The 57,671-nt window shown below is 61.3% G+C and carries 48 protein-coding genes (1 of these 48 cut by a window edge); 27 read left to right on the top strand and 21 right to left on the bottom strand.

The genetic code is table 11. The features are described from left to right. Positions 1-38 precede the first annotated feature (38 nt). Complete coding sequence (lpdA, locus tag EI290_RS05290) at positions 39-1,433, bottom strand: dihydrolipoyl dehydrogenase (protein ID WP_125427462.1); 1,395 nt, start codon at positions 1,431-1,433, stop codon at positions 39-41. Between the two features lie 236 nt (positions 1,434-1,669). On the opposite strand from lpdA, the gene EI290_RS05285 reads away from it, so the two are divergent. After that, positions 1,670-2,413, top strand: a complete 744-nt coding sequence (locus EI290_RS05285) for a tetratricopeptide repeat protein (protein ID WP_125427460.1) — start codon at positions 1,670-1,672, stop codon at positions 2,411-2,413. A 182-nt stretch (positions 2,414-2,595) separates the two neighbouring features. Here EI290_RS05285 and EI290_RS05280 read toward each other — a convergent pair whose 3' ends face one another. Then, positions 2,596-3,831 carry a geranylgeranyl reductase family protein gene (locus tag EI290_RS05280; protein WP_125427458.1) on the bottom strand — a complete coding sequence of 412 codons (1,236 nt, stop codon included), beginning with the start codon at positions 3,829-3,831 and terminating at the stop codon, positions 2,596-2,598. Positions 3,832-3,971: 140 nt separating this feature from the next. On the opposite strand from EI290_RS05280, the gene fabG reads away from it, so the two are divergent. The 3 genes from fabG to pta all read left to right on the top strand — a co-directional run bounded on the left by fabG (position 3,972) and on the right by pta (position 8,044). Beyond that, a complete protein-coding gene (fabG, locus tag EI290_RS05275; protein ID WP_125424454.1) occupies positions 3,972-4,721 on the top strand; it encodes a 3-oxoacyl-[acyl-carrier-protein] reductase in 750 nt (249 codons plus the stop codon). Positions 4,722-5,120: 399 nt separating this feature from the next. Beyond that, the gene (locus EI290_RS05270) at positions 5,121-5,798 is read left to right on the top strand and encodes a YiiX family permuted papain-like enzyme (RefSeq protein WP_125427456.1); all 678 of its coding nucleotides are present in this window, start codon (positions 5,121-5,123) and stop codon (positions 5,796-5,798) included. Positions 5,799-5,953: 155 nt separating this feature from the next. After that, positions 5,954-8,044 carry a phosphate acetyltransferase gene (pta, locus tag EI290_RS05265; RefSeq protein WP_125427454.1) on the top strand — a complete coding sequence of 697 codons (2,091 nt, stop codon included), beginning with the start codon at positions 5,954-5,956 and terminating at the stop codon, positions 8,042-8,044. Positions 8,045-8,738: 694 nt separating this feature from the next. Here pta and EI290_RS05260 read toward each other — a convergent pair. Next, a complete protein-coding gene (locus EI290_RS05260; protein ID WP_125427452.1) occupies positions 8,739-9,824 on the bottom strand; it encodes a tyrosine-type recombinase/integrase in 1,086 nt (361 codons plus the stop codon). Continuing rightward, the gene (locus tag EI290_RS05255) at positions 9,821-10,183 is read right to left on the bottom strand and encodes a single-stranded DNA-binding protein (protein ID WP_125427450.1); all 363 of its coding nucleotides are present in this window, start codon (positions 10,181-10,183) and stop codon (positions 9,821-9,823) included. Before EI290_RS05255 ends, EI290_RS05260 begins: the two co-directional genes overlap by 4 nt. A 307-nt stretch (positions 10,184-10,490) precedes the next feature. Between EI290_RS05255 and EI290_RS05250 the strand changes: the two genes are divergently transcribed. Together EI290_RS05250 and EI290_RS05245 are read left to right on the top strand one after the other, a co-directional pair. Then, positions 10,491-11,423, top strand: coding sequence for a DUF808 domain-containing protein (locus EI290_RS05250; protein WP_125427448.1), 933 nt, complete (start codon positions 10,491-10,493; stop codon positions 11,421-11,423). A gap of 167 nt (positions 11,424-11,590) precedes the next feature. Continuing rightward, positions 11,591-12,790: an acetate/propionate family kinase gene (locus EI290_RS05245; RefSeq protein WP_125427446.1), complete on the top strand. Its 1,200-nt coding sequence runs from the start codon at positions 11,591-11,593 to the stop codon at positions 12,788-12,790. A gap of 171 nt (positions 12,791-12,961) precedes the next feature. Here the strand turns inward: EI290_RS05245 and EI290_RS05240 are convergent, their stop codons facing one another. Further along, positions 12,962-13,522, bottom strand: coding sequence for a hypothetical protein (locus EI290_RS05240; RefSeq protein WP_125427444.1), 561 nt, complete (start codon positions 13,520-13,522; stop codon positions 12,962-12,964). Positions 13,523-13,679: 157 nt separating this feature from the next. Here EI290_RS05240 and EI290_RS05235 point away from each other — a divergent pair, with 157 nt between their 5' ends. The 15 genes from EI290_RS05235 to EI290_RS05165 all read left to right on the top strand — a co-directional run bounded on the left by EI290_RS05235 (position 13,680) and on the right by EI290_RS05165 (position 32,110). Further along, entirely contained in the window at positions 13,680-15,749 is a 2,070-nt protein-coding gene (locus EI290_RS05235) for a VWA domain-containing protein (RefSeq protein WP_246008857.1), read from the top strand. Between the two features lie 318 nt (positions 15,750-16,067). Beyond that, entirely contained in the window at positions 16,068-16,466 is a 399-nt protein-coding gene (locus tag EI290_RS05230) for a hypothetical protein (RefSeq protein WP_125427442.1), read from the top strand. Positions 16,467-16,518: 52 nt separating this feature from the next. Continuing rightward, on the top strand, positions 16,519-17,463 hold the full coding sequence (locus EI290_RS22845) for a pseudouridine synthase (RefSeq protein WP_262706442.1): 945 nt from the start codon (positions 16,519-16,521) through the stop codon (positions 17,461-17,463). Further along, positions 17,463-18,428, top strand: coding sequence for an alpha/beta hydrolase (locus EI290_RS05220; protein ID WP_125427440.1), 966 nt, complete (start codon positions 17,463-17,465; stop codon positions 18,426-18,428). The genes EI290_RS22845 and EI290_RS05220 overlap by 1 nt, the downstream gene beginning before the upstream one ends. Positions 18,429-18,669: 241 nt before the next feature. Further along, entirely contained in the window at positions 18,670-20,142 is a 1,473-nt protein-coding gene (locus tag EI290_RS05215; RefSeq protein WP_125427438.1) for a CoA-acylating methylmalonate-semialdehyde dehydrogenase, read from the top strand. A 1-nt stretch (position 20,143) separates the two neighbouring features. Further along, complete coding sequence (locus EI290_RS05210; protein ID WP_125427436.1) at positions 20,144-20,560, top strand: DUF3997 domain-containing protein; 417 nt, start codon at positions 20,144-20,146, stop codon at positions 20,558-20,560. A gap of 48 nt (positions 20,561-20,608) precedes the next feature. Further along, positions 20,609-21,961 (top strand): aminotransferase class III-fold pyridoxal phosphate-dependent enzyme, encoded by a 1,353-nt coding sequence (locus EI290_RS05205; RefSeq protein ID WP_125427434.1) that lies wholly within the window; start codon positions 20,609-20,611, stop codon positions 21,959-21,961. 106 nt (positions 21,962-22,067) lie between these two features. After that, the gene (hydA, locus tag EI290_RS05200; RefSeq protein WP_125427432.1) at positions 22,068-23,444 is read left to right on the top strand and encodes a dihydropyrimidinase; all 1,377 of its coding nucleotides are present in this window, start codon (positions 22,068-22,070) and stop codon (positions 23,442-23,444) included. Positions 23,445-23,536: 92 nt separating this feature from the next. Next, positions 23,537-23,962, top strand: a complete 426-nt coding sequence (locus tag EI290_RS05195; RefSeq protein WP_125427575.1) for a four helix bundle protein — start codon at positions 23,537-23,539, stop codon at positions 23,960-23,962. Positions 23,963-24,002: 40 nt separating this feature from the next. Beyond that, complete coding sequence (locus EI290_RS05190; RefSeq protein ID WP_185816853.1) at positions 24,003-24,869, top strand: nitrilase-related carbon-nitrogen hydrolase; 867 nt, start codon at positions 24,003-24,005, stop codon at positions 24,867-24,869. Between the two features lie 107 nt (positions 24,870-24,976). Then, a complete protein-coding gene (locus tag EI290_RS05185; RefSeq protein ID WP_125427430.1) occupies positions 24,977-26,302 on the top strand; it encodes an FAD-dependent oxidoreductase in 1,326 nt (441 codons plus the stop codon). Between the two features lie 337 nt (positions 26,303-26,639). After that, the gene (gene preA, locus EI290_RS05180; protein WP_125427428.1) at positions 26,640-28,031 is read left to right on the top strand and encodes an NAD-dependent dihydropyrimidine dehydrogenase subunit PreA; all 1,392 of its coding nucleotides are present in this window, start codon (positions 26,640-26,642) and stop codon (positions 28,029-28,031) included. Between the two features lie 71 nt (positions 28,032-28,102). After that, positions 28,103-28,546 (top strand): hypothetical protein, encoded by a 444-nt coding sequence (locus EI290_RS05175; protein WP_125427426.1) that lies wholly within the window; start codon positions 28,103-28,105, stop codon positions 28,544-28,546. 259 nt (positions 28,547-28,805) lie between these two features. Then, positions 28,806-30,746: a molecular chaperone DnaK gene (gene dnaK / locus EI290_RS05170; RefSeq protein ID WP_125427424.1), complete on the top strand. Its 1,941-nt coding sequence runs from the start codon at positions 28,806-28,808 to the stop codon at positions 30,744-30,746. Between the two features lie 215 nt (positions 30,747-30,961). Beyond that, positions 30,962-32,110 carry an FAD-dependent monooxygenase gene (locus EI290_RS05165; protein ID WP_125427422.1) on the top strand — a complete coding sequence of 383 codons (1,149 nt, stop codon included), beginning with the start codon at positions 30,962-30,964 and terminating at the stop codon, positions 32,108-32,110. Positions 32,111-32,127: 17 nt separating this feature from the next. Here the strand turns inward: EI290_RS05165 and EI290_RS05160 are convergent, their stop codons facing one another. The 7 genes from EI290_RS05160 to purE all read right to left on the bottom strand — a co-directional run bounded on the left by EI290_RS05160 (position 32,128) and on the right by purE (position 42,687). Next, complete coding sequence (locus EI290_RS05160) at positions 32,128-34,863, bottom strand: hypothetical protein (RefSeq protein ID WP_125427420.1); 2,736 nt, start codon at positions 34,861-34,863, stop codon at positions 32,128-32,130. A 451-nt stretch (positions 34,864-35,314) separates the two neighbouring features. Then, complete coding sequence (locus EI290_RS05155) at positions 35,315-37,807, bottom strand: hypothetical protein (RefSeq protein WP_125427418.1); 2,493 nt, start codon at positions 37,805-37,807, stop codon at positions 35,315-35,317. Next, positions 37,800-38,516: a hypothetical protein gene (locus EI290_RS05150; RefSeq protein WP_125427416.1), complete on the bottom strand. Its 717-nt coding sequence runs from the start codon at positions 38,514-38,516 to the stop codon at positions 37,800-37,802. The genes EI290_RS05155 and EI290_RS05150 overlap by 8 nt, the downstream gene beginning before the upstream one ends. Then, on the bottom strand, positions 38,513-39,667 hold the full coding sequence (locus EI290_RS05145) for an AAA family ATPase (protein WP_125427414.1): 1,155 nt from the start codon (positions 39,665-39,667) through the stop codon (positions 38,513-38,515). The genes EI290_RS05150 and EI290_RS05145 overlap by 4 nt, the downstream gene beginning before the upstream one ends. Before the next feature lie 139 nt (positions 39,668-39,806). Further along, positions 39,807-40,442 (bottom strand): hypothetical protein, encoded by a 636-nt coding sequence (locus EI290_RS05140; protein WP_125427412.1) that lies wholly within the window; start codon positions 40,440-40,442, stop codon positions 39,807-39,809. 408 nt (positions 40,443-40,850) lie between these two features. Beyond that, positions 40,851-42,020 carry an endonuclease/exonuclease/phosphatase family protein gene (locus tag EI290_RS05135; protein WP_221766234.1) on the bottom strand — a complete coding sequence of 390 codons (1,170 nt, stop codon included), beginning with the start codon at positions 42,018-42,020 and terminating at the stop codon, positions 40,851-40,853. 115 nt (positions 42,021-42,135) lie between these two features. Beyond that, positions 42,136-42,687, bottom strand: coding sequence for a 5-(carboxyamino)imidazole ribonucleotide mutase (gene purE, locus EI290_RS05130; RefSeq protein ID WP_125427410.1), 552 nt, complete (start codon positions 42,685-42,687; stop codon positions 42,136-42,138). A gap of 149 nt (positions 42,688-42,836) precedes the next feature. Here purE and EI290_RS05125 point away from each other — a divergent pair, with 149 nt between their 5' ends. From EI290_RS05125 to hemE, 3 genes are read left to right on the top strand one after another with little or no spacing between them, the layout of a single operon-like run. Further along, on the top strand, positions 42,837-43,463 hold the full coding sequence (locus EI290_RS05125) for a MarC family protein (protein ID WP_125427408.1): 627 nt from the start codon (positions 42,837-42,839) through the stop codon (positions 43,461-43,463). A 54-nt stretch (positions 43,464-43,517) separates the two neighbouring features. Then, the gene (locus EI290_RS05120) at positions 43,518-44,072 is read left to right on the top strand and encodes a hypothetical protein (protein WP_125427406.1); all 555 of its coding nucleotides are present in this window, start codon (positions 43,518-43,520) and stop codon (positions 44,070-44,072) included. 23 nt (positions 44,073-44,095) lie between these two features. Further along, a complete protein-coding gene (hemE, locus tag EI290_RS05115; protein ID WP_125427404.1) occupies positions 44,096-45,133 on the top strand; it encodes a uroporphyrinogen decarboxylase in 1,038 nt (345 codons plus the stop codon). A 129-nt stretch (positions 45,134-45,262) separates the two neighbouring features. Here the strand turns inward: hemE and EI290_RS05110 are convergent, their stop codons facing one another. The 7 genes from EI290_RS05110 to EI290_RS05080 form a co-directional block, all read right to left on the bottom strand. Beyond that, positions 45,263-46,282, bottom strand: a complete 1,020-nt coding sequence (locus EI290_RS05110) for a bifunctional heptose 7-phosphate kinase/heptose 1-phosphate adenyltransferase (RefSeq protein WP_125427402.1) — start codon at positions 46,280-46,282, stop codon at positions 45,263-45,265. 148 nt (positions 46,283-46,430) lie between these two features. After that, positions 46,431-47,654, bottom strand: coding sequence for a pyridoxal phosphate-dependent aminotransferase (locus EI290_RS05105; protein ID WP_125427400.1), 1,224 nt, complete (start codon positions 47,652-47,654; stop codon positions 46,431-46,433). A 294-nt stretch (positions 47,655-47,948) separates the two neighbouring features. Beyond that, the gene (locus EI290_RS05100) at positions 47,949-49,934 is read right to left on the bottom strand and encodes a glycosyltransferase family 2 protein (RefSeq protein ID WP_125427398.1); all 1,986 of its coding nucleotides are present in this window, start codon (positions 49,932-49,934) and stop codon (positions 47,949-47,951) included. Between the two features lie 109 nt (positions 49,935-50,043). Beyond that, a complete protein-coding gene (gene recR, locus EI290_RS05095; protein ID WP_125427396.1) occupies positions 50,044-50,655 on the bottom strand; it encodes a recombination mediator RecR in 612 nt (203 codons plus the stop codon). Between the two features lie 137 nt (positions 50,656-50,792). Then, positions 50,793-51,074: an ATP-dependent Clp protease adaptor ClpS gene (locus EI290_RS05090; protein ID WP_125427395.1), complete on the bottom strand. Its 282-nt coding sequence runs from the start codon at positions 51,072-51,074 to the stop codon at positions 50,793-50,795. 127 nt (positions 51,075-51,201) lie between these two features. Continuing rightward, positions 51,202-53,733 (bottom strand): DUF4132 domain-containing protein, encoded by a 2,532-nt coding sequence (locus EI290_RS05085; protein WP_221766233.1) that lies wholly within the window; start codon positions 53,731-53,733, stop codon positions 51,202-51,204. A gap of 77 nt (positions 53,734-53,810) precedes the next feature. Beyond that, positions 53,811-54,203, bottom strand: coding sequence for a hypothetical protein (locus tag EI290_RS05080; protein ID WP_125427391.1), 393 nt, complete (start codon positions 54,201-54,203; stop codon positions 53,811-53,813). A gap of 141 nt (positions 54,204-54,344) precedes the next feature. Here EI290_RS05080 and EI290_RS05075 point away from each other — a divergent pair, with 141 nt between their 5' ends. Both EI290_RS05075 and EI290_RS05070 read left to right on the top strand, forming a co-directional pair. Then, positions 54,345-54,902 (top strand): hypothetical protein, encoded by a 558-nt coding sequence (locus EI290_RS05075; protein ID WP_125427389.1) that lies wholly within the window; start codon positions 54,345-54,347, stop codon positions 54,900-54,902. 42 nt (positions 54,903-54,944) lie between these two features. After that, on the top strand, positions 54,945-55,712 hold the full coding sequence (locus EI290_RS05070; protein WP_148103618.1) for a hypothetical protein: 768 nt from the start codon (positions 54,945-54,947) through the stop codon (positions 55,710-55,712). A gap of 59 nt (positions 55,713-55,771) precedes the next feature. On the opposite strand, the gene EI290_RS05065 is transcribed toward EI290_RS05070, so the two are convergent. Continuing rightward, on the bottom strand, positions 55,772-56,410 hold the full coding sequence (locus EI290_RS05065) for a YceI family protein (protein ID WP_125427386.1): 639 nt from the start codon (positions 56,408-56,410) through the stop codon (positions 55,772-55,774). 54 nt (positions 56,411-56,464) lie between these two features. Further along, a complete protein-coding gene (locus EI290_RS05060) occupies positions 56,465-56,914 on the bottom strand; it encodes a MarR family winged helix-turn-helix transcriptional regulator (RefSeq protein ID WP_125427384.1) in 450 nt (149 codons plus the stop codon). 202 nt (positions 56,915-57,116) lie between these two features. Here EI290_RS05060 and EI290_RS05055 point away from each other — a divergent pair, with 202 nt between their 5' ends. Next, a protein-coding gene (locus tag EI290_RS05055; protein WP_125427382.1) for a DUF6799 domain-containing protein crosses the window boundary here: on the top strand, positions 57,117-57,671 show its 5' portion. The gene runs 27 nt beyond the window's last position; the window shows 555 of its 582 coding nt (coding positions 1-555); it begins with the start codon at positions 57,117-57,119; its stop codon lies off the right edge, out of view.

Genomic DNA, 57,671 nt, shown 5'->3' with positions numbered 1-57,671 from the left:
TGGGGCCTTTGAATTTTAACTTAGTCGCAAATAACTGCTTACAAGTGAATTACCTCGCCATAGGCAGCCGCAGCGGCTTCCATCACGGCTTCGCTCATGGTGGGGTGCGGGTGCACAGCCTTAATGATTTCGTGGCCAGTGGTTTCGAGCTTGCGGGCTACCACCACCTCGGCAATCATTTCGGTTACGTTGGAGCCAATCATGTGGGCTCCCAGCCACTCGCCGTACTTCTTGTCGAAGATGACTTTCACGAAGCCATCCTTCACCCCGCCTGCGGAGGCCTTGCCCGAGGCCGAGAAGGGGAATTTGCCTACCAGAATGTCGTAGCCCTGTTTTTTGGCTTCTTCTTCGGTGAGGCCTACCGAGGCAATTTCCGGGGAGGCGTAGGTGCAGCCAGGAATGTTCTGGTAGTTGAGCGGCTCGGGGTGGTGGCCGGCAATTTTCTCCACGCAGATAATGCCTTCCGCCGAGGCCACGTGGGCCAGCGCTGGGCCGGGTACAATGTCGCCAATGGCGTAGATGCCGGGCACGTTGGTCTGGTAGAAGTCGTCGACGATGATGCGGCCCTTCTCCACTTTGATGCCCAGCTCTTCGAGGCCGATATTTTCGAGGTTGGTTACTACCCCGGCGGCCGACAGTACTACGTCGCAGGCAATTTGCTGCTCGCCTTTGGCGGTTTTGATGGTTACGTTACAGCCCTGGCCGCTGGTATCCACCTTGGTTACCTCGGCCGAGGTCAGCACGTTCACGCCGATTTTCTTGAAGGATTTCTCCATCTGCCGGCTTACTTCCTCGTCCTCTACGGGCACAATGCGAGGCAGGTACTCCACTACCGTTACCTCCGAGCCCATGGTGCGGTAGAAGTAGGCAAACTCCACGCCGATGGCGCCGGAGCCTACTACCACCAGCCGCTTGGGCAGCTCGGGCAGCACCATAGCCTGGCGGTAGCCAACGATTTTCTTGCCATCAATGGGCAAAGCGGGCAGCTCACGGGAGCGGGCCCCGGTAGCCAGGATAATGTGCTTGGCTTCTACGGTTTCCTTGCCGCCATCAGCCTTGGTTACCTCTACTTTACCGGGAGCCAGCACTTTGCCGGAGCCGGAAACCACGTCAATCTTATTCTTTTTGAACAGGAAGTTGATACCCTTGCTCATGCCATCGGCCACGCCCCGGCTGCGCTGGATAACGGCCCCGAAATCATAGCCTATTCCTTCTGCCGTGAGGCCGTAGTCTTTGGCATGGTTGAGGTACTCGAATACCTGGGCGCTCTTGAGCAGGGCTTTGGTTGGAATACAGCCCCAGTTCAGGCAGATTCCGCCGAGCGACTCGCGCTCCACCACGCCTACTTTCAAGCCCAGCTGCGAAGCCCGGATGGCGGCTACGTAACCGCCGGGGCCGCTGCCGATAACGACCAGGTCGTATTGCAATGCCATATTGTGTTCAATTGAAGGTGAGGAAAGAAGAGCCACCCCTTACTAGCTAGGCGCAGGAAAGGCCGGGCAAAGATAGGCAGGGCGCACTACTATGCCACGCTGCCAGTGGGTTGGTAGCCAAACGCACCCCGACAAAATTTTGTGCCGCGGCTCAGCCTTTACCCCGCGGGGTGCGTACAAGGGCCGTTGTCACATTTCCGGATGGCTGCATTCTGCCCCTTTTCCTGCTCATACTCATGAAATTACCCATACTCTCCCTACTTGCCGGCGCTACTCTGTTACTGGCCGGAGCGTGCGCCCGGGGCACCACCGCCGACGTGGAGCGCCCCACTTCCGCCGCCCGCAATGTATCCCGCGAAACGGCAGTAGCGCAGCGGGCCGATTCGGCGGCCCGTCCCTATTCCCCGGAAGCTACGGCAGTAGCCTCGGTGGCTGCGGCCACTCCGCTGCCGGTAGAAGCCGCTACCCGCAAAACCAACGCCGACTACCGAGACGAAATCCGGGTGGCCGACCAGAAGCTGAAAGTAAAGCCCCGCGACTACGACGCGCTGCTGATGCGGGCCAAGGCCAAAAGCCATCTGAAAGATTACAAAGACGCCATGCCCGACTACAACGCAGCTTTGCGCCTGAAACCGGCCAGTGCTGAGGCGTACTACAACCGGGGGCTGAATCGTCTGAAAATGAAGGAGTACAGCGCCGCCATTGTGGATTTCAGCAAAGCGGTGAAATACAATCCTACTGACAAGGAAGCCTATTTCGGGCGGGGGGCGGCCAAGATGCAGCTGTTCAACTTCAAAGGGGCCGTACCGGACTTCGCTAAAGCCATCAGCATCGACCCCAACTACGCAGATGCTTACGAGTACCGGGGCATTAGCTACGCTTCCATCAACAAGCCCGCCGAAGCCAAAGCCGACCTGGAAAAAGCAGCCCAGCTTAATCCGGAGGCCGAAAAGAGCCTGCGCCGCTACGCGGGTAAATAACCACCATTGCGAGCGGAGCGAAGTAATCTGTCCTTTCAAGGCGCCATCCTTCCTTTACTAAAAAGCCCCTGACGCCAGCACGGACGTCAGGGGCTTTTTGCTTTTCTTACGGTTTGTGCCTTGAAAAAGAAGGATCAGCTGCGCTGTCCTCCGGTTGCTTTGTTCCGCTTACAATGCCGGGCTTATTTGCCCAGCAGCAGTTTCAGGTAGAAGCTGGGTTGGCGCAGCCGCTCGCGCAGGTCTAGGTCGAGGAACATGTTGCTGATGGTCTCGGCCAGGGTGGGGTTGTTGGCGGCACGATTAGCGACGAAATTGAACACCCAAGGGTAGTTCAGCAGCCGCTGCATGGCCCGGCTCAGGCGTAGCTCCTGCCAGAGGCGGTTGTATACGGCCGCGTCGTAGCCTTTCAGGAAGGCCGGGGAGAAATCCTGCGCGGCCAGGGCCCGGGCGGCCCAGTCGGCGGCGTGGCGGCCCGATACCATGGCGTGGCTGATGCCTTCCCCGCTGAACGGGTCGATGAGGGAGCCGGCGTCGCCGAGCAGCAGGTAGCCGGGACCGGAGAGCGGGCGGCGCCTGGAGCCCAACGGCAGCCCGAAGCCCCGCACCGGGCCCAGCCGTTCGGCGGTGGCAAACCGGTCTTTCAGGGCGGGGTGGGTGTGTAGCATTTCCTCCAGCCGCTCGCGCAGCTTTACTTTCTTCCGGGATACGGCTTCGGTGAGCATGCCTACGCCCACGTTGGCCTCGCCGTTGGGCAGCGGAAACACCCAGAGGTAGCCCGGCAGAAACTCCCTGATGAAGTGCAGCTCGATGAAATTATCGGGGTGCAGGCCCTGCACGCCCCGGTAGTAGGCCCGCAGGCCGGCGCAGTGGTGGGCGGGCTCCAGCTCGTGGCCGCCCACTACCCGCGCAAAGTGCGACTGCGCCCCGTTGGCTACCAGCAGCAGCCGGCAGGTGGTAATTTCCTGGCCATCGGCGGCCAGCAGCCGCCAGCGGCCGTCGGGCAGCTGCTCGTGGCGGGCCACCTCGGTGTTTTCGCGGAGGTCGATTTCGGGGCGGCGGCGCACTTCTTCGATGAGGAAGTTATCGAAGTGGACACGCTTGCTGATGTGGCCGGCAGACTGGTCGAGGGTGGGGTTGTAACGGGGCTTGAAGGGCACGGCCAGGCGGCGGCCGTTGGGGGCGTAGAAATCAATGCCCCAGCTGGGCAACTGCATGGGTTCGGCGGCCAGCCGGGCCGGCAGCTTCTCCCCTATGCGCCGCAGCTCGCTGATGACTTTGCCGCTGAGGGCGTCGCCGCACACTTTGTCGCGGGGGAAGGTGGCTTTATCCAGCAGCAGGCAAGGGTGGCCGGCGTTGGCCAGGTGCAGGGCAGCCGTGGCCCCGCCCGGTCCGGCCCCCAGAATGCAGATATCGGTCATTGGGTGGGGTTTTAGTTGCTGGTTTTTGGTTTTTGGTTGTTCCAGACTCCCGCAACTAGCGCCGAAGATGGCAAGGATTCGGCATTCCACCCACAAACCAAAAACCAATTACCATAAACCAGAAAACCTATCTTCGCCCCATGACTCAACTGCTCGACGGAAAAGTGGCCCTGATTACGGGCGCTTCCAAAGGAATTGGCCGCGCCATTGCGGTATATTTTGCCCAGCAGGGCGCTCAGGTGGCCTTCACCTACCTATCCAGCGTGGAGAAAGGCCAGCAGCTGGAACAGGAGCTGGCGGCCCACGGCACCAAAGTGAAAGGCTTCCGCTCCGACGCTTCCATCTACGCCGAAGCCGAGAAGCTGGTGGACGATGTGGTGGCCGAGTTCGGCAAACTGGACATTCTGGTGAACAACGCCGGCATTACGCAAGATGGCCTGCTCATGCGCATGAGCGAGCAGCAGTGGGACCAGGTAATTGCCGTGAACCTGAAGTCGGTGTTTAACCTGACCAAGGCGGCCACCAAGCCCATGATGCGCGCCAAAGCCGGCAGCATCATCAACATGACCTCGGTGGTAGGCATCAAGGGCAACGCGGGCCAGGCCAACTACGCGGCTTCCAAGTCGGGTATCATCGGCTTCACGAAGTCGGTGGCGCTGGAGTTGGGCTCCCGTAACATCCGCTGCAACGCCATTGCACCTGGCTTCATCGAAACCGAAATGACCGATGCCCTCGACCCCAAGCAGGTGGATGAGTGGCGCAAGGCTATTCCGCTGAAGCGCGGCGGCAAGCCCGAGGATATTGCCAAAGCCACTGCCTTCCTGGCCTCCGATGATTCGTCGTACATCACCGGCCAAGTGCTCCAGGTGGATGGCGGCATGCTGACGTAGGAATACAGAAACATCTGAAGTAAACTCAACGTCATGCTGAGCTTGCCGAAGCATCTCTACCGAACATAGACATTCAGTAGAAATACTTTGGCCAGCTCAGCATGATGCTTTTGTATAGTATTTGAAATGAAGCGTGTTCTGTACCATACCCTCTACTTATTAGCTCTGATACCAACCGTACTGCTTTTCTTGCTCATGCTGTTCTGGATTGGACTGCAATTCTATGGGCCTTATGCGCATAAGAGAGCCGCTCTTGCCACAATACAGCACTTTACTCGAGTGACCACACTAAGGCAGGCAGTTAAACCTGATACGCTGGCACCAGCGGCTCACAACTGAAACCGGACCGAAGATTTCTGCAGCGAAAGACGTTCTTGCTTCCTCAGCCTCCCAATGCGTATGCGTCGCCCCTTATCCATTGCGCTGGCCCTACTGTTGATTGTAGCCGCCGTGTCTGCCACATACCTGCGGCACCGGTTTAGTCGGTTTCAGCGGCGGCACCGGGGCGAGCTGACGATTCTGTCCATCTCTCTGCAGCTGCGCGAGGGGGATTTGGTTTTCCAGACTTCCCGCTCGGCCCAGAGCCAGGCTATTCAGCTGGCTACCCACTCACCCTACAGCCACTGCGGCATGTTGTTGCGGCAGGGCGGCGAGTGGCAGGTATTGGAGGCCGTGCAGCCGGTGCGCCTTACTCCGCTGGAACAGTGGATTGGGCGCGGCCGGGGTAGTCATTTTGTGGTGAAGCGCCTGCGCGATGCGGACCAGGTGCTTACCCCCTCCACCCTGCGCCAGCTCCGGCGCACCGGCCTGCAGTACCAGGGCCGCGCCTACGACCTGTATTTCGGCTGGAGCAACGAGCGGATTTACTGCTCCGAACTGCTTTGGAAAACCTATCAGCAGGCCACCGGCCGCCGCATCGGCCGCCTGCAGCAGCTCCGCGAATTCGACCTATCCCACCCCGCCGTGCAGCAGAAGCTGCGGGAAAGGTACGGCAACCGCCTGCCGCTGCGTGAGCCGGTCATTTCTCCCGTTGCCATGTTCGATAGTCCGGAGCTGGTGAAGGTGTTGCAGCGGTGAGGCTGGCATTCTTAACGCACTGGGAATTCGAAAAGACCGTCGTGCAGAGCGCAGCGGGCCGCGCTGGGCATAGGCAGGGTAAGTAACGCTGCCGACTACTTCAGCCCTACCTTACCCCGCATCCGTAAGGGCTTCTGATAACTCTTGACTACTCCATGAGCAAAGCCGTTTACATTGCCACTGCCGAGCCCTACAGCGGCAAATCCGTTGTGACGCTGGGGCTGGTGCACCTACTGCTGGGGCAGGCGCAGCGGGTGGGCTACTTCAAGCCCATCATCACGCCCCTCGCCGACGGCCAGCCCGACTACCACATCCAGACGGTGCTGCAGCACTTCCAGCTGCCCCTCGCCTACCCCGAAACCTACGCAACCACCGGCCAGGAGGCGCTGCGCATGGTGGAGGGTGGCCGCGCCGGGGAGCTGCTCGACACCATCATCCACCGCTTCAAGCAGCTGGAAGCCGCCCACGATTTCGTGGTAGTGGAAGGCACCGACTTTGTGGGCAGCAGCTTGGCTTTGGAGCTGGACCTCAACTGGCAGGTAGCCCGCAACCTGAGCGTGCCGGTGGTGCTGCTGATTTCGGGGCTGGGCAAAACCGTGGAGCAGCTCGTCAACGCTGCCCTGTCCATCCGCCGCGATGCGCTGGAAAGCGAGGTGCAAGTGCTGGCTTTGGTGCTTAACCGCGTGGCCCCGGAGCAAGTGGACGAGGTGCGCGCCGTCCTGCGCGACCAGCTGCCGCCCGAAACCCAGCTGGCCCTCATTCCGGAAAGCCCGGCCCTGCGCAGCCCCACCATGCAGGAAATTCACGACCAGCTGGGCGGGGAATTGCTGTTCGGGCAGGACCAGCTCGCCAACCCCGTCGACCACTTCATCAACGGCTCGATGCAGGTGCCCAACTTTCTGATGCGGCTCCAGGAAAACGTGCTCATCATCACGCCCGGCGACCGGGCCGATTTGATTCTGACGGCGCTGCAGGCCAACCTATCGGCCAACTACCCGCGCGTGGCGGGGCTGGTACTCACAGGCGGCTACCGGCCCGAAAACTCGGTGCTGCGCCTCATCGAGGGCCTGCCCACGGCCGTGCCCATCCTGCTGATTGAGGCCGGCACGTTCCAGACCACCACCCGCATCGGCAACATTCAGGCGCGCATCGGGCCGCAGCAAACCAAGAAAATCCGGCTGGCCATCCAGACGTTTGAGCGCCACCTCAATGCGCCACGCCTGCTGGAGCAGCTCAGCACGTTTGCGCCCCGCGGCCTCACGCCCCACATGTTCCAGTACCAGCTGCTGCAGTGGGCGCGCAGCCAGCGCAAGCACATTGTACTACCCGAGGGCAACGACGACCGGGTGCTGCGCGCGGCGGCCCGCCTGCTGGAGCAGGACGTGGTGAGCCTCACCATCCTCGGCGACCCGACCCAGATGCTGGCCGCCGCCAAGCGCCTCGGCCGGCCCCTGGATCCGCAGCGCGTGCAGCTGCTCGATCCGGCCAACTCCGCGCTGTTCCAGGACTTCGCCGAAACCCTGTTTGCGCTGCGCCGCAGCAAGGGCGTAACCCTGGAAATGGCCCGCGACCTGATGACCGACGTGTCGTATTTCGGCTCGATGATGGTGTACAAGGGCCTGGCCGACGGCATGGTGTCGGGGGCGGTGCACACCACGCAGCACACCATTCGGCCGGCGCTGCAGTTCATCAAGACGCGGCCGGGCGTGTCGGTGGTGTCGTCGGTATTCTTTATGTGCCTGCCGGATCGGGTGGCGGTGTTCGGCGACTGCGCCGTGAACCCCAACCCCACCGCCGCGCAGCTGGCCGAAATTGCCATTTCCTCGGCCGACAGCTCCCGGCGCTTCGGCATCGAGCCGCGGGTGGCCATGCTCTCCTACTCCTCGGGCACGTCCGGCGAGGGCGCCGACGTGGACAAGGTGCGCCAGGCCACCCAGCTCGTGCGCCAGCTCCGCCCCGATTTGCTGGTGGAAGGCCCTATCCAGTACGACGCCGCCGTGGACCCGGCCGTGGGCCAGCAGAAGCTGCCCGGCTCGCCGGTAGCCGGCCAAGCCAGCGTGCTCATCTTCCCCGACCTGAACACCGGCAACAACACCTACAAAGCCGTGCAGCGCGAAACCGGCGCCCTGGCCATCGGCCCGATGCTGCAGGGCCTGAACAAGCCCGTCAACGACCTGAGCCGCGGCTGCACCGTCGATGACATCTACAACACGGTGCTGCTGACGGCCATTCAGGCACAGGGCTAGTTTCGGCAGCCGCACAAAGGCCCAGTTGCTTCATTTAAAGCAACGGGTCCTTTTTGTTTTTATTAGGCCAACGTTAAAGTGTTTATGAAGTTGTGGCAATTGAAAAACGTCAGTTTCAATTAACCACAAAAGCAAAATAGCGATTTTTAGCCGAATGCTTCCTGTCCAGCCACAATTTTATAAACACACTGTTGTACGCCGTTTTGATTCCGAGTCTGGAAATAAGCCAAATTCAAAGTTATTGACTGTACACATAAATAAGTATAAAGGCTATTGTTAGTATAAGAATGGTCAACGCGCCATATAAAACTCCCCACCCTATATTTTTGACAACCGAGTTCGATTTCTTTTTACTAAACTGTAAGAAGCCTCCTAACAATAGACACAATACTAATGCACCAAGTATCAAATTAAAGTTGTCATGCAAATCGTGATATGCAAAAATTAAAAAGAAAATTATGCCAACCGTTAACGCGAATGCTGTTAGCTTCATACGAAATCGGATAATTATGGTATTTGGTTCTATTGCTGTTTCCGATTGTTCCTTTTTAATATTGAAGCTTGTCGCAAATGGCGTACAACATTTTTATTGCCGAAGGTAGCGAGGGTGTTTGTGTTTCGGCAATATACGCTCTGTACGCAATAGTCTTTCGGCAATAGTACTGACGTTCGCCTTATTGCCGAAACCCGGTCCCTACAACCCGAGACTGTCGAGGGGAGAAACAGGTCGGCTGCGTTGAGCCACATGGGTGTAAATTTCAGTGGTTTTAATACTACTGTGCCCCAGTAGGTCCTGGATTACGCGAATGTCAGTACCGGCCTCCAGCAAATGGGTTGCATAACTGTGCCGTAACATGTGCAGCGTAACGGGCCGGCGAATTCCGGCCCGCTCCGCCGCCTGCTTCACTACCAGTTGCAGGCTACGCTCACTATAAGGCTCCCCCGGCCGCTGGCCTTCAAATAGAAACGTGACTGGCCTAAACTGCCGAAACTGCTCCCGTAGTAGTTGCAGCAGGCTATCAGGCAGGGGCAGGTCCCGGTCTTTCTTCCCTTTGCCGCCTCTCACATACAGGGCCATGCGCCGGCTGTCGATGTCCTGCGGCGTAAGGGCCAGCACTTCGCCCAGGCGCAGTCCCAGCCCATAGGCCAGCATGAGCATGGCCCGATGCTTAATGTTTTCGGTGCCTTGCAAAAGTGCGCGCACCTCCACCTGGGCCAGCACTTTGGGATTGGTGAGCGGCTGCTTGGGCCGGGGCACTTCGTAGTATTGGCGCGGTTGGTTTTCTACCTGCTCGTAGTAGAATTTAATGGCATTGATGAGCACGTTCTGGTAGGCTTCGGAGATGCCGGCGGCCACACGGCCGGCCAGGTAGTTGAGCACATCCTGTCTGCTGAGCTCCAGCGGCAGGCGCGGCGCGTGGTGCGTCAGAAACAGCTGAAATGCGCCCCGGTAGTTTTTCAGTGTGTTGGGGCTATAGCGCTTTAGGGCAATCAGCTGGCAGTAGCGGGCCAGCAGTACCTCGTGCGCGGTAGGTGGCGGCGGAGCTACGGCCAGCGCTGGTACCACTGGCACGTGCAGCGGCACCGCTGCCCGCTGGCACGCCTGCCGCAGCAGCTCCACGGCTTCGGGCGTGGCTGGCAGCCAATAGCCCCGCAGGGCGGCCCGGTACTGCACGCCAGCCGCCAGTAGCGCCGGACGCAGGGCGGCGTCGGAGTAGGGAAAGAACACCCGAAAGCCGGCCCGATCATCGGTCAGGCGGAGCGAAACCGCCGCCTTCATGGCGCCAGCGGCGACAGTTGCTCGCCCGGCTTTTTATCCAGCATCAGCAGCTGCTCCCCAATAATTTCCGTCACGTAGTGCCGCTGGCCGGCCGCGTCGTCGTAATGGCGGGTTTTGAGCTTGCCCTCCAGGTACACCAAGCTGCCTTTGCGCAGGTAGGCCTGGGCCAGCTCGGCCAGGCCGCGCCAGAGCACCACACTGTGCCAGTCGGTGCTGGTATGAGCCTGGCCGGCTTTGTCGCGGTAGGTTTCGGAGGTCGCCAGCGAGAATTTTGCTACGGCCACGTTGCCGTCCAGTATGTTGATTTCCGGGTCTTTGCCGAGGTTGCCAATGAGGGTGACTTTGTTGATGCCGCGCATGAACCCAAAATAGCGGCAATATTCCAGATTCGCTATTCCTGCCCCATAGCTCCCGTGCTTCAGGGCCTTGCCGGGGAGGGGACAGTAGCTGGCGGGCAGCTTTCCCCAAGCATCGGAATGGGCAAACGGCACGTATGCACGTTTCTGGCTGCCATCCCGACCGTGGCCAGAGCACCGGCCGCACCCCGGCCTCCGCCTGATCCAGTACGGGCCGGCGCCGCGGCGCTCCGGATTCTATCCGGTAGCTTCCGCCCCGCTACGCCAACAAAACACCTTTCTTTTTTATCCCACCACCCAACCAACTCGCATGGCTTCCGGACTTTTTGCCCTCTTAGATGATGTTTCAGCCCTAGTAAAAGTCAGCGCCGCCAGCCTGGACGATGTGCCGGCGCAGGTGGCCAAAACCACCGGCAAGGTGTCAGGCATTGTAATTGACGACACGGCCGTGACGCCCAAATACGTGGTCGGCCTCGACCCCTCGCGGGAGTTATCCATCATCTTCCAGATTGCCAAGAAGTCCCTGTTCAACAAGCTGCTGATTCTGACGCCGGCGGCGCTGGTGCTGGGCTACTTCGCGCCCTGGGCCATTACGCCCATCCTGATGCTGGGCGGGGCCTACCTGTGCTACGAGGGCTACGAGAAGGTGCATTCCCTATTCAGCAAGCACCCCGAGGCCCACGCGGAAACCGAGCAGCTGGAAACCATTACGCCGGAGGAGCTGGAAAAGCAGCGCGTGGCCGGCGCCGTCCGCACCGACATCATTCTGTCGGCCGAAATCATGGCCATTGCCTACAGCCAGGTAACCGGGCAGCCCATTGTGAACCAGATTGTGGTGATGCTGGCCGTAGCGGTATTCATCACGGTGGCCGTATACGGGTTTGTGGGGTTGATTGTGAAAGCCGACGACATTGGTCTGCACCTGGCCGAGGGCGACAACAGTGCGGCCACCAAGAGCTTCGGCCGCGGCCTCGTGAAGTTCATGCCGAAGTTTCTCAGCATCCTGAGCTACGTGGGTACTGCTGCCATGCTGTGGGTAGGGGCCGAAATCATTGCCCACGGCATCCCCTTCACCGCCCACTTGCTGCATGATCTGGAAGTAGCCCTGGCCTCCATGCCCGCCGTGGCCTGGCTGGCCAAAGTAGTGGCCTGCGGCCTGGGCGGTCTGGTAGTTGGCTTCGTGGTTGACCAGGTAGTACGGCTGGTGAAGAAGCTGCTGCCGGCTAAGAAGGAGGTAGCATAGTAAAGACCGTCATGCTGAGCTTGCCGAAGCATCTCTACCTCTGGCTAATCATATAGCATTACAACGAAGCGGTAGAGATGCTTCGGCTCCGGCTGCGCCTTCGCTCAGCATGACGTTCTGGTGTTTTGTCGACATCCCAAGTAGCTCCGTTTCCCCTTGTCATTCCCATGCACATCTTCGTCATTAACTCCGGCAGCAGCTCGCTGAAGTACCAACTGTTTCGCTGGCCGCAGGAGCAGCCGCTGGCCCGCGGGCTGGTGGAACGCATCGGGTTGTCCGAGGGCCAGCTCACGCACACCACCCTGAGGTCCGATGGCCAGGAGCACACCGAGCGCCACACCCTGCCCATTCCCGACCACCGCACCGGCCTGGAGCAGGCCATGCGCCTGCTCACCGACCCCGCCACCGGCGTTTTGCCCGATCCGGCCGACGTGCAGCTGGTGGGCCACCGGGCCGTGCATGGTGGCGAGGAGTTCCGGGAGCCGACGCTGGTAACGCCGGAGGTGAAGGCCCGCATCCGGGAGCTGTTTCCGCTGGCCCCGCTGCACAACCCGGCCAACCTGCTGGGCATGGAGGTGGCCGAGCAGCTGTTTCCGCAGGCCCGGCAGGTGGCGGTGTTCGACACGGCCTTCCATAGCACGCTGCCGCCTCACGCCTACCGTTTCGCGCTGCCCGAGGAGCTGTACACCCGGCACGGGCTGCGCGCCTACGGCTTCCACGGCACCAGCCACCAGTTCGTGAGCCAGGAAACCCTGCGCTACCTGGGCCAGCCCGACGCCCGCGTGATTACGGTGCACCTGGGCAACGGCTGTAGCATGACCGCCACTGTGGCCGGCCGCGCCGTGGATACCAGCATGGGCTTCGGCCCCATGAATGGCCTGGTGATGGGCACCCGCGCCGGCGACACTGACCAGGCCGTCATCTTCCACCTGGTGGAACAGCTGGGCTACTCGCTCGATGACGTGAAGAACCTGCTCAACAAGGAAAGCGGCATGCTCGGCCTCACCGGCCACAGCGACATGCGCGACATCACACGCCTGCTCAACGAAGGCGACCCGCGCGCCCGCCTCGCCTACGACCTCTACGCCTACCGCATCAAGAAGTACCTCGGCAGTTTCCTGGCCGTGCTCAACGGGGCCGAAGCCGTGGTATTCACGGGCGGCGTGGGCGAAAACGACGCGCTGGTGCGTCAGCTGGTATGCGCCAACCTGGATTTCCTGGGCATCCAGCTCGATGAACCCGAAAACGCCCGCCGCGCCCCCGGCATCCGGGACTTATCGGCGGCCGGCACCCGGGTGCGGGTGCTGGTAGTGCCCACTAACGAGGAGCTGGAAATTGCGCGGCTGTGTGCGGAGGTAGCAGAGTAGAGGGATGGTCGCTCCGGTCCGGCGGCTTTTCCAGCCGTCGGACCGGTCATCGTTGGTTGGCGCGGTGGCAGCCACATTGAGGATGGTTATATAGTTCTTACCACGACCGGCTCGACGGTTGAAAGCACCCACAAACTGGAGCCTGTCTAATCTGTAAAGTAACTTTCGCATTTACTTATGACGGGGCAAAGATTTTATAAATAAAGACTGTCGCAGCCGGCTAAAACCGTCAAATGTGAACCGTGTATCAGATACTCGTATGTCAACCATTTTCACACCCATTTCCTGCGAATACAGACTGGCACTGAATCCATTACTTGCGTTAACTGAGGGAAATTTCTGTTGCCCATAAACCAACAATTCCCGCATATATTCTTCTACGTTATACTGCTGAGAAACCGATAGATTAACCTGTTGTGCCATGAATAGCAAGTGCTGCTTGGGGTCTATTTCACAATTAGTTGAATCCAGTAACAAAACCGCAACCGGCGGACCTTCCGGACTTGATTCGGGAAGGAAGACCTTGATTCTCTCCAGATGACCGCCAAACTCGCCGCAATCAGCATAAAAAGCCTGTAACTGAATAGTGTCGCCCCAACTCAGATTTGTTAGGGGTACGCGTACTTCAGTTTCATGAACTGGCTCTTGGCTATCTGATGCTATTATCTTCGGCAACAGCACAAACGCCGCGCACGCCAGCACAAACAAAACGGGAGCTAACTTCTGGAGCATATCGTGGGCCTGATTCCGCACCAAGGTAAGCTGCCGCGGGTTCCGGTTTACCACCCTCCTCCCGCAACCTGCTACCTTCGCTACCCGGCCCCGGCGCGCGGCGCAACTATGGGCGCGGGTTTGGGGTTTTTAAGTTCACACTGATTTCTGTCGGCTTTTGCTGTTATCTGCTTCTCCCTGGTTTATTGCGCTGTGCCTGCTGGTGGGGCTGGGCTACGCGGTCCTGCTGTACTCGGCCAAAGCTCCGTGGAGCCGAAGCGTGAACTACGCGCTGGCGGCCGTACGCTTTGCGGTGGTGAGCTTTCTGTGCTTTCTGCTGTTGTCGCCGTTTCTGAAATCCACCACCACTACCCGGCAGGAGCCCACGCTGGTGCTGGCGCTGGATAACTCGCAGTCGGTGGGGCTGTTTACGCCCCCGGCGGTGCTGCGCCAGGCCACTCTGGGGCTGCAGCAGCTGGCTACCGAGCTGCGCAGCCAGGGCTTTCAGGTAGAAACCCGCACCCTAAGTTCTAGTTCGTCCACCCGGCCCGATTCAGTGCGGTTTCAGGCGGCCAGCACCGATGTGGATGGGCTGCTCGCAGGCATCGGTAACGAGTTTGAAGGACGCAATCTGGCGGGTGTGGTACTGCTGTCGGATGGGCTGGTGAACCAGGGCCGGGCTCCGCAGTACGCTGAGTATCCCTTCCCGGTGTACGCCGTGGGCGTGGGCGACACCATCCCGAAGAAGGATGTGAGCCTGCCGGCCCTGGCCTACAACCGCGTGGCCTTCAGCGGCAACCAGTTCCCCATTGAAGCGGAAATTGGCTACGATGGGTACGCCGGCAGCACGGCTACCGTGCAGGTGCGCGAAAACGGCCGGGTGCTGCAAACCCGGCAGGTACGGCTGCCCGCCGGACAGCGCCGCGTGCGCACCACGTTTCTGCTCACGGCCCCGGCTCCCGGCAAACGGCGCTACGAGGTAGCCATCAGCCAGCTGCCCGGCGAGTTTACCCTGCTCAATAACCAGAAATTTGCTTACCTGGAGGTGGTGAAGGGCAAGCTGCGGGTGCTGCTGGCCGGTGCCGCTCCCCACCCCGACCTGAAAGCCCTGCGCGCTGCCATTCAGCAAAACGACAACTTCGACCTGACCACCTACCTGCCCGGTATCAGCCCGCTCCAACGCCAGGACTTCGACGTGGCTATTCTGCACCAGCTTCCGGCCCAGAGCGGGGTGGGACAGGAGGTGCTGGCGCAGGTGAAAGCCCGCCGGGTGCCAACCTTATATGTGCTGGGGGCGCAGACCAACTTTGGTGCTTATAATGCCCTGGGCACTGGCCTTACGGTAACGCCCCGGGGCAGCCAAACCGACGAGGTGACCCCCGTACCGAATGCCAGCTTCACGCGGTTTTCCTTCGAGGAAGATGCCCTGCGGCGGTTTCTGGCCTACCCACCTGCATTGGTACCCTTTGGGGATGTACGCCTGAGCGGGGGCACGGAAGTAGCTCTGTGGCAGCAGGTGGGCCGCCTGAAAACCCAGAAGCCACTGCTGGTTTTTGGCGGCACACCTGCCCAACGCCAGGCCACCCTGCTCACGGAGGGCAGCTGGCAGTGGCGCCTGCAGGAAGCCGTGGAGCACGACGACCGACCCGAGGCCTACGACCGGCTGGTGCTGCGCACCCTACAGCTGCTCACCCAGAACGCCAACAAAAAGCGCCTCGACGTGTACCCCACCCAGGAGGTTTTTGATATTCAGGACGATGTGACCTTCGGGGCGGAAACCTACAACGCTATTTTTGAGCGGATCTATAACCAGCAAATTACCCTCACGCTCACCAACGAGCAGCAGAAACCCCGCACGTTCACCTTTGCCAACCCCGATGACGGCTCTCCCCTTCATTTGGGGCCACTACCGGCCGGGCTATACCGCTATACCGCCCGCGCCACCTTGGGCGGGCAGCTCCAGCAAGACCGGGGCGAGGTGCTGGTACAAGCCCAACAGCTGGAAGCCACCCAGTCCCGAGCCGACCATAACCTGCTGTCCCAGCTGGCTCGCCGTAGTGGGCAGCGGCTGTATTTTCCGCAGCAGCTACAGCAGCTGGCCCAGGATATCCGCAAGGCCAACTACAAGCCTGTGCTGTATGAGCAGGAGGATCTGCAGGACCTGATTAACCTGAAATGGCTGTTTTTCCTGCTGCTGGGGCTGATGACGGTGGAGTGGGCCACCCGTAAATACTCGGGGGGTGTATAGTCAACCGGCACTAGCACGTCCTGCCGAGCTTGCGAGGAATCCCGCAGGCTGATGTCTGGGGCTAACGGTTATGCAGAACGTAGCTGAAGGTAGAGTGCGGCACCTTGCGTAGCGGCGCTGTGCTGATAATTGTTCTTCCGAGCAGGTGGTGCATCACGTTCGGGAAGGAGCGAAACCGGAGAATCTCACGTGCGGATGTCTGACTGGTGGTACTACCACATCAGCACGTCGTGAGATGCGCCACCTGCCTCCGGCTACGTTCTGGATGAGGTTCTGTTTAACAGGCTTAAACTTGCTGCGACTTTTTACTACCTCTTTATGAAGCGTTTCTCATTCTTCCTCTTTTCTACCACGCTGCTGCTGGGCTGTTCCAAAACCCCGGAAAAACAGGCGGAGCTGGCCGTGCAGGATTTTGTGCGCAACCGGGTTTCAGACGCGAAAAACTATTTCCCTGGCAAGTTTCGCTTCCGCCCGTATACCAAGCGTGACTCGTTGCTCTACCTGGCCGAAATGGCCCGCATCAATAACCTGCCGGCCCCGCCTACTCCCACTGTCCGGGACTCTGTGCGCATTGGTACGCTGGTATACCACAACTACCGCGACGAAATGCGCAATGGCGTATCCGTGCAGGACAGTGGCGAATATGTGGTGCGCCCCAACGGTACGGTGCGGATGCTGATTGCCGAAAGCCTGCGGCGCAAGCGGCTGCCGAAGTAGCCGTACCTTTGCCGCTTACATCTGAAGGTGGGCTGCAAAACCCACGCCCCGCATGCGCTACATACTGCTCAACAAGCCCTACGAAGTCCTGACTCAGTTCACCGACGAAAATGGCCGGCAAACGCTTAAGGACTTCGTGGACGTACCCAGCATCTACCCCGTTGGCCGCCTCGACTACGACTCCGAGGGCCTGGTGCTGCTCACCGACGACAAGCAGCTCCAGCACCGCCTGTCCGAGCCCCGCTTTAAGGTGCCGAAAACCTATTGGGTGCAGGTAGAAGGCGTGCCCACTGAGGAAGCCCTGGAGAACCTGCGGCGCGGCGTGGACCTGAAAACCGGCTTCACCAGCCCCGCCGAGGTGGAACTGCTGCCCGACGCGCCCCAGCTCTGGGAACGGAGCAAGCCGGTGCGCTTCCGGGCCGCCATTCCCACCAGCTGGGTGCAGATTCGCATTTCTCAGGGCATGAACCGGCAGGTGCGCAAGATGACGGCCGCCGTGGGCTTCCCCACCCTGCGCCTGGTGCGCGTGCAGCTGGCCGACCTCAAAGTAGCCGACCTGCGGCCCGGCCAGTGGCGCGAGCTGACCGAAAAGGAGGTCCGCGCCCTCACCGACGACATGGCCGCCCAGACGGCCGCCGCCGGCACCTTCAAAACACCCAACAAAGGCTCTGAGTACTGGCCCGGCGGTGTGCGGCCGGCCAACGCCAAACCTGCCCCCACGGGCGGCTTCAACCGCAACGCGCCTAAATCGGCATCAGAAGGCACCAAACGCGCCGCTGGCAGCCGAGGCGCGGGCCGCCCGGCCGGTACCGGCTCGTTCGCCCCCAAGCCAGCGGGCAGCAAAAGCGGCGGCGCAAAACCCTCGGCGACGGGCGGAGCCGGCCGCAAGCCGGGAGCCAAACCCACTGGCCGGGGTCCTGCCGCCCCCGGTGGCCGCCCCGGCAGCACCGGCCGCAAACCCGGCCCCACAGGCGGCAAACGCCCCGGGCGCGGCTAATGGCCGCGAAGAAACGGTACCGCTACGGCCGCCGCACCTTGGTGCTGGCGGCCGTGGTGTTTGCGGGCCTGAACGTGGTGGCCGCTTTTCACGCCTGGCGCTTCACCCACTTTACTACTGAGGCCGGCCCGCACACCAACAACCCCGAGCAGCTCACGGCCGGGCAGAAGCTGTGGGTGCTGCTGACGGGCATCCAAAACCCCAAGCCTGTTAACCAGCAGCGGCCCGACTTTCCGTATGCCACCCTGCACCTGCCCAGCCCCAACGGCCGGCTGGAGTGCTGGTACGGTCCGGTGGCCCGCCCGCGCGGCACGGTGGCCCTGTTTCACGGCTACACCAGCTCCAAAGGCAAGCTGCTTACCGAAGCCGGCTACTTCCGCCGCCTCGGCTACAACGTGCTGCTCACGGACTTTGCCGGCAACGGCGGCTCCGAGGGCAACGTGTGCACTGTGGGCCGCCACGAAGCCGCCGACGTGGCTGCGGTGGTAAGCTGGCTGCAACGGCGGGGCGGCCCGGTGGTGGTGTATGCCAACTCCATGGGAGCCGTGGCCACGCTCCGGGCCGAGGCCGAGTTGGGCGTGCGGCCCGCCGCCAACGTGCTGGAATGCCCCTACGGCTCCATGCTCCAGACGGCGCAAGGCCGCTTCCGCTTCATGCACGTCCCTTCTTTCCCGATGGCCAACCTGCTCGTGTTCTGGGGCGGAGTGGAAAACAATTTTCAGGCCTTTGACCTCGACGCCACCCGCTACGCCGCCCGGGTACGCACGCCTACCCTGCTGCTCTGGGGCACCGCCGACCCGCGCGTGACCCGCCAGGAAACCGACGCCATTTTCGCGGCCCTGGCTGGCCCTAGGCAGCGGCAGGATTTCGTGGGTTCCGGCCATGAGCCCTACTGGCGGCGGCACCGCGCCCTGTGGGAGCAAACCATCCGGCATTTCCTGCCACGGGCCGGCGCGGCACAATAGCACTATTCCGACCATCCCGCCTTAATACTACAAGGCACCGAAGTACGCCAGTCAGGCCCGCCAGCCGTGCGGGCCTGACTGGCGTGGGCCGGGGTGTTATCAAACTGCTACGCTACGGGCTGCCTATTTTTCAGCTGCTTACCATTCGGTATATTTCTTCAGATAAGAGGATAAAATTCCGGTGGCCCGTAGGTTGTTGTGGAAAAACCCATTACTTGCGGATACTTAACAATTACGTAACATGGAGGCAGAAACTGTAAAATACCCGGTTGTACACAACTACGTGGCCGGTCAGTTTGTCGAGTCCGAAGCCGCCGCTACCCTGTTGGTGGAGAGCCCCCTGACGGGCGCGGTGCTGGCCGAAATGCCCCTGTCGGGAGCTGCCGAGCTGGACGCGGCCGTGCGGGCGGCCCAGGCGGCGTTTCCGGCCTGGTCGGCCACGCCCATCAAGGAGCGGGTGCAGGTGTTCTACCGCTACAAAACCCTGCTGGAGCAGCACATGACCGAGCTGTCGGAGCTGGTGCACCAGGAAAACGGTAAAACTTTGGACGAGGCCCGGGCCGAGGTAGAAAAGGCCATTGAGCTAACCGAGTTTGCCTGCTCCCTGCCCCAGCTGGTGGCTGGCGAGGTACTGGAAGTGAGCAAGGGCGTGGAATGCCGCATTGAGAAGCGGCCGTTGGGCGTGGTGGCCTCCATTGCCCCGTTCAACTTCCCCAACATGGTTCCTCACTGGACCATCCCAAACGCCCTGGTGCTGGGCAACTGCCTGATTCTGAAACCCTCGGAGCTGGTGCCGCTCAGCGCCGTGCGCATCGCCGAGCTGCTGAAGCAGGCCGGCCTGCCCGACGGCGTGCTGAACGTGGTAAACGGTGACCGGGAAATCGTGGAAGCCATCTGCGACCATCCGGCTATTCAGGCGGTGTCGTTTGTGGGTTCCACGCGCATTGCCCAGGTGGTGTACCGCCGGGCCACCGGCAACCTGAAGCGGTGCGTGGCCCTGGGCGGGGCCAAAAACCACCTGCTGGTGCTGCCCGACGCCCACCCCGACATGACGGCCTCCAACGTGGCCGCCTCCATGTCGGGCTGCGCGGGGCAGCGGTGCATGGCCGGCTCGGCCATGGTGGCCGTGGGCAGCGTCGACCACATCATCGGCAAGCTGGTGGAGGAAGCCCGCCGCATCGTGCCCGGCCAGAACCTGGGCTCCGTTATCAGCCGGCAGGCCAAGGAGCGGATTGAGCGCTACATCACCGAAGCTGAGCAGGCCGGCGCGAAAGTGCTGCTCGATGGCCGCCAAGCTACCGTGCCCGGCCACGAAGACGGCTACTACGTTGGCCCCACCATCATCGACTACGTGACGCCCGACATGGCCATTGCCAGCGAGGAAGTGTTCGGGCCGGTGCTGGCCATCATGCGCACTAACTCCCTGGATGAAGCTTTATCCATCGAAAACGCCTCCAGCTACGGCAACGCGGCGGCCGTCTTCACCCAGAGCGGCGGCTTGGCCCGCTACGTCATGGACCACGCTTCGGCCGGCATGATAGGCGTGAACATCGGCGTGCCCGTGCCCCGGGAGCCATTCTCCTTCGGCGGCTGGAACGAGTCGAAATTCGGCGCCTGCGACATCACCGGCAAAAGCTCCATCGAGTTCTGGACCCAGATGAAGAAAGTAACCACCAAGTGGAACCCCGAGTCGCGCACGAACTGGATGAGCTAGGATGAATAATACGCGTTGGCACACCAGCATTTTTGCTGCGGTCTGCTTGCTTTTATCGGGTTGCTTTGGCTTGTTCGATAACGGCACTGACCATATTGTAGATAACTATGATGTTACTTGGATAGACTTGCATATACGCCGTGCCCTTTATAATACAGAAGAAATAGTACCGGCTTATGTAGCTGCAGTAGGCTATAATTCAGAATACCTATTCGTAAAACAGCACCCTTTAGCCGGTGAATTTGACAGTGAGGTTCTGGAGTCAGTAACACACTACTATCTTATCAAACGAACGAAAAGTGACTCCCAAGATCAGCCGGTTTATGGGCCATTGACGGAGGAGGTCTTCAACCAGCTGTGCAATAAACTAGGTGTGAAAGAAGTCACATTCAGCACCCGTTACCCTGAGAATATTTAGCCATATTTTCCAGGAAGCACTTTCAATCCCGCCACGCCCTTACGCCATATGGAAACCACCTTCGACACCGATAAGCAGCAGATTCTGCAGGACAACCTCGATTACACGCTGTTTTCGTGGTCGAAGCAGGCAGGGCTGAACCCGATTAGCGCCGAGCGGGCCGAGGGCGTGTACCTCTGGGACCGGGACGGCAAACGCTACATCGATTTCAGCTCGCAGCTGATGAACGTGAACATCGGCCACGGCAACCAGAAGGTGACCGAGGCCGTGGCCGCTCAGATGCGGGAGCTGAGCTACGTGTACCCCGGCATGATTACCAAGGCCCGCGGTGACCTGGGACGCCGCCTGGCCGACATCACCGCGCCCAACCTCACCAAAGCCTTTTTCACTCTGGGCGGAGCCGAGAGCATCGAAAACGCCGTGAAGCTGGCCCGCGTGTACACCGGTCGCCACAAAATCGTGTCGCTGTACCAGTCGTTTCATGGCGCGTCGTACGGGGCCATCAGCGTGGGCGGCGACCCGCGCAAATTCGCCGTCGACTCGCAGGCCATGCCCGGCACGGTGCACGTGGAAAACCCCTATTTCTACCGCTGCCCCTGGTACAGCCGCACGCCCGAGGAGTGCGCCGAGCGGGCCGCCGCCGCCATGGAGCGCATCATCGGCTACGAGAATCCGGGCAGCGTGGCGGCCGTTATCCTGGAGGGTGAGTCGGGCACCTCGGGCTGCATCAAGTACCCGCCCGGCTATTGGCAGCGGGTGCGCGAAATCTGCGACCGGCACGGCATTCTGCTCATTGCCGACGAGGTGATGTCGGGCTTCGGGCGCACCGGCCGGTGGTTCGGCTCCGACCACCACGGCGTGAAAGTGGATCTGATGTGCATGGCCAAGGGCATTACGGCCGGCTACCTACCGCTGGGCGCGGTGATGGTGGACGAGCAGATTGCCCACTACTTTGATGAGCGGCCCCTGCCGCTGGGCCTCACCTACTCGGCCCACCCCGTATCCTGCGCCGCCGCCGTGGCCGTGCTCGATATCTACGAGGAGGAAAACATGCTGGAAAACGTGCGGGAGCTGGGCCACTACCTCGACGCCCGCATCTGCGACCTGATGGGTGAGCACCCCAGCATCGGCGACTGGCGCAATACGGGCCTGTTTGGCTGCCTGGAGCTGGTGAAGAACCGGGACACCAAAGAGCCGATGGCCCCCTGGAACGCCGCGCCTTCACAAATGGACGTGATGAACCAGGTGGCGGCCCGCATCCGGGAGCTGGGCATGTACACCTTCGTGCGCTGGAACTACATCTTCATTGCCCCACCCCTCAACATCACGAAAGATGAGCTGGACGAAGGTCTGGCCATCATTTCGGAGGCTCTGCGGATTGCCGACCAGCATGTCAATTAAAAATTGAGAATTAAAAATTAAATCCCGGAGAACTCAAAGGAGCATCTTACCCGCCCCAAGACCCTAGCCGTTTTTAATTTTTCACTTTTAATTTTTAATTGAAAACATGGCTATCCTGATAAAAAACGGCCGCGTCATTACCGCTGACTCGGATTCCATTTGCGACATTCTCACCGAAGGCGAAACCATTGCCGCCATCGGCAGAAACCTCCCCGCACCGGCTGATGCGCAGGTTATCGACGCCACCGGCAAGCTGGTGCTGCCCGGCGGCATCGACCCGCACGTACACCTGGATATGCCGTTTATGGGCACGTTCAGCTCCGACACCCACGAAACCGGCACCCGCGCCGCTTTGCACGGCGGCACTACTACCGTTATTGATTTTGTGTTGCAGAAGCAGGGCCACAGCTTACGGGAGGCCCTGACGGAGTGGCAAGGCCGGGCCACCGGCACCGCCGTGGGCGACTACTCCTTCCACATGGCCGTGACGGATTTCAACCCCGGCACCCGGGAGGAAATCAAGGACATGGTGGCCGAGGGCATTACGTCCTTCAAAACCTTCATGGCCTACAAGGGTGCCCTCATGATTGACGACGCGCAGATGGTGGGGCTGATGCAGGAGGTACGCAAGCACGGCGGCCTCGTGACGGCCCACGCCACCAACGGCGACCTGATTGATACGCTCATTGCCCAGCACCGCGCCGCCGGCCAGCTCACGCCCCGCTACCACTACCTCTCCCAGCCCGAAGTGACGGAAGCCGAAGCCTCGGGCCGCTTCGCTGATATTGCCAACTACACCGGCGTCAATGCCTACATCGTGCACCTCACCTGCGAGGGGGCGCTCAACCAGGTGCGCCGGGCCACTGAGCGCAACCAGCGGGTGTTCGTGGAAACCTGCATTCAGTATCTGCTGCTGGATGCTTCGCTGTACGGCGAAGACTTTGAGGGAGCCAAGTGGGTGATGTCGCCGCCGCTACGGGAGCCGAAGGACCAGGCCACGCTCTGGGCCGGCATCAACCAGGGCTTGGTGCAGGTAGTGGGCACCGACCATTGCCCGTTCAGGTGGGAGCAGAAGCAAATGGGCCGGGACGACTTTTCGAAGATTCCGAACGGGCACCCGGCCATCGAGCACCGCATGGAGCTGCTGTTTTCGGAGGGCGTGATGAAGGGCCGCATCAGCCCGCAGAGGTTTGTGGAAGTGACCAGCACCAACGCGGCCAAAATCTTCGGCATGTTTCCCCGCAAAGGCACCATCAGCATCGGCGCCGACGCGGACCTGGTGCTCATCGACCCCAAAAAGAAGCACACCATTTCGGCCGCAACCCACCACATGAACGTGGACTACTCCGCCTACGAAGGCCACGAGCTGACCGGCAAAATCACCACCGTGCTCCTGCGCGGCCAGGTAGCCGTGGATGCTGGCGAAACCAAGGTTGGGCGCGGCTACGGGCAATTCATCAAGCGTGGGAAAGTGAGTTTCTAGTTGCTGGTTGCTTGTTTCTAGTTGACAGGCCACCGACGAACGAAGCGCCCTTAACTAGAAACAAGCAACCAGAAACCAGAAACTCAGAAAAGATGGCAACAATTACCAGGTTTGAAGAGCTAACCGCCTGGCAAAAGGCCAGGGAGTTGACACGCCGTATTTATGATTGCACCCGGGCCGGAGAGTTTGCGCGTGATTTTGGGCTGCGTGACCAAATTCGCCGGGCTTCTGGGTCGGTGATGGACAACATTGCAGAAGGATTTGACCGGGGCGGACGTGGCGAATTTGTCCAGTTTCTGGGTATAGCCAAAGGGTCGGCCGGAGAAGTACGGTCCCAACTCTACCGCGCATTCGATCAGCAGTATCTAACCCAGACGGAGTTTGATGAGCTCCGGGAATTGTCAGAAGAAATTGGCCGGCTGATTGAAGGCCTGCTCAAGTACCTGAGCACTTCTACCGTGCGCGGAGAGCGGTACCAACAGCCAACGCATCATTCTGCTACGGCCCAGCCCGAATAACTAGCAACCAGAAACAAGCAACCAGAAACTCCAAAAAGACATGCCCAGAATAATCAAATCCGGCCTGATTCAGATGAGTCTGCCCAAAACCGAAGGCGAAGGCACGATTGAGGAAATCAAGGAAGCTATGGTGCAGAAGCACATTCCGCTGATTGAGGAGGCCGGCCGCCAGGGCGTGCAGATTCTCTGTTTACAGGAAATCTTCAACACCCCCTACTTCTGCCCCGGCCAGGACAAAGCCTGGTATGCCTCCGCCGAGCCCGTGCCCGGCCCGACTACGGAGCGCATGGCCGAATACGCCCGCAAGTACAACATGGTGATGATAGTGCCGGTGTACGAGCGGGAATCGGCGGGCTTCCTCTACAACACCGCCGCCGTTATCGACGCCGACGGCACCTACCTGGGTAAGTACCGCAAAAACCACATTCCGCACACCTCCGGTTTCTGGGAGAAGTTCTTCTTCAAGCCCGGCAACCTGGGCTACCCCGTGTTCCAGACCAAATACGCCAAAGTAGGCGTGTACATCTGTTACGACCGGCACTTCCCCGACGGAGCCCGTGTGTTGGGCCTCAACGGCGCGGAAATCGTGTACAACCCCTCTGCTACCGTAGCCGGCCTCTCGCAGTACCTCTGGAAGCTGGAGCAACCCGCACACGCGGCGGCCAACGGCTACTTCATGGGTTGCATTAACCGCGTAGGCCAGGAAAAACCCTGGAACCTGGGCAAGTTCTACGGCACCAGCTACTTCGTGGACCCGCGCGGCCAGATTCTGGCCCAGGCTTCCGAAGAAAACGACGAGCTGCTCATCACCGAATTCGACCTCGACATGATTGAGGAGGTGCGCAATACCTGGCAGTTCTTCCGCGACCGGCGCCCCGAAACCTACGAGAAGCTGGTGGAACTGTAAGCTAGTTGTCAGTTGCTAGTTGTCTGTTGTCAGAACCAACGCTGAGAGTAGACAACCAGCAGTCTAAGCACTAACAACAGACAACTAAAAACTGACAACTCAAGGATATGGCCGAATACGCACCCCCTACCACCGCCCAGGAATTTGCCGGGAACTTCGCGCAGCTCAAGCCGCTGATGAGCAACTCAGAGGCCCTGCTGGAAAGCTCCCGCTGTCTGTTCTGCTTCGATGCGCCCTGCATTCAGGCCTGTCCGTCGGGCATTGACATTCCGCTGTTTATCCGGCAGATCAATTCTGGCAATGCTACTGGCGCGGCCCGCACCATTTACGAGGCCAACTACTTCGGTAACGCCTGCGGCAAGGTGTGCCCCACCGAGGTACTCTGCGAGGGGTCCTGCGTGTACACGGCGGCCGGGGCCAAGCCGATTGAAATCGGGCGGCTGCAAAGCCACGCCACGCGCCAGGTGATGGATCAGGGCAAGCCGCTGTTCGGGCCGGGCGCAGCCACCGGGTTTCGGGTGGCCGTAATTGGGGCCGGGCCGGCGGGTATCAGCTGTGCCTGCGAGCTGCGCAAGCTGGGCCACGAGGTAGATGTGTTCGAGGCCAAAGGCCAGCCCTCAGGCCTGACGCTCTACGGCGTGGCTCCTTACAAAATCACCAACGAGGAAACCCTCGCCGAAATGGCCTACCTGGAGGCGCAGTTCGGGTTCCGGGTGCACTACAACCAGCCCATCCAGAGCCGCGCCGACCTGGAGAAGCTGGAAACCGAATACGCGGCCATCTTCCTGGGTATTGGGCTGGGCAGTACTTCCGGGCTGGGCCTGCCGGGCGAGGACCGGGAAAACTGCGTGGGCGCGGTAGAGTTCATCGAGCAGCTGCGCATCCGGCAGGAGCATACCGCCGTGGGCCGCCGGGTGGTGGTGCTGGGCGGCGGCAACACCGCCATGGATGCCGCTTCGGAGTCGGCGCGGCTGGGGGCCGAGCGGGTGGTGCTGGCCTACCGGCGCGGCAAAGAGGAAATGGGCGCATACGAGTTTGAGTACGATCTGGCCAAAGCCGTGGGCGTGCAGGGCCTGTTCAATGTGGCCCCGCTCGAAATTGTGGGCAACGGCCGGGTGGAAGGCGTGAAATTCGTGCGCACCGCCACCCGCAACGGGCAGGTGCAACCCGTGCCCGGCTCGGAGTTCGTGGAGCCCTGCGACATGGTGATAAAAGCCACCGGCCAGTCCAAGCAAACCGGCTTCCTAAGCTTCATTCCCGATTTGCAATTGGACGCCAAAGGCCGCATTCTATTCGACCCCAACACCGGCCAAACCACCAACCCGCGCTACTTCGCCGCCGGCGACGCGGCCAACGGCGGCGCCGAAGTAGTAAACGCCGCCGCCGACGGCAAAGCCGCCGCCCACGGAATTCATCGGTTTTTGATGAAATAAGAGCATACAGAACGTCATTCCGAGCATGTGGCGCATCAAGCCAGGGACGGAGCCGTAGCCGAGGAATCTCGCGTGCTGACGTTGTGGTGGTAATTGTCATTCCGACATTCCGCGCATCAAGCGGCGAGAGGAATCTCGCGTGCTGATGTCTGAATAGCGTGGCAACGTCAGCACGCGAGATTCCTCGGCTCCGCTCGGAAGGACGTTCTAGGGTCTAGTTACCACCACAACATCAGCACGCGAGATTCCTCGACTCCGCTCGGAATGACGTTCGGAATGGCGTGCCGATAACGCAGTCAACCAGAAACCAGCAACTAGAAACCAGAAACTCATTTCTATGCCTGACCTCTCCATCAACTTTGCCGGTATCAAGTCGCCCAATCCGTTCTGGCTGGCTTCGGCGCCGCCTACCAACTCGGGGTATCAGGTGATGAAGGCCTTTGACGCCGGCTGGGGCGGAGCCGTGTGGAAGACGCTGGGCGTGCCCGTGGTAAACGTATCGAGCCGCTACGGCAGCGTGAACTATCGGGATAAGCGCATGATGGGCTTCAACAACATCGAGCTGATTTCGGACCGCCCGCTGGCCGACAACCTGCGCGAGATTGAGGAAGTGAAAAAGCGGTTTCCGCACCACGCCGTCATTGCCTCCCTCATGGTGCAGAGCCGGCAGGAGTGGCACGACATCGTGCGTGACGCCGAAAATGCCGGCTCCGATGGCATTGAGCTGAACTTCGGCTGCCCGCACGGCATGTGCGAGCGAGGCATGGGCTCGGCCGTGGGCCAGGAGCCGGAGGTGCTGCAAACCATTGTGGAGTGGGTGATGGAAGTGGCCCGCATTCCGGTTATCGTGAAGCTCACGCCTAATATCTCGGACATTACTGAGCCCGCCCTGGCCGCGCGGCGCGGGGGCGCCAATGCCATTTCCCTCATTAACACCATCCAGAGCATCGTGGGCGTGGATCTGGATTCCTTTGCCCCCTACCCTATCGTGGACGGGCAGGGCTCGAACGGCGGCTACTGCGGCCCGGCTGTGAAGCCTATTGCCCTGAACATGGTGAAAAACTGCGCCCAGCACCCCGGGGTGCGCCTGCCCATTTCCGGCATCGGGGGCATCGAAACCTGGCGCGACGCGGTGGAGCACATCCTGCTGGGGGCCAGTTCGGTGCAGGTGTGCACGGCAGCCATGCACTACGGCTTCGGCATTATCCGCGAGATGACCAGCGGCCTGGAGCAGTACATGCTGGAAAAGAACTTCCATACCATCTACGATATGGTGGGCCGGGCTTTGCCCAACGTAAAGCCCTGGGAAGAGCTTAACCTCCACTACAAAGTCACGGCCCACATCGACGCCGCCAAGTGCATTGGCTGCCAGCTCTGCTACACCGCCTGCGAAGACGGTGCCCACCAGGCCATCCGGTTGCAAGCCGGCACGCGCACCCCGGAAATCATCGACGAGAACTGCGTGGGCTGCAACCTCTGCTCCCTGGTGTGCCCCGTGGAGCAGTGCATCACGATGGAGCGCCGCGACGACGGCACCCGGCACCAGACCTGGCAGCAGCGCACCGCCGCCCACGACATCCCGACCACCTTCAATGATGAGCGCGCTGGCGGCCGTCACCACTGGGTACCCGAGCCAGCGGCGGCGCTGGGTAAGGAGCGGGACAAAACCTTGCCAGGCAAGGCGCGGCAGTATGATTCGGAGCCGGTGAAGCAGCGGGTAAGAGAGTAGCTTCAATTAACATTTTTCATTCAAAAAGCCTCTACACGGAGTGTGTAGAGGCCTTGTATCGTTATTTACTTATGCTTTCCTCGTATTCAACTCAAACTCTTTCAATTCTTCTTGCAGAATTTCCTGACTTCCGGGATTCTGTAAACCTTCAAGAAGACTACTTCAGTATAGAGTTAAACTCTCCTTCAGGCCTGCCTTTCATCATCTCCTCCGAAAATGATGAACTGACTGTTTATTTCTCTGAGCATCACTGCCATTTCACCAGCTTTAATGAGCAAGGCAGTGTGGGCAGCTACCCATTAGATGATGTGGCAGATGCAATTGATTATATCCGCAAGTTAATTTCTGGCGAAGTGGCCTTAGCTGTTTGGACGAAAGACGGTACGCTTTCAATGTCATCTACTTATGAAGTTAAAGACGGACCATTGCCCGCAGGCAGAAACTGGTTTTCATCCTGGCTCTGGCGTCGCTGGATGCGCAAACGAGAAGTAGAAACAAGGAAGTGGTCCTCTTAAGCTTCGCCCTATATCCCAGCCATGCTCCGAGGCCTTGATGCGGAATCCCCCTTCTGCCCCGCTGTCAGCAAATCCCACCTCTTGTTTTCCCGTAGAAGTCAGTCCGGCGGAAAAAAGCTGGCCCGGTTAGCCTGAAATGACAATCTGTCACGAACAAATGGCTTTTAACGGGCTGGTACGTGTCTTGTAACTCCCCTCGGCGTGCCTGCTGCGCGGGCACTTTATCTGACACCTCAACACCCTAACGATACTCCTTACAATGGGAAAAATAATTGGTATTGACCTCGGCACCACCAACTCCTGCGTGGCCGTAATGGAAGGCAACGAGCCGGTGGTGATTCCGAACAGCGAAGGCCGCCGCACGACTCCGTCGATTGTCGCGTTCCTGGACAACGGTAAAGGTGAGCGGAAGGTAGGTGACCCGGCTAAGCGTCAGGCCATTACCAACCCCCACAACACCATTCAGTCGATTAAGCGTTTTATGGGCCGCAACTTCTCGGAAGTAACCGAAGAAGCCAAGCACGTAGCGTATGCCCTGGGTAGCGGCTCCAACAACACGGTGGGCGTGAAAATCGGTGACCGGCAGTACACGCCCCAGGAAATTTCGGCTATGGTGCTTCAAAAAATGAAGCAGACCGCCGAAGACTACCTCGGCCAGCCTGTAACGGAAGCCGTTATTACGGTTCCCGCCTACTTCAACGACGCCCAGCGCCAGGCTACCAAAGAAGCCGGTGCCATTGCCGGCCTCGACGTGAAGCGCATCATCAACGAGCCCACGGCCGCTGCTTTGGCCTATGGCCTCGACAAAGACCACTCGAACCACAAAGTAGCCGTGTATGACCTCGGCGGTGGTACGTTCGATATTTCGATTCTGGAGCTGGACAACGGCGTATTCGAGGTACTGAGCACCAACGGTGACACCCACCTCGGCGGCGACGACTTCGACCAGGTAATCATCAACTTCCTGGCCGAAACATTTGCCTCGGAAAATGAAGGCCTCGACCTGCGCAAAGATGCCATGGCCCTGCAGCGCCTGAAAGAAGCCGCAGAGAAAGCCAAGGTAGAGCTGTCGTCGTCGACTGAAACCGAAATCAACCTGCCTTACATCACCGCTACGGCTTCGGGCCCCAAGCACCTGGTAGTAAAGCTAAGCCGCTCGAAATTCGAGCAGCTGGCCGACTCGCTGATCCGTCGCTCGATGGAGCCGGTGAAAAAGGCGCTGCAAGATGCTGGCCTGAGCACTTCGGATATCAACGACGTGATTCTGGTAGGTGGCTCGACCCGCATTCCGCGCATTCAGGAAGAGGTAGAGAAGTTCTTCGGCAAGAAGCCTAGCAAGGGTGTAAACCCCGACGAGGTAGTGGCCGTGGGCGCTGCCATTCAGGGCGGCGTACTGACCGGCGAAGTGAAGGATGTGCTGCTGCTCGACGTGACCCCGCTGAGCCTGGGCATTGAGACGATGGGCGGCGTGATGACCAAGCTCATCGAAGCCAACACCACCATCCCGACCAAAAAATCGGAAACCTTCTCCACGGCCTCCGACAACCAGCCTTCGGTAGAAATCCACGTGTTGCAGGGTGAGCGGCCTATGGCCTCGCAGAACCGCACCATCGGCAAATTCCACCTCGATTCGATTCCGCCAGCGCCCCGCGGTGTGCCGCAAATCGAAGTAACCTTCGACATTGATGCCAACGGCATTCTGCACGTAACGGCCAAGGACAAAGGCACCGGCAAGGAGCAGAAAATCCGCATTGAAGCCTCCTCGGGCCTTTCGGATGCCGACATTGAGCGGATGCGCCAGGAAGCAGCGGCCAACGCCGATGCCGACAAAGCCGAGCGGGAGAAAATCGAGAAGGTAAACCAGGCCGACTCAATGATTTTCCAGACCGAGAAGCAGTTGACCGAATACGGCGACAAGCTGAGCGGCGGCAACAAAACGGCCGTTGAAACGGCTCTGGCCGACCTCAAGAAAGCCCACGAAAGCAAAGACCTGGGGGCTATTGATACGGCTATGGCCGCCATCAACGCCGCCTGGCAGGCTGCCTCGCAGGAAATGTACGCCCAGAGCGGCCCCGAAGGCCAGCCCGGCGCGGAAGGCGGTAACCCCTTCGGCGGCGCGGGTCAGCCCGGTGGCAACGGCCAGCAAGGCGCCGGCCACGACAACGTGACCGACGTGGATTACGAAGAAGTAGGCAAGTAACATCACAGATTGGCGCTGATTTTTCGGCAGATTCTGTGTTGCAGTAAAAAGGCCCGGAGCAGCTTGCTTCGGGCCTTTTTTGCGTTTGAAGAAACCTGTATGGCGGCTGTTTACCGCCGCTGCTATGGATATTTTGCGTGGTTTCACCAGAAGCTTACGCAGTCCTGACAATCTTTGTCCTGTATTTTGTTTACTGCGCTGTTTTTGTCGGACACATGCCGCATTTTCTGATTATCGGGGCCGGTATTGGCGGGTTGAGCGCGGCGCACGCGCTGCTGAAGTTGGGCCATACGGTGGGCGTGTACGAGGCCGCGCCGGAACTGCGCGAAGTGGGCGCGGGTGTGGTGCTGGGAGCCAATGCCATGCGGGCTTTGCACGAGTTTGGCGTGCACGACCTTGTGCGCCCGCACGGCAGGCCCGTGACCAGCCTGCATCTGCTCGACCAGCGGGGCCGGCTCCTGCAAGCCGCCGATACCACGCCCTTCACCCAGCAACTGGGCTTCGATAACCTCGGAATTCATCGGGCGGCATTGCAGCGGGCCTTACTGACGGGGCTGCCGGCGGGCACCCTGCGGCTGGGCTGTCCGTTCGAGCGGTTTGAGGAAACGGCGGCCGGGGTGACGGCGCACTTCGCCGATGGCAGCACCGCTACCGCCGACGCGCTGATTGGGGCAGACGGGCTCCGCTCCCGGGTGCGGCGGCAGCTGTGGCCCGCCACCGAGCCGCGCTACGCGGGCTACACCTGCTGGCGGGCCGTGGTGGATGCCGGGCGGCTAAGCCTGCCGCCCGGCGAGTCGGTGGAGGTGTGGGGCGAGGCGGGGCGGCGGTTTGGCTACGTGCCGGTGGGCGGCGGCCGGGTGTACTGGTTTGCCTGCCTCAACAGCGCCCCGCCCCAGAACCCGCATTTCCGGGCCTTCCGCGCGGCCGACTTGCAGCGGGAGTTCGGTGGGTTTCCGGCCCCGGTGCCCCAACTGCTCGGCCTCACCCGCGACGACCAGCTGCTCTGGAACGACATCCTCGACCTGCCGCCCCTCCCCCACTTCGCGCGGGGCCGCGTACTGCTGCTCGGCGACGCGGCCCACGCCACCACGCCCAATCTGGGCCAGGGCGCGGGCATGGCCGTAGAAGATGCCGCCGTGCTGGCCCGCTGCCTTGGCCCCGCCCCCGATATAGCCGCCGCGTTCCGGGACTTCGAGCAGCGGCGGCGGGCTCGCACCGCCCGCGTCGTGCGTACTTCCTGGCAGCTGGGCCGCGTCGGGCAACTGGAAAATCCGGTTCTGACCCGGCTGCGCAACACCCTGATGCAGCTGCTGCCGGCCGCCGTCAGCAGGCGCCAGATGGCGTGGCTGTACGAGGAGCTGTAGCACGGCAGCGCGGCGGGCTACTCCGCGGGAATGTCGCAGCGGGTGAGGCAACCGGTAGCTTCCAGCAGCGCGAACTGGCGGCGGTTGTTGGTGGGCAGAATAGCGACGACGGGCGTTTCGGTTTCGTATGAGTGAAATAACTGCTCCTCGCTGTTATCGAGAGTGTATACAATAGCGTGAATGGTAGAAGCCAAAGCCAGTCGGCCGGCTCCAACCAAGTTCATGGTGTGAACGTCTTTGACGTCGGACATTTTACTAGAGGTGGACTCATCATTCCGGTTCTGAAACACCGTTATTTCATCATCAGACAGCACGAAAAGCTCGGTGGTAGGCCCGCATATCAGGTGTTCTATAGGGCTGAACAAAACCTCTAGGACGGTAATGGTTTCTTTCCTGATTCGGAGTAGGTTGTCATCCAAATAACTATAGTAACTGTCCTCCCGGTAAAATACAGGAGCCACTTTATAACGGGTTAACTCAGATGGTGTAAATGGTATGCCACCAGATGGACGAAGAACCCACTCCTTTCCAGGTATTCCGTGGATGGAGTAGTTCTGTGACCGAACTTCTTCCCCATCCTGCGTCAGCAAAATCAGCTCATCGTTTGGAAGCAGGCCGATACCGATAAGGTTGACCGGCAGCCGGGGACAAACCACCAGCAGCGCCTCATCGAAGTGCTTATTTTTGGCCAGATACTGAGTAGCCAAGCCATCGTGCCCGTGCAGCACCACGTTGGTGGAGTGAAACGCATCCAGCAGCAGCTGTGGGTGCGCATCGGCGGGCAACTCATCGGGCCAGCTGAAATACTCGACATGGCCGTACCAGTTGCCGCGGGCCAGGTGCAGGCGGTTATCGAGTAGGCCCAGGGCCAGAAACTGGTTGCGGTGGGTCACGGCCTGGTACCAGCTGATGCGCTCATCGAGCTGGTGCGCTGCTGCCGGGGGCGCGGGAGTTGGTGCGGTGGCGGGGCGGGCGCGGGTCGTGGTGAGGTAGCGGCTGGCATCGGTGGCCAGCAGACGGTCGGTGGGCTGGAAGTGGTGGAGCAGGGCCACGTGCTGAGGCTGCCCGGCCTGGGCCTCGGTGCTGATGATGTGGTAGGCCAGTTCGCGGGCCACCGGCTGCACCTCGGGCGCGGTTTGCTGGGCTTGCACCAATACCTGCAAAAAGGCCCCGTGCTGGGCCGACCGGGTATGCTGCCGGTATAGCATCCTGATTTCGGCGCTCAAATCCAGCTCGGGACGGGTGGCGGCCACAGTTAGGTACTGTTGCAGGCAGGTTTCGGGCTGGCGGTTGTGCAGCCAGCCGGTTAACAGCACGTCCTGGGCGCGGGCGGGGCTGCCGAGCTTACGGTGCAGCAGGCGGGCAGCTTCAGGGTGGTTGTGGGCTTCCAGGAAAGTAGCGGCAGCCCGTTCGTAGTGCAGAGCGGCCGTGTCGGGCTGCTGGAGCTGCTGGTACAGGTCGCCGGCTTTTTCGTAGTGCTGAAGCTGCACGCGCAGCTCGGCGGCTTCCAGCAGCAGCCCGCCCCGCTCCAGACACTCGGCGGCCCCGGGCAGGTTGTTCAGATGGTCGCGGTAGAGGGCAGCGGCTTCGCGGTAGTAGTGGCCCTGCTCCAGCACCTTGGCGGCCTGGTGGTAGTCGGCCAACAGGTGGGCGTAGATGTAGGCGGCCTGCTCGTGGCGGCCGGCCTCGCGGGCCTGCTCGGCGGCGGCACGGTACTGCTGGCGCAGCTGCAGCTCGTAGCGGCCCAGGTCCCAGCCATCCACGCGGCCACCCCCACCCAGGCGGCCCAGGTCGAAGCGGGTGCTGCGGGGGCCGAGGTAGGCCGAGGGCGGGGCCACGCCCCGGTTGAGGTAGGGCCCGCCCAGGGGAATGGCGTATTTTAGGGCCTGCTCCATGTCTTCGCCGAACAGCCGCAACAGCCGCTCCACCTCGTTCTGGCGCTTCTGGTCCAACCCATCGAGGTTGTGTTGCAGCCAGTTTTCCAGCCGCTCCAGGGGTCCAGGGCCACTCGGACCGCCGCCGCTTCCACCATCACCACTGCCCGAACCGCCAAACGCGCCCGCCGCCGCGCCCAGCCCGGCCGCCAGCCCGCCGAGGGCACCGGCCAGGCCTTGGGTGAGGCCCAGCCCCACCTTCAACGCGCCCCGGCCCAGGCTGTCGAGCAGGCGCTGGGTGGGCGTAGTAGCGGCATCGGGTTTGGGAATATCGGTGAGCGGCTGGGTGCCGATGGTATCGCGCAGACGGTTCAGCAGCTCGTCGGCGGGCGGCTGAGTGACGCGCACGGCCCGTAGCCGGGGCGGCGGAGGCGTGCCGGGCCGGGCCAGGTTCCAGGCCGTGGCGTGGGGCGGCGGCAGCGTCAGCAGCTCTGCCAGGCTGATTTCGTCTTCCTCAGCAAACCCCACCAGCCCGATGCCGGGGTGCAGCAGCTGCCGGGGCCAGAGCAGCGTGGCGGCCAACTCCTCGGGCGTGGTGGCGGGCCACAGCTCGGCGGCCACGGGCACCAGCAGGCGGCCGGCCACCAGGCCGTAGGGCTCCAGGCAGTCGGCGGGCACTTCCCCGGCCGGGCGCACCACCAGCAGCCCCGCCGGCCGCCGGCTCCGCACCGACTCGGGCACCACGTAGCAGACTACATCTTCGGGCGCTATCTGCCAGCGGCCCAGCTCCCGCAGCCAGGCCCCGGCATCGGGGCCGCGCAGAAACGCCGCGCAGGCCGGCCGCACCGGCCCGGCCGTGGGGCGAAGAGAGAGTTGCATGGTCATGGGTATGGGCTTTGCTGATATGGTTTCGTTCTGACGTTACGCCTCACCCCCCGACCCTCTCTCCAGGGAGAGAGGGGGAGCCAGACGAATATGCGCTGGAGTAATTCTCTTAACCGCTACGCGGCTGGGAAATGAGTGAGGTTCGTTCAAATTTTTCACAACGCATTCTATGGAATTCAACAGCATCGAAGCTGTTTCGGGAATAGCGTAACCTTCATAATGGGTCCGATAGAACACTGCGAGACACTGCGCCTTCCACTGCGAAACACTGCGAGAAATGAACCAGGACAATGTTTTTAGCAGGTTTTATTTGACTAGCTGTCGATAGAAGACGCTTGTCTGGTTAGTCGCAACGGCATTGGTTAGCCAGCGGTAGAGATGCTTCGACAAGCGGACGCCAGATGAGCATGACGTTCTTGATGGTCCTTTAGATTCCGGCTCGGCTTCATTCTTTCTGACTGGAAATCTGCTGGATGAAAGGGTACAGATACTGCTGGTAAAACACCTCCATCGGGAGCCAGTGGGGGGCATCCGGGTTAGCGTAGGGTTCGGTGCCGGTGAGGTTGCTGAAGTAGGGGGCACCGCTCACGCTGCCGTCGGTGGCCCAAGCAGCCAGGGGCTTGCCGAGGGCCAGCACCAGCGTCAGCTCGGGGGCGTTGGGGGCCACGCCGCGCAGGTGCAGCAGCCCGCGCGAATCGGCCAGGGCCTCGCTCCCATCAGGCCAGCGGAAGCGGCGCAGCGTCACGAGCGGGTTGTCGGGGTGCGGCAGCAGGTCCTCGTCGGTGCTCGTGGCGTACCCGGCTTCCGCCGACTTCCAGTTGCTGACGCGGTGATGCAAAACCAGGTGGCCATCCTTGCTCAGTGCCAGCAAGTAGCCTTCAACGGCCAGCTCACCCTGGGGCGTGATGCCCAGGCGCGTGACCCGCTGGAGCGTGTTGTAGCCGTTGTTGATGTGCTTTTTGATAGAGCCGCCCTGGTAAAAATTTGGCTGCCCGGTGCTGGTGGGCGGGGCGGCCGGGGTACGCTCGGTAATGGTGCCCGTAAGGTAATCTACCACCACAAACTGCCCGTTCACCCAGAACGCCACCGCCTGGTCGCGCCAGGTGATGTAGGGCGTCAGCGTGAGGCCCCGCACCTCCGCCGACAAATCTACGACTACCTGCCCGGCGGCCTGACCGTGTACCGGCAGGCGGTAAAACCACAGCCGCTGCTCGGCGGACCGGCTCACCAGCAGAAAAAACGCCGTGTGCCCATCCGACCCGAACCGACACTCCCCCGCTTCCACCCCATTGAGCAATTCCAACGCGCCCCGGTCTTTGCGGGGCCAGTACATGGCCCGGCCGGTATCGGTAATTATCAGGGCTCCCAGATTGGGTACCAGCACTGAGTTGATGGGCCGGGGCCGCACCGCAGTAGCCGGCAGCCGCAGCGGGGCAGGTTGCAGGTCCATAAACACCGGCCACCAGCCCGAAACTGGCTGGCGCAACGGCCGCGCCCTACCGGGACGGGTGGGCAGCGGGGCAAACAGCAGCTCGTCCAGGTCAAAGCGGGTGGTACTGAGCAGGTGGCGGTGGCCCTGGCGGAACTCGAACAGCTGCATTTCGCCGCTCCGCGCCACCGTGAGCAGAAAGCGCGGGGGCGCGGCGGCCAGCTCCCGCAGCAGGGCCGGCTCGTGCAGTTGGTCAGTTTCCGTGAGCAGGAGCAGGTCGGCGGCGGGGGCGGCGGCTACGGCAGCGGCCAGCGCGGGGGCGCAGTGCGGGGCCACGGCCAGCCGTTCCAGCGCCGCCAGCACCCCGGCGGCTGTGCCCAGCTCGGCGGGCTCGGCGGTTTCGCCGCCCAGGGTGTAGGCCGTGGCCGGAGCGGGCCGGTGGCCGGGCGGGGTGTGCCGGGACCAAGCCAGGGCGGCGGCCAGGGCAAACACCCGAGGTACGCCCCACATGGGCAAGGTGGTATCGAGCAGGATGACGCGGGGCCGGGGCTCCGGGTGAGGCGGCTGCTCCCGGCGCAGATACAGGGCCTCGTTGTTCACCAGCCGGGCCGTGAGGGCGAGGTCGTCGTGGGCCAACTCACTGAGCAGGAGCCTATCGAAGCTGCCCCGGTTGGTGACGTCGGCCACGCCGCCGAACGGCTGGTCGCCGGGGCCGTGGGCGTGGCGCGGAATGCGCAGGGCCGCGCCCAGCCGCCGGGCCAGCCGCGCCACGCCCGCCGTGCGGGCATCCTCGGCCAGCTCATCCAGCAAATGCACGGGCAGCGCCGCCGGTTCCTGGTCCGGGCCGGGGGCGGGCAGGTCGAGGGGGGCGGGTGCCTGGTTGAGGCCGGTGCGCAGGCGCAGCTCCAGCTGGGTGGGCTCGGGGAAGCGGCGGGCAGCCTGGGCCAGATACAGCAAATCGGCCTTGCAGCGGCCCAGGCTCAGGGGCACCTGCCGGGCGGCAACGGCCGCGTCGAGCCGGCCGCTGGCCCACTCGCGCACGGCAGCCGGCATGGTGTCGGGCCAGAAACCGGGCGTTTCGGTGCGGAACAGCTCCCGCAGCAGGTGGTACTTGCGGGGGCCGGTGCGCAGCTCGACCGGCAGCTGGCTTACCATCGTCAGGAGTTGCAGCACGTGGCGCAGGTGGTGCTGCATTTCGGCGGCTTGCCCCTGGTTTTCGGGGCTGGTGGTGAGGCTCTGGATGAGGCCGCTGAGGATGCCCGCCCCGCCCGACACCTCCCAGCCGGGGTTGCAGGCGGCCAGTACCAGCAGCACGCTGCCCAGCGCCGGCAGGTGCCCGCCGGCCAGCTCTTCCAGCACTTCGGCCAGTTCGGAACGGTAGCTGATGGTAGTGCCATCGGCCCACTCCACCACCTCCTGCCCCTCGGCCCAGCGCCAGAAGTAGCCCTGGGGCGTGCTGAAGTAGCGCACCGCCAGCTGCACAAAATCGAGGGTCGCGGAATCAGCCATGCACAGCAGCAACGGTAAGACGGACGGCGCTGCGGGTGGCGGGCACCAGGTTGGTTTCAGCAACCCGCTCCCAGCCTCCATCGGGCCCAAACAGCACAAAATCGGTGCCCGGACTAAGCTGCTGCACTACCAGCGCGGCTACCAGCTCGCTCTCGAAGCCCAGGCCGGCAGGCAGCAGCAGCTGGCCGTGCTGCCACAGCTCCAGCCCCGGCACGGGCGGCAAAGGCGTGCCCAGCACCAGCACCCGCCGGGGGCCGGCCACCGCAAACCGCAGCCGCTCCAGCCGGATGGCCGGGGCGGTTTCGGCGTACTGCTGCAAGGCGGCCAGCGTGGTGAGGATGGCCGCGCCGGGCCGCGCTTCGGGCAAAGGTACCAAGGCGGCCGGGGCCGGCGCGGGCACTAGGCTCGGCAGGGCGGCCACGGGCAGCCCGAGGGGCGCAAACGTACGCACCGGCTGCCACGCCAGGCCCGCCGGCAGCTGCCCGGTAGGCGTGGCGCGGCCCACCGGAAACAGCCGCCCGGCCGCATCGAGGTGGTAGCGGGCTTCGGCGGGCAGCTGCTGTACCGGCAAGGGCGGCTCCGGGGGCAGGCCGCGCAGCCACAGCCGCCCATCGGGGGCGAGGGCGCAGTGCAGGCCGGGCTGGTCGCGCACGGTGGCCAGGGCGGCGTGGCGGGCAGCGGGCAGCACCAGAATCAGCTCGGGACTCATGCGTGCAGCACTTTCTGCCAGAGGGCATCCAGGGGCTGCTGCACGTAGGCCCGCTGCACCTCGTTGCCGAGCCACTGGCAGCGGCCGTGCAGGTGGCGGAGCTGGTCCTTGAGCTGGGCGCGGTCGGCGGGGGTGGTGGCGGGGTCGTCCCAGCGGGCCGTCAGCTCGGTGGCTTCGCGGAACAGCGTATCGGCGTCGGGCAGGGCGGTACCGGCGGCGCGGGGGTGGCGGCGCGGCTCCTCGTCGGCGGCCACTATCGGCTCCACGATGCCGGCAATCAGCTCCCGCTGCTCGTCGGTGTCCCAGATGTAGCGCAGCACCCACATATCGGAGGGTGTGGCCGTGGTGCGCTGGCAGAGCAGGGCGCTGGCCGCCAGCAGCCGTTGCAGCTTCACGGCCCGGCGGTCCGAGACGGGCACGCCGGCGTGGCGCAGCTGGGCAATCAGGGCCACGTAGGCCGGACGCACGGCCCGCAAATCCACCAGCGGAATGGCCCGTTGCAGGTGCAGGATTTCCTCGGCCGTAATGCCGGGCACCTCGGCGGCAGCGGCGGGCCGCTGCTCCAGGGCCCAGCCGGCTTCCAGCACGTCGCCGAGCTGGTCGGGGGCCACGTAGTCGCAGTGCACCCGCACCAGAAACCTATCGAACAGGGCTTGCAGGGCCTCGTCTTCGGGCAGATGGTTGCTGGCCCCCACCACCATCAGGGCGGGTAAAGCGCGGGTTTCGCGGCCCCGCCGGAACACCCGCTCGTTCAGCACCATTAATAGGCTGTTGAGAATGGCGCTGTTGGCGTTCAGCAGCTCATCCAGAAAGATAAAATTGGCCTCGGGCAGCATGCCTTCGGTGTTGGTCACCAGGTCGCCTTCACGCAGGCGGCGGATATCGAAGGGGCCGAACAGCTCGTTGGGCTCGGTGAAGCGGGTGAGCAGGTACTCGAAGGTGCGGCCGTGAATGAGGCGAGCCAGGCCGCGCACCAGGGCACTTTTGGCCGTGCCAGGCGGCCCCAGCATAAACAGGTTTTCGCGCCCCACCAGGCAAATGCACAGCAGGTCCACAATGTCGTCCTTGCCTACAAATGTGCTTTTGAGGTGGCGGCTCACGTCGTTGAGCTTATCAACCAGCCGCCATTCTTCGGTCAGCGTTGCGTTCATCGGATATATCAGGAGAAAAAGGAATCAGAATCAGGACTTACGCAGCATGGTACCAACGCGCATTTCTCGCAGTGTCGCGCAGAGGGTTACGCAGTGTCTCGCGGTGTTCTATGGGCCTGTTGCGTAAGCCCTAATAATTTCAAGTTGAGGCAGCAGTACCGGCTGCGTGGAATTCGGGCCAGAGGTCGGGGGCGAACTGGCCCAGCACTTCGTGCAGCAGCTCCCGCACGGCCGGGTGGCGGGCCAGGGCCAGGTCGCGGGCGGCCAGCAGGCGGTCGGCGTAGAGCAGGCGCAGGCCGGGGTGGTCCAGCACCGGGACGGGGTCGGGCAATTCGGCCAGCTTCGCCCCTACCGCCGACAGCGGCCAGTGGTGCAGGGTGGCTTGCAAGTGCTGCACCAGGGCATCGGCCGGGGCCAGGCCCTGGCAGAGCCGCAGCAAATCGGGCAGGTGCCGCAGAAGCAAATCGGCGGAGTAGTGGGCGGCGGGGGTAACGGGACCGGGATACTCCTGGAGCCACACGCGCACGGCCGTATCGTCCAGCTCGCGCAGCACGGTAAGCTGCACGGCGCGGTAGAGGTAGCGGGCGGCCCAGAGCGCGGCATCGGCCTCGAAGGCGGGCACGGGCGCGGGCTGGTGCTGGGCGTCTTCGGCGTAGGCCCGCTCCAGCCAGGCCAGAGCGGCCAGCTCGTTTTCCTGCTCGGCGGGCATGGGCGCGGGGCTCACGGTGCAGGTGCCCGCCGTCCAGATTTCCTCAATAAACTCCGCTAACGTCATCGTCACAAGCCCGAAGTGGGCTGATACATAAGATAAACCGCCCGGTTTGAGGCGGCCACTGCCGCAAGTAGCGCATAACTGACGGAGTTTCCGCCTGCCGGACGCGGTTTTTTAACTGGAGTTCAGGCTTATCACCCGAACTCCAGCACGCGAGATTCCTTGGTTCCGGCTCCGCACCATGGCTGGATGCGCCACATGCTCTGCATGACAGTTAGCCTTAGACATCAGCACGCGAGATTCCTCGACTTCGCCTCCGGCTACGCTCGGAATGACGTTCTGGGGCTTGGTTCCTACCACAACGTCAGCACGCAAGATTCCTCTCGCCGCTTGATGCGCGGAATGTCAGAAGGACGTTCTGGGGGCTGGCACATCTTGCCGAACGACCTGTCCCTGTGGGGGGTGGGCTTGCTAGGTAGTCAGCTCCTTTTTCTGGCCGGGGTTGGCGTCCTCCTCCGCTTCTTCCTCGTCTTCCTCTTCGAAACCCTCCTGAATTTTCTCGGCGGCTTCCTCATGGTCGCCGGCGTCAGCTTCCTCACAGTTTTCTTCCTGCTCCTCCTTATCGTGGGGCTCGTAGCTGAGCTTGATGTAAATAGGAAAATGGTCGGAGCCAACGTAGGGCAGGCGCTCCATGTCATCCACCTTGAAATGCGCCGACACGAAGACATGGTCGAGGGGCCAGCGCAACAAGGAGTAATCGGCGTGGAAGGTCGGCAGCAGCCCCCGGCCCACGCGCGGGTCCATGAGGCCGCTGATGCGCCGGAACAGCTCAGAAGTGTGCGACCAAGCCACATCATTCATATCCCCAAACACAATGGTGGGCTCATCCTTCTTATCGATGGCCTTACCTACCAGCAGTAGCTCGGCGTCGCGCTTGGTGCTGGTTTTAGATTCGGCCGGTGCCGGCGGCTTGGGGTGCAGCCCGTAAACACGCACCCAGGTACGGCCGTCGGCCAGCTGTACCCGCGTGTGCAGGCTGGGCACGTCGTCGTCGAGCAGGTATTTTACTTCGCACCCTTCCAGCTTCAGGCGGGAAAAGAACAGCAGGCCATAGGTGTTATCAAGGGGCTCGTGGCAGGTGTAGGGGTGGGTTTGCTCCAGGGGCCGAAGCTGCTCGTACCACCACTCATCCGTTTCAACGGCCATAATAATGTCGGCATCGGCCTGCTGCAGCACCTGCAGCGCCTTGCGGCCCTGTTTGTTGAACTGCAGTACATTCATCATGGCCAGACTAATGTGCCGGTCACCGTCCGTGAGGGTACTGTCTCCTATCTGTTTTTTCACCAGCCGGGTGTAGGGCATAATCCGGAAGGCCTGATACACTACTGCCACTGCCAGGATAAGCAGCCCGCCCTTGCCATAGTAGCCAGGCAGATCCAGCCAACCCAGCGCCAATCCGCCCAGAATAACCACCAGCAGCACGCCCACAATCTGGAGGCGCGGAAAATCAAACACCCGAATCCACCACGCCGTTTGGCGGAGCAGAGGCAATAGGGTGGCCACCAGTGCCGCCACAGCCAACAGGGCCGTAAGACCATGCAACACGGTAAGCCAGAGCGGAAGAGAGTTGAAGTCGGGCAAGGGGTTCGTAGTTTCTGGTTACTGGTTGCTAGTTGCTGTTGCTGGCTCCTGATTGTCAGGTCAACTGATGGCCGAACGACAACCAGCAACCAGCAACTAGCAACCAGAAACTCACTTAATCATCGTTGAGGCCGCCTTTGCGCAGCTCTTCGATGGTGCGCATTACTTTATCCTTAAGCGAAGTACGGTACTTTTCCAACGCATCCTGCAGGCGGGCGTTGCTGAGGGCCAGCATCTGAGTAGCCAGCACGGCGGCATTGGCGGCTCCATCCAGGGCCACGGTAGCCACGGGCACTCCGGCCGGCATCTGGAGCATGGACAGGATGGAATCGAGGCCCTGGATGGAGGTGGCCGAGTTAATGGGCACTCCAACAACGGGCAGCGTGGTGAAGGAGGCTACCATGCCCGGCAAGTGGGCGGCGCCTCCCCCACCGGCAATGAGCACACGCAGCCCCCGTTTCCGGGCGGTTTCGGCGTATTCTACTAACCGGTGCGGCGTACGGTGGGCCGATACCAGAGTGAGCTCATATGGTACCCCAAACTGGCGCAGTAGTTCGGCGGCAGCCGTCATTACTTTCAGGTCGGACTGGGAGCCCATGATAATTCCAACCAACGGCGTATCGGCAGGAACAGATTCGGAGTTGGGCACGGGAACGGCGGTGGTCATACTAGTGAGAGAGAAAATTGGGCAGTACCTACCCCGAATTGGCTTCTACGGGTCGGGGCAGCCATGGTTGGGGCTCTAAACATAGCATTTTCCCTGCTTGCTGATTCTCAAAGGCTCGTACCTTTACCCGCCTCCTACTGCCTCCGCCGATGGAAATTCTGCTTGCTACTTTCACCACTCTGTTTTCCGTAGTCAACCCTTTTGGGGCTATGCCCGTGTTTCTGACGCTCACGGAGGAAGATACGCCCGCCGAGCGGGCCAGCATCGGCCTGAAGGCCTGTATCTATATGATTGGGGTGCTCACCGTATCGTTTTTCGCGGGGCAGTACGTGCTCAACTTCTTCGGCATCAACATTCATCATCTGCGCATTGCGGGCGGCATCTTGCTCATGCGCTCGGCTTTCGACCTGCTGACGCCGGGCGGCAACCGTGCCAAAGTATCGGACGCGACGCTGGAGGAAAGCATGCACAAAAACGACATCAGCTTCACGCCGCTGGCTATGCCCATGCTCTCGGGCCCGGGCTCGATGGCCGTGTGCATCGGCCTGTTTACCAAGAAGCTGAGCGTGCCCGATATGGGCCTGATTGTGCTGGGATTCGTGCTGGTGGCCCTGGCCGCCTACATCATCCTGATGTCGTCGCTCCGGCTCACGCGGTTTCTGGGCCGCCCCGGCATGGCCGCCCTGGCCCGCATCATGGGTTTTCTCACGCTGGCCATCGGGGTGAATTTTCTGGCTACGGCTATTGTGGCGTTGTTTCCGGGGCTGAGCCGGTAGTGGTGCAGGATGGGAATATGGGTTTTCATAATACTTGCTGCGCTACTCCTGGTTGTGGCACTGATGCTGGGCGCCTACCTGGTCCTGTACCGCTGGCTACAGCGCCGCTGGGGACGAGGAGCGGTTATCACACTCCTGGTGATTACCCAATTGACAGTGGGATACATAATCTATAGCGTCACAACTTACAATTCCGATGGTTTCTACCGCGACGAATACGAACGGATAACGCTCCGCCCGTTTCCAGAATCTGGTAAGCTGTCCACGCACGAACGCACCCGCACCAACTCGGCCGCACATCCTTCTCATAATCAAGCATGGGCGTTGTTGAGAGTGTCGCCACAGGAGTACCAGCAATTGCAGAAGCAATTGGCACAAGACGCGCGTTTCTCTCCCTATCCGTGCATTGTAAGCCAACTACACCACGGGCGCCGGCCGTTTCAGCTGAATTTAGGTGACATATATGCCTGTGGCCAGTACGCCTATGGCTACGCACGCCGCGACCAGTCGCAACTGCTGTACATCGGCTTCGTGACGAATGGTCAGTATCTGGCTATCTTATCTCTGGATTACGGATACATCCCTTCCGCCCCTCTGACAACACCGTAGCGAAGCGTATCTTTGCGCCTCCTATGCTGAAGAACGACCTCCTCCTCCGTGCCGCCCGTGGCGAAGAAACCGAGCGTACCCCCGTGTGGCTCATGCGCCAGGCCGGCCGCATTTTGCCCGAATACCGCGCCCTGCGGGCCCGCCTCAGCGGCTTCAAGGAACTGGTAGAAACCCCCGACCTCGCCGCCGAAGTAACTATCCAGCCTATCGACGCGCTGGACGTGGACGCGGCCATCATTTTCTCCGATATTCTGGTGGTACCCGAAGCCATGGGCCTCACCTACGAGATGGTGGAAGCTCGTGGCCCCCTGTTCCCCGAAACCATCAAAACCCCCCAAGACGTGGCCCGCATGCGCGTGGCCGACCCTGAGGAGCATCTGGGCTACGTGCTCGAAGCCATCCGGGTAACCAAGCGGGCCCTCAACGGCCGGGTGCCGCTCATCGGATTTGCCGGGGCCCCTTGGACGATTCTGGCCTACATGGTGGAGGGCCACGGCTCCAAGACCTTCAGCAAGGCCCGCCGCATGCTCTACGCCGAGCCCGAGCTGGCCCACCAACTGCTGCGCAAAATCACCGATACCACCATTGCCTACCTGCGGGCCCAGGTGGCTGCCGGGGCCAATCTGGTGCAGGTCTTCGACTCCTGGGCCGGGATTCTGCCGCCCGCCCATTACCAGGAATTCAGCACCCGCTACATTGCCGAAATCTGCCGGGCCATGCCCGCCGATGTGCCCGTAACGGTGTTTGCTAAAGGCGCTTTCTGGGCCGTGGAGGACTTCGCCCAGCTGCCCTGCCGCACCATCGGCCTCGACTGGAACCAAGACCCGCGGGCCGTGCGCCCCCTCGTCGGCGACAAGACCCTGCAAGGCAACCTCGACCCTTGCGCCCTCTACGGCACGCCCGAGCAGGTACGCGCCGCCACCATAGCCATGCTCGACCAGTTCGGCCCGCACCGCCACATTGCCAACCTCGGCCACGGCGTCTACCCCGATACCAACCCCGACAATGTGAAGGTGTTCATTGAGACGGTGAAAGGGTACAGCGCTACGCTTAGGGCTTAGGGCTTAGGGCTTAGGGCTTAGGGCTTAGGGCTTAGGGCTATATGTGAAAGGCCCTGCCGGGTTACGGCAGGGCCTCTTTTCTTGACTTTTTCTATGCCGCAGGCCTTCCTGAACCCTAAGCATCAGGCCCTAAGCACTAAGCACTAAACCCACCCGCTCGGCTTCTTGTAGCAGCAGGGTTTTCTCAATGGGCACCACCCCAACCTGCTCGCACACCAGCCCGCCGCCCAGGTTGGCCAGCGCGGCCGTAGCCGGAGCCGACAAGCCGAGCGCCACGCACAGCGCGGCAATACTGATAACCGTGTCGCCGGCGCCGGACACATCGGAAATAGTGCGCAGGTGAGCCGGAATATAGGTACGGGTGAGCTGGCCATTCTCCACGAACACGCCCCGCTCCGAGAGGGTAACGAGCACCGTTTCCGGCTGCAGCACCTCGCGCAGGCGGGTAACGGCGGCTTCGAAGTGGGGGCGGTCGGCGTCGGCGTCGTTGAACTCCAGCTTCAGGCCCTCGCGCAGCTCCTTGAGGTTGGGCTTGAACAAGGTGCAGTGCTGGTAAGCCAGGAAGTTCTTTTTCTTGGGGTCGACTACGGTGGGTACGCCCTGGGCCCGGGCCAGCTGGATGAAGTGCTGAATACTGCTTTCCTGCAACACGCCCTTGTCGTAATCCTCAAAAATCACCACATCGGCGCGGCTGAGCAGCTGCCCGAAGCGGGCAGCCAGCAGAGCGTTTTCCTCGGCGTTGAGGCTGGTTTCCACTTCCGAGTCGATGCGTAGCAGCTGCTGCCCGTGGGCCAGAATGCGCTGCTTTACCGTGGTGGGCCGGTAGCCGGAGCGCACCATGCCCTCGGCCGACAGCCCGGTGGTATGCAGCAGCTCCAGCAGTTGGTCGCCGCCCTGGTCCTCGCCTATCACGGCGCAGAGCAGGGGCGTAGCACCCAGGGCCTGCACGTTCAGGGCCACATTGGCAGCTCCGCCCAGCCGGTTTTCGGTACGACTCACGTTTACTACCGGTACCGGGGCCTCGGGTGAGAGCCGGGCAGCCTTGCCCCACAAGTAGGCGTCCATCATCACGTCGCCCACAATGAGTACCGTGAGGTGGTTGAAAGCGGCGAATAACTCGGGCAACGAAGCAGGAACGGCAGCGGGCATTACGGCGTGGGCATGGTAAGAGGCCGCAAAGGTAGCTAGTAGCGCGCAGCTCCGCTGCGCGCACGAGCGGAGCGAGTAACGGGCGTCTGGCTCTCTCGCATGGGAACTCGCCTGCGGCTCGTGCGCGAAGCAGAGCTGCGCGCTACTGTTACTGCAGTTTCGCTAGGCTGTTTTTGATCCGGATAAACGCTTCGCGCAGCTTTTCATCGGCGGCGGCGGTGCTGAAGCGCATGCAGTTGGGGGCCCCAAACGCGCCCCCATCCACGGCGGCTACGTGGGCGTCATTGAGCATAAACATGGCCAAGTCGGCGGCGCTGCTGATGGTTTCGCCGGTGGGCGTGGTTTTGCCGAAATAGCCGCTCACATCCGGAAAAATATAGAAGGCCCCGCTGGGCGTAGGCGTCCGGAACCCGGGAATATCCTGCACCAGCTCCAGCACCAGGTCGCGGCGGCGGCGGTAGGCGGCCACCATTTCGTCGGCGGAGGAGCGCCCGCCCTGCAGGGCGGCCAGCGCCGCCCGCTGCGTGATGGAGCAAGTGGCGGAAGTAATCTGGCTTTGCAGCTTTTCGCAGGCAGCGGCAATTTCTTTGCGGGCCGCCAGGTACCCGATGCGCCAGCCCGTCATGGCGTAGCCTTTGGAGAAGCCGTTGACGGTAATCACCCGGTCCTTCACGGCCTCAAACTGCGCCAGGCTGGCGTGCTCCCCGGTGAAGTTGATATACTCGTAAATCTCATCTGCCAGCACATGCACCTGGGGGTGGCGGGCCACTACCTCGGCAAAAGCGGCCAGCTCGGCCCGGCTGAATACCGAGCCGGTGGGGTTGCAGGGCGAGGAGTACATGATGAGCCTGGTGCGGGGCGTAATAGCCGCTTCCAACTCCTCGGCGGTTACCTTAAAGTCGTTTTCCAAGCGGCCCATCAGCTGCACGGTAGTGCCTTCGGCCAGCTTCACCATCTCCTCGTAGCTCACCCAGTAAGGAGCCAGCACCAATACCTCGTCGCCGGGGTTGATGAGGGCCAACACGGCGTTGGCCAGGGCCTGCTTGGCCCCAGTGCTTACCACAATGTTTTCGGGCTTATAGCTGAGCTGGTTGTCGCGTTGCAGCTTGTCGCAGATGGCTTGGCGCAGCTCCGGGATGCCGGGCACGGGCGTGTAAAAGGTGTAGCCCTCATCCAACGCCTTCTTGGCAGCATCCTTAATGTATTGGGGCGTCTGGAAGTCCGGCTCCCCAAAGCTCAGGCTGATAACGTCCACCCCTTCGGCTGCCAGGGCCCGGGCCTTTTTGGCCATAGCAATGGTCTGCGACTCCTGCATGGCGTTGATGCGGTCAGAAAGAACAAGGGGCGCGAAAGTAGTAGCGTCAGCCGACATGAACTTAGGGAGAATTAAAGGAAGAAATGGGTGGAGCCCAAAGGTACGAGGAAGGTACGGAGGTTTTGTGAGGGTGTGAGGGGTGAGGGTTGGAGGGTGTGGGGGTGTGAGGGTGTGAGTTGAAACGGGACTGTTGTCTTGAGCATGTTGCGCATCAGGCGAGAACGAAGCGCCCTGTTATGCTGGAACGACATCTGGAACAACGCCTTGCGCTGCCGTGGTAAGGTCCTTCGCTCTGCTCAGGATGACAACTCCTACCCTCCAACCCTCACACCCTTACCCCCCCACTCCCTCCTAGCTTACTTCCTCTTCCCGGCCCAGCTGCCGGAAGCACTGCCACAGCACCCGCAGGTCCATAGCGGGCTCGTAGTCCTTGGCGTAGAGCAGCTCCAGGCGGCGGCGGGTGGCCTCGGTAAGCGGGGTAGTAGCCCGCACGGCATCGGCCGGCGAGAGCACGGCCCGGGCCTGGCGGCGGGGACTGGAAGCATAGCGCAAGCCCACCCAGCTGCAGGAGCCCGCCAGCACCCGCAGACAGTTACGCAGAAAACCGCCCTTATGCTCTTGGCTCCACACCAGCAACGGGCTCAACCCCAGCAGTCCCAGGCTGGTCAGGCTGTCCAGCACCCGCTTGTTGCGCGCCTGCTGGGGCCGGTACAGGTTTAGGGTAATATCGAGGGCGTAATAGTCGCCAGGGGCGTCTTTGCCGGAGCTGCCAATGATGTATTGGCTGTCCTGGGGCAGAATTTTGTAGGCTACCGGCGGGTGCTGGGGCAGGCCTACCATAAGCCCGATGATCTGGCTGGCGGGCAGGTCGCGGCCACAGAACACCAGCTCGTTGAGCCCATAAATCCGGATAATGTCTTCCAGCTGGCGCACCTCCCCCAGCAGGTCGTCGGGGGCAACGGAGGCGGGGCGCAGGGCGGCCTGGGGCTCCACGTAGCCAATAACCCGGGCGGGTACGGCGACCTGCTCCAGCAGCTGGCGCACCCGGCGACTTTCCTGCCAGGAGCCCACAATGCCCACATTTTTCTGCTGCCGGCTGGCCAGGCTGAAGGTGCGGTAGCGCAGGAAGTTGCCGGCCATGCGCCGCAGCACCAGGGCCGCCGTAGCCCACACGCCGCCCAGCACAATCAGGGCTTTGGAAAAGCGCCAGGCATCCAGGAAGTTGCTGAAGGCCGAAATCAGAACCGTCCCGAAAAACACCCCCCGCACGATGCGGCTGGCCCGGGCGGGCTGGTCGTAGGCCCCGCTGAAGAAGGCCGCCAGCAGCCACACGGCAATGTACACGGGCACGGCCAGCAGCATAAACTGGGGTGGGTAGGCCGTAGGCACATATTTGTGGTTGTTTTCCCAGTAGTTTTTCAGGAAGTACATACCCGCATATACCAGGGCGGCATCCAGCAGAATGGGGGCGGCCTGCGTAACCAGCCGCTGGCCCACGGCGGCGCCAGCCCGCAGCCAGATAGCCAGGTTAATCAGGAAGCTGAACGTGCCCGCCCGCCCGGGGGCGAAGTGCTTACGGGCAAAAATGACCATGGCCCGGTAAAACACAAACACATAGTTTACGCTCGTGCGCTTAGTGCTTTCTCCCTTGTAGTGAATAATGCGGGTGCTGGCCAGGTAGTAGTTTTTCCAGCCGCCCCGCGTGAGCCGGTACGAGAGGTCAATGTCCTCCCCGTACATGAAATAGTCCTCATCCAGCAGGCCCACCGCATCCAGGGCCGTTTTGCGCATGAGCATGAATGCCCCGCTGAGTACCTCCACTTCGTGGGTTTGCTCGGGGCTGAGGTAGCCCAGGTGGTAGCGCCCAAACCGCCGCGACTTCGGAAACAGCCGGGCCAGTCCAAAAATCTTGTAAAATGCTACCCAGGGAGTAGGCAGGCCCCGCTTGCTCTCGGGCAGAAACCGCCCCTGCCCGTCCAGCATCTTCACGCCCAGACCACCGGCCTGCGGGTGCGCATCCATAAACTCGCAGCACAGCCGAAAGGTATCTTCCTCTACCACCGTGTCGGGGTTGAGCAGCAGCTGGTACTGCCCCCGGGCCCGGCGCAGCGCCTGGTTATTTGCCTTGCTGAAGCCGGGGTTATCGTGGTTTTCCAGCAGAATAACTTCCGGAAACCGGGCTTTCACCATGGCCACCGAGCCATCCACGGAGTTATTATCCACCACGAATACCTCTACCGGCTCCCCCAGCTTCTCCACGGCCCGCCGCACCGACAGCAGCGCCTGCTCCAGAAAGTAGCAGACGTTGTAATTGACAATGACGACGGAAAGCTTCAAGTTATGAGCGGTTAGCTATTGGCTTTTAGCTGTTAGCGGCCCGGCGGTGAGGCGCACTGCTGCCCGGCATTGTGGCAAAGCTAACAGCTAAAAGCCAATGGCCAACAGCCTAGCGGCTCCGCTGCCGCTCCACAATGCTGCGGCCCAGGGTAATTTCGTCGGCGTACTCCAGCTCCCCACCCATTGGAATACCGCGGGCAATACTACTGACGTTGAGCTCAGGCAGGTCGCGGAGCTTGCGCGAAAGGTAAAAGGCCGTAGTGTCGCCCTCCATGGTGGGGCTGATGGCCAGAATTACTTCTTTTATCTCCGATCCTTCGCGCGTAATGCGCTCTACCAGCGAATCTATAGTCAGGTCGGAAGGGCCAATACCTTCAATGGGCGAGATAACGCCGCCCAGCACGTGATACATGCCCTGGTACTGGGCCGTGTTTTCAATGGCAATTACGTCGCGGATGTCTGACACCACGCACACCGTGCTTTGGTCGCGCAGGTGGTTGGCACAGATACCGCACTCCGGCGTATCGGAAATGTTGTGGCAGGTGTCGCAGTAGCGGATTTCGAAGCGCATTTTAGCCAAGGCCTCGGCCAGGGAGGCAGTGGTGTCGGCCTCGGCTTTGAGCAGGTGCAGGGCCAGGCGCAGGGCGGTTTTTTTGCCCACACCCGGCAGCTTAGCCAGCTCGCCCACGGCACTTTCAATCAGTTTGGAAGGAAATTCCATTCAGGTCGGGAAGAAGGTAAAAAGAACTGTCATCCGAGGCTTGCCCGGTATATCAGAAGGCTCGACTGATAACACCAGTTGGCCTTCGATAGGTCCTTGGCAAGCGCCGGATGACAGATTTTTTTGGGAGGGTACTCCTATACCACGTCGGCCGAAATACCCCGGTCGTGAATGGCGGTGCACATGCTGGCCAGCTCGTCGTAGCCCCCGTGCTTTACGGTGCACTGGCCTTTATAATGAATCAGGAGCGTACACTGCTCGGCTTGCTCAGGCTGGTGGCCGCACACATCCATCAGCGTCCGGATAACGTGCTCAAATGTGTTAATATCATCGTTGTACACCACCAGGTCGCGCACATCAATGGTTTCTTCCAGGAGCAGTACGTCCTCGTCGTACTCGATTTGCGGGTTACTGTTCATAGGGCAAAATTACGCAAAAACCGCTAAAAAGGAGAAGCAACTTCTCGGCTTCGGCTTTGTGTAACTAACTGAGGTAATGATTGGTTGCACCGCTGGCGCTGAACCTGACAGAATCATCCTCCCGGCCTTACTCCCGCCTGAGTTGCCGCGTAATGGTTTCGTCGGTAATAGTGTCATCATCCATCAGCAGCTGAGCTTTGCTAAGGATGATGGACAGCACTGCATCGCCTTCAAAGGGCAGGAACACGCCGGCCGTGGCGGCTGGTTTAGCAGAGCGGTCGGGCACAATGCAGAGGTACTGGTCGTTGGGTTTCATAAGAATGTTGCCCGAGCCCAAGTGGATTTTGTAGGTACGCAGCTTGCCCTTTACCTCCAGGAAATTGCCCCTGATTTCGCTCACCCGCCCAATTTTAAGGCGGGGCACCAGCCTTTCCAGGGCCAGCTTGCGGGTTTTGGCTACCTCGCTCAACTCCCCGAAGCTGTAGCTCTCCCAGTAGTTGCGGTACTGTACCAGCCCGCCGTTGTCGCGCCAGAGGGGGTCGTTGCCTACGGAGGCCACCCCCACAAACAGGTCTACGTCGCGCATCACCTCCGAAAAAGCCAGGGGCGGCACGTCCGTTACGGGCACGGACTCGTTCTGGCGCACAAACCGCACTTGGTCGGTGCTCACGTAGTTCCAGATGCCGGTATCGTTCCAAGCATTATCAGCATTGACCTCACTCACCCAAAACTGGGCCTGCAGCTCATGCATCGGCAACTCCAGCGTAGCCGAGTCCGCTTCGTAGCCCTTATCGTAGGCCCCCATAAGGCGGTAGCTCCAGCCCCGCCCCCGCGCCAGGGCGCTAAACTGATGCTGGCGCAGCACATGCGCGGCCATGCGGTTGGAGTAGGTGCGGGTACGCTCCTCGGGCGGGGTAAGCAGGTACACTTCCCGGTAGGCCTGTTTGAGGGGCTGGCGCAGCTGTTGCGCATCCAGGGAGCTGCGCCAGGCCAGCACCTCCTCGGTGGGGGCCAGCACCGGGTGCCACAGCTGCAGGGTGTCGGCGTCGGTGGGTTCGGGCAGCATTTCGCCCTGGGCCGTGCGCCAGGCCCCGTGGTAATAGCGCGCATCGTGGCAGGAGCCGTTGGGGTGATGGATGCGCCAGATGAGGGCGCGGGTTAGCTCGCCCATGAGGCCGTGCTCCAGGTAGTAGCGCCGGAAACGGGGCCAGGCAATGCGCCGGCCGGCCAGGTAGCTTCTATCGAGCCGGTCGCGCTGGGCAGTGTAGGTATGCTGTACCTGAGTGTGGGTTAGCTTGAGCTGGCGCAAGGCCTCGGCGTGCGTGCTTTTGAGGGCCGCCGGAGCCGATTTAAGCGGTTTACCGGCTTTGGTCCAGTGTAGCTCGGCTTTGCCACCAGCCAGCACCAGCTCGGCGTGGTAGTCGCCCAACTCGTACCCCGCCCGCCCGTTCACCAACCCAAACTCGGGCACGGCCATTTCCTCCAGCTCAGCGGGCGTCATGCCGAGCTGCCGGGAGGCCGTTTCCAGGTAGCGCCCAATCAGCCCCTGGGTGTTGGTTTGCTTCACGGCCCCGTACAGGCGCGACAGGTGGGTTACCCCCGGCAGGCCACCCTGGGCCAGCACCCACACCCCCGCATTGCCCAGGCTGGGAGCCAGCTGGCCCTTTGCTGGAATCTTGCGGTAGCACTTGGCTGCCAGCTCTGCCACGCCATGCAGCAGGGCCGCGTTCAGTACTGGCACGCTGGTCCAGAGCAGGCCTTTCACGGCCTCCTGGTTGGCGCTGCTCAGAAAATGCCACTCCATATAGGCGTAGCTGCCGTAGGCGTTGTTTCGGCTCAGCTCCTGCACCGGCAGCTTGGTCAGAGCACTCAGCCACACCTCGTAGTGCGTGGCTACGGCCTCGGGGCCTATAGCCGCTACAGCTGCCTGGGCTTCTTTCTGAAATTTGGCCGTGGGCTGCCCGCCGCTGGCGCGGCGCCAGAGCTGCAGCAGCTGCAGCCAGGGGCCGGCCCCAGGGTCCGTACCCAGGCCCGCCACAAACTCATTCAGCGCCTGCCCAAAAGCGTCGGCAGCGGAAAATGTGACAGTGGGTAGGTTCGCCTCACCGCCGGAGTGCAGCATTTCCCGGAGTTTCTGGGCCGTTTTGACTTCCGTCGGCTGATTGGTTTGCAGGTAGTGAAGCAGCTGCTCCAGGTAGGCCCGGGTGGCCTCCTGCAGTGCCTCAGTTTTGAGCAGCTTCTGCAGCTGGCCCAAGGCCAAGCCAAACGGGTACAACCACAGCCCGGTGCGCCGGGCTTCGTAGTCTGTTTTGCTGAAGTCGAGGTCGAAACAGCCAAACAGCAGCACTATTTCCTCCTGCGTGAGGTGCAGCCGCACACGCAGCAGGCTGGTTAGCGTATCATTGAGGGCGTAGCGCAGCTGCCAGTTTTGCTCCTGGGCGCACACCTGCACGGCCCGGGCCAGGGCCACTACCACCCGGCCCTGCAGCCGGGGCGTCTGCTCCCGCAGGTGCCGGTAGGCGGGCAGTTCCGTGAGCTTGGTGTCGTAGGGCTTCTCGCCTACTTCTTCTATCAGGGCCAGCAACAGCAGCTGCACCTCCGGCTCGGTGCTGCTGGGGGTAAGCAAGCTGTGCAGCAGCGTATTTTCTATACCAGTCATAGGGCGGACTGCCGGAGCAGCGGGTTTGGGACGTACCAGATAAGCGAAGGCATCGGATAAGGCACTGAGCAGGCTCATCATCCTCCAACAAGCGGGGTAAGCTTGATAAAACTGGCCGTGGCGCCGGCTCCTATCCACACCTCCTCTTCCAGGCTTTCCACCTGCCGGTTGTTTACCAGCACGAAGTAGCTGTTCTGCTGAAAGCCTTCCAAAGCCTTATACAACTGCTCCTCGGCGTCAATGGGCGTGGGCTGGCGGAGACGGAAGCCGTTGAGTGCCCGTTCAGAGGCCGTGGGCTGCACCAGCCCATTGAATATGCCTGCTTGCCGGTGGTTGTAGGCGGCAACTTCCTGGTGCACGCGCCGGGCAATCAGGTCACGTACGGTAAGCATTTCCTGGGCTATTTCCAGCTCCAGCTGATGGAGGATGCTGCCGGCAGCAGTTTCATCCTGGATGGTAAGTAAGGCCATATACGCGGGGTTTTGCTAACGAAGTTCAATATACTAATTTTTTTAGCAAAACGTTCTGCATCGGGCCTGAAAAGTACCCATTCTTGCGTCCCCACGTTTGTAGCGTACTTTTAGCCTGCATCTGCTTTCCGCCTGCCATCCATGCCCGTTCCATCTGCCGAGTTTAAGCGTGCCCTCAAGCGCCTCACTGATAAAGAGAAGGAAGCCCTGCTGCTGCGCGCCGCGCGCCGCGACGCGGAACTCTACGACACGCTGTGCTTCGAACTGCTCCCCGACGTCACCACGGAAACCGTGTTCGAGCAGGCCTCTGACCAGATTCATGAGCTGTTTGCCGTGGGAGCTACCGGCCGCCTGCTCAACCGCAGCCTGACCAAAGCCCTGGGCAAGGCCACCAAGGAGGTAGCCCGGGCCCGCCGCATCACCAAGGATAAGCGCCTGGAGGTAGATTTGAACCTGTACACGCTGCGCCACATTTTTGAAAATTACACCGGCCAGTTCGAAAGCGTGTACGCCGGCTTCTACACGAGCACCGCCCGCCTGGCGGCCCGCACGGCCCAGCTTGTACTCAGCAACCTGCACGAAGACCTCTGGCTGGAATACAAACCCGAGCTGGACGACTTTCTGCAGCAGCTACACGCGCGCACCAAGAGCCGCAGCCTCAAATTTGTGCTTCCACGGGAGCTGGAGTTACCAGTATAACGTCCGTACGTTATTTCGTTCATAAGTATTTCGTTTATAAGTATGCAATACCTACGGGTTCTGGGGGCTCTATCAATGCTGAGCGGCTTGTGGGCCTGCTCCGAAAGCCCCAACCGCGGTGTGCCCGCCACATCTGGCCAGGCTGCCGCTGATACCGCCGCTGTCCGGCAGGCCGCCCTGACATATCGGATACATTATAACACACCGGTCAACCTCGATAGCACGGCTTTTTACTACCAGCCCGTATCGGTAGTGCCGCTGGAGCAGGCTACGCGCAGCCGCATCTTATCCAGTAGCTCCTATGAGAGCGACTACGAGCGAGGTAACGGCATAGAGGGTACCTGTTTTAACCTGCTGTTTTTTCAAAAATCAACCTTGCAGGAATACGCTCTCCTGCCGCATAGCCGCTTTGTCATTTCCGAAATTGACACCGACCTCAAGCCGGATACTCGGTGGCCATTCCTGTTCTATACCATCATCAAAGCAGATTTCAACGCCGACGGCGACCAGGACGAAAATGATGCCAGCGCTTTATTTGCCTCGGACCGTAGCGGCCGGCAGCTCCGGCAGCTCACTCCTGATAATACACAGCTAAAAAACCGGCTGATCCTGCCCAACTCCAGCCTGCTACTTGTTGAAGTGCGCCCCGATCTTAACAAGGACAGGAAATTCACCGCCGCCGATGGCAGCTACTGGCTCCGCTTCAATCTGCAAAACCTTGCGGCTGCTCCCGTGCGGCAGCCGGCTGCCGCACGGGCCGCTACCCTGCAGCAGCAGATGCTACAGCGCCAAAGCAGCATAACTCATTAACAAAAAAGCCCCGCTGGTTACGACCAGCGGGGCTTTTGCAGGGGGCAAGCAGGCCGAAATTACTTCTTGGCAATTACGTTGAAGCTCATGGTGAACTCATCCATGATGGCTTTGTCGCCGATGCTCTCGAAGAAAGACTTGGAGCCGTACTTGATGTCGAACTTAGTCCGGTCGATGGTAGCCGTGCCGCTGGCCGAGGCCACACCGCCCTTCACGCCTACTTTGGCAGGGAAGGAAATCTTCTGGGTGATGCCTTTAATGGTCAGGTCGCCGGTTACGGTGGCGTTGTTGCCGTTGGCATCCCCTTTCAGTGGGGTAATGCTGGTGATTTTGAACGTGGAGGTCGGGTTTTTGTCGATGCTGAAGAAATCCTCAGAACGCAGGTGCCCCACCAGCTTGGCATTGTACTCCTGCTCCTTAATATCCTCTACTTTCAGCGAGTTCATATCCACCACAAACGTACCGCCCACAATCTGACTGCCGCGTACCAGCACCGTGCCTTCCTTGAACTGCACATTTCCATTGTGCTGGCCGGTTACTTTCTTACCAACCCAGCCCAGGGTGCTCAGCTGCGGCTGCAGCGCGTATGACTGCGAAGCGGCCTTTTCGGAGCCGGGGGTAACTTTTTTCTGCGCCGAGGCGGGTGAAACAGCAAACAGGGCAGCCACCAGCAGAGCCGGCATAAACAGTTTTTTCATGACGAAAAACAGAAAAAGGGAGTGAAAATGAGCGTAGTTGAATAACTGAAACCGTCAGTCACGGATTTTATCCAGAAGGTTGCTGAGCTGGGCAGCTTCCTCATCGGTCAGGGTTTGCAGGCCGTTGCGGCGGGTTTCGAGCTCGGCATCCAGCCGCTGCAGCAATTCCAGCCCGGCTTCGGTAATGCGGATGTCCACGGCCCGGCGGTTGCTGGGACATACCGTGCGCGTAACCAGCTGCTTGGCTTCCAGCTTGTCCACAATACGGGAGGCGTTGCTGGTTTTGTCCAGCATCCGGTCTATCAGCAGGTTGACCGTAGCGGGCTTGGGGTGCTGCCCCCGCAGAATGCGCAGAATATTGAACTGCGGCAGCGTAAGGCCATACCCCTTGAATAAGGCGCTCTGCTGCTGCTGCACCCAGCCCGTGGTAAACACCAGATTGATGAGGGCTTTCTGGTGGTTGTCTTTGAAAGCTGGCTGCTTGATTTCGTCCTCGATTTTCATGTACTGCTGGAAAGTAACAGAACGCGCTGCAAATATATGTACATACATTTAATGTGCAAACATAGTTCTGAGTATTTTTGCAAAACTAGAAGAACCTGCCAGAATGTTGCTGAAAGGTCTGGCAATTATGGTGCCTGATGGAAACGCCGGGCGCTGCGGTGCGTAAGCAGCACTGCACTAGCTACCATACTACCTCCACCCCATGAAAAAAACTCTGCTGCCCTCCGTTGTTGCGGGCCTGCTGTTGCTGGCAACGGCCCAGGGCTTTGCGCAAACCACCAACGCCCCCGTAGCCGGCCCCGTTGAAACTACCGCCACCGACCGTTTTATGATGCAGAATGGCGAAGTAGTGCAGGTGCGCGGACGCCGCCCCATGCCGCTTACGCACAATGTGCTGCTGGCCAATGGCACCAAAATCAACTATAAAAGCGGCATTGTAGAGTTTCCGGGCGGCAAAATTACCACGCTGAGGGAAGGGGATTACGTGCGGCCCAGCGGCGACGTCGTGTTTGCCACGCCAGGCAGCGCGGCCCAGTCGCGCGGCGACAAGACAGTGCCCACCGATGCCAAGTTTGAAACCTACGTCGACCCTCGTCCGGCCCCGGCCACCCCGGCCGCCATGGAAACCCGCCTGACGGAGATGAACACCAAAATCGGGCTCATGGCCGAGAAGATCCAGCTGCTCAACCAGAAGATAAGCCTGCTCAGCTCGAACGCCCAACGCCCCACCGATACCGCCGCCCTGGACCAGAAAATT

The sequence above is a fragment of the Hymenobacter metallilatus genome, assembly GCF_003944705.1.
GTDB classification, from domain to species: domain Bacteria; phylum Bacteroidota; class Bacteroidia; order Cytophagales; family Hymenobacteraceae; genus Hymenobacter; species Hymenobacter metallilatus.
This window is presented reverse-complemented; position numbering and strand designations above follow the sequence as displayed.

Bases quoted from the DNA above. Each gene is read 5' to 3' on its own strand.
- lpdA (WP_125427462.1), bottom strand. From the start codon at position 1,433: ATGGCATTGCAATACGACCTGGTCGTTATCGGCAGCGGCCCCGGCGGT.
- EI290_RS05060 (WP_125427384.1), bottom strand. From the start codon at position 56,914: ATGAAAATCGAGGACGAAATCAAGCAGCCAGCTTTCAAAGACAACCAC.
- preA (WP_125427428.1), top strand. From the start codon at position 26,640: ATGCCTGACCTCTCCATCAACTTTGCCGGTATCAAGTCGCCCAATCCG.
- EI290_RS05125 (WP_125427408.1), top strand. From the start codon at position 42,837: ATGGAAATTCTGCTTGCTACTTTCACCACTCTGTTTTCCGTAGTCAAC.
- EI290_RS05270 (WP_125427456.1), top strand. From the start codon at position 5,121: ATGCGTCGCCCCTTATCCATTGCGCTGGCCCTACTGTTGATTGTAGCC.
- EI290_RS05155 (WP_125427418.1), bottom strand. From the start codon at position 37,807: ATGGCTGATTCCGCGACCCTCGATTTTGTGCAGCTGGCGGTGCGCTAC.
- EI290_RS05175 (WP_125427426.1), top strand. From the start codon at position 28,103: ATGCTTTCCTCGTATTCAACTCAAACTCTTTCAATTCTTCTTGCAGAA.
- EI290_RS05085 (WP_221766233.1), bottom strand. From the start codon at position 53,733: ATGACTGGTATAGAAAATACGCTGCTGCACAGCTTGCTTACCCCCAGC.
- EI290_RS05195 (WP_125427575.1), top strand. From the start codon at position 23,537: ATGGCAACAATTACCAGGTTTGAAGAGCTAACCGCCTGGCAAAAGGCC.
- EI290_RS05255 (WP_125427450.1), bottom strand. From the start codon at position 10,183: ATGCGCGGCATCAACAAAGTCACCCTCATTGGCAACCTCGGCAAAGAC.
- hemE (WP_125427404.1), top strand. From the start codon at position 44,096: ATGCTGAAGAACGACCTCCTCCTCCGTGCCGCCCGTGGCGAAGAAACC.
- EI290_RS05280 (WP_125427458.1), bottom strand. From the start codon at position 3,831: ATGACCGATATCTGCATTCTGGGGGCCGGACCGGGCGGGGCCACGGCT.
- purE (WP_125427410.1), bottom strand. From the start codon at position 42,687: ATGACCACCGCCGTTCCCGTGCCCAACTCCGAATCTGTTCCTGCCGAT.
- EI290_RS05145 (WP_125427414.1), bottom strand. From the start codon at position 39,667: ATGAACGCAACGCTGACCGAAGAATGGCGGCTGGTTGATAAGCTCAAC.
- EI290_RS05165 (WP_125427422.1), top strand. From the start codon at position 30,962: ATGCCGCATTTTCTGATTATCGGGGCCGGTATTGGCGGGTTGAGCGCG.
- EI290_RS05230 (WP_125427442.1), top strand. From the start codon at position 16,068: ATGAAGCGTTTCTCATTCTTCCTCTTTTCTACCACGCTGCTGCTGGGC.
- EI290_RS05190 (WP_185816853.1), top strand. From the start codon at position 24,003: ATGCCCAGAATAATCAAATCCGGCCTGATTCAGATGAGTCTGCCCAAA.
- EI290_RS05210 (WP_125427436.1), top strand. From the start codon at position 20,144: ATGAATAATACGCGTTGGCACACCAGCATTTTTGCTGCGGTCTGCTTG.
- hydA (WP_125427432.1), top strand. From the start codon at position 22,068: ATGGCTATCCTGATAAAAAACGGCCGCGTCATTACCGCTGACTCGGAT.
- EI290_RS05160 (WP_125427420.1), bottom strand. From the start codon at position 34,863: ATGCAACTCTCTCTTCGCCCCACGGCCGGGCCGGTGCGGCCGGCCTGC.
- EI290_RS05140 (WP_125427412.1), bottom strand. From the start codon at position 40,442: ATGACGTTAGCGGAGTTTATTGAGGAAATCTGGACGGCGGGCACCTGC.
- EI290_RS05205 (WP_125427434.1), top strand. From the start codon at position 20,609: ATGGAAACCACCTTCGACACCGATAAGCAGCAGATTCTGCAGGACAAC.
- EI290_RS05075 (WP_125427389.1), top strand. From the start codon at position 54,345: ATGCCCGTTCCATCTGCCGAGTTTAAGCGTGCCCTCAAGCGCCTCACT.
- EI290_RS05260 (WP_125427452.1), bottom strand. From the start codon at position 9,824: ATGAAGGCGGCGGTTTCGCTCCGCCTGACCGATGATCGGGCCGGCTTT.
- EI290_RS05285 (WP_125427460.1), top strand. From the start codon at position 1,670: ATGAAATTACCCATACTCTCCCTACTTGCCGGCGCTACTCTGTTACTG.
- EI290_RS05080 (WP_125427391.1), bottom strand. From the start codon at position 54,203: ATGGCCTTACTTACCATCCAGGATGAAACTGCTGCCGGCAGCATCCTC.
- recR (WP_125427396.1), bottom strand. From the start codon at position 50,655: ATGGAATTTCCTTCCAAACTGATTGAAAGTGCCGTGGGCGAGCTGGCT.
- EI290_RS05240 (WP_125427444.1), bottom strand. From the start codon at position 13,522: ATGCTCCAGAAGTTAGCTCCCGTTTTGTTTGTGCTGGCGTGCGCGGCG.
- EI290_RS05150 (WP_125427416.1), bottom strand. From the start codon at position 38,516: ATGAGTCCCGAGCTGATTCTGGTGCTGCCCGCTGCCCGCCACGCCGCC.
- EI290_RS05250 (WP_125427448.1), top strand. From the start codon at position 10,491: ATGGCTTCCGGACTTTTTGCCCTCTTAGATGATGTTTCAGCCCTAGTA.
- EI290_RS05110 (WP_125427402.1), bottom strand. From the start codon at position 46,282: ATGCCCGCTGCCGTTCCTGCTTCGTTGCCCGAGTTATTCGCCGCTTTC.
- EI290_RS05065 (WP_125427386.1), bottom strand. From the start codon at position 56,410: ATGAAAAAACTGTTTATGCCGGCTCTGCTGGTGGCTGCCCTGTTTGCT.
- fabG (WP_125424454.1), top strand. From the start codon at position 3,972: ATGACTCAACTGCTCGACGGAAAAGTGGCCCTGATTACGGGCGCTTCC.
- dnaK (WP_125427424.1), top strand. From the start codon at position 28,806: ATGGGAAAAATAATTGGTATTGACCTCGGCACCACCAACTCCTGCGTG.
- EI290_RS05070 (WP_148103618.1), top strand. From the start codon at position 54,945: ATGCAATACCTACGGGTTCTGGGGGCTCTATCAATGCTGAGCGGCTTG.
- EI290_RS05245 (WP_125427446.1), top strand. From the start codon at position 11,591: ATGCACATCTTCGTCATTAACTCCGGCAGCAGCTCGCTGAAGTACCAA.
- EI290_RS05220 (WP_125427440.1), top strand. From the start codon at position 17,463: ATGGCCGCGAAGAAACGGTACCGCTACGGCCGCCGCACCTTGGTGCTG.
- EI290_RS22845 (WP_262706442.1), top strand. From the start codon at position 16,519: ATGCGCTACATACTGCTCAACAAGCCCTACGAAGTCCTGACTCAGTTC.
- EI290_RS05215 (WP_125427438.1), top strand. From the start codon at position 18,670: ATGGAGGCAGAAACTGTAAAATACCCGGTTGTACACAACTACGTGGCC.
- pta (WP_125427454.1), top strand. From the start codon at position 5,954: ATGAGCAAAGCCGTTTACATTGCCACTGCCGAGCCCTACAGCGGCAAA.
- EI290_RS05105 (WP_125427400.1), bottom strand. From the start codon at position 47,654: ATGTCGGCTGACGCTACTACTTTCGCGCCCCTTGTTCTTTCTGACCGC.
- EI290_RS05185 (WP_125427430.1), top strand. From the start codon at position 24,977: ATGGCCGAATACGCACCCCCTACCACCGCCCAGGAATTTGCCGGGAAC.
- EI290_RS05090 (WP_125427395.1), bottom strand. From the start codon at position 51,074: ATGAACAGTAACCCGCAAATCGAGTACGACGAGGACGTACTGCTCCTG.